We start from the raw sequence: 56312 nt of genomic DNA on the forward strand, positions 1-56312 counted from the left end.
GGGACGCTGCGGGGGGGCGCGGGGGGGGCGCGGGGGCCCGGGGGGGGGCGCCCCGGGGGGGGGGGGGGGGGGGGGGGGGGGGGGGGGGGGGGGGTCCGTCCGGTAGCGGTGCCGTCTCCCGGTGAACGGCACCGGCGGACCCCCGAACCCCGCCTCGCGGAAGCGACGTTAACCGCTCTGAACAGCGAGATCGCGGGCGTACGGGCGATCCCGTGGATCTTTATGGTGGGCTTAAGGGACGGGAAAGGAGCCGCTAAGCGGGGGCGCGGGAAGGCGGCCCCCGACGGGCATCCGGGGCCGGGGGAGGGGAGTTGGGGCGCCTGCCGGGAGGGCTCCCGGGGGCCTTGGTGGCGCCGGCGGCTCACCAGCCCGCGTCGGTGAGCGGGGTCGCCGGGTCGTCCAGGCCGTCGGTGAGCGCGCCGAGCGCCGCCGCGGTCAGCGCCTCGGGGGCGGCGTCCAGCGGGAGTTCGGCCCAGATGAACTTGCCGTGCGGGGTGTAGCGGGTGCCCCACCGGCTGGCGTAGCGGGCGATCAGGAACAGTCCCCGGCCGCCCTCGTCGGTGGTCCGGGCGTGCCGCAGGTGCGGCGCGGTGCTGCTGCCGTCGGACACCTCGCAGACCAGCGCCTCCGCCCGGATCATCCGCAGCCCGATCGGCCCGGAGGCGTGCCGGAGGGCGTTGGTGACCAGCTCGCTGACGATCAGCTCGGTGGAGAACTCCAGTTGTGGCAGCCCCCATTGGGCCAGCTGGTCGGCGGCGGACCGCCGGGCCTCGCCGACCGCCGACGGGTCCGCGGCGATGTCCCAGGTGGCCAACTGCTCCTGCGGCAGGGCCCGGGTGCGGGCCAGCAGCAGCGCCACGTCGTCCACCGGCCGGGCGCCGGGCAGGGTGCTGATGACCCGCTCGCAGATCTCCTCCAACGGGGCCTGCGGATCGGACAGCGCGGTCCGCAGCCGGGTGATCCCGCCATCCAGGTCGAGGGCCTTCCCCAGCAGCAGCCCGTTGGTGTAGAGGGCAAGCAAGCTCCCCTCGGCCAGCGGTAGTTGGGTGGACTCGAAGGGCATCCCGCCCAGCCCCAGCGGCGGCCCGGTGGGCAGCTCCAGCATCTGGCAGCCGCCCGCCGGGCTGACCAGCAGCGGCGCGGGGTGCCCGGCCCGGGCCAGGGTGCAGCAGCAGGCGACCGGGTCGTAGACCGCGTACAGACAGGTCGCGCCGACCACCCCGTCGTCGCTGTGCGCGTCGTGCGCGACCCGGTTGACCATGTCGTCCAGGTGCGCCAACACCTCCTCCGGGGACAGGTCGAGGTCGGCCAGCGCCTGCACGGCGGCCCGTAGCCGGCCCATGGTGGCCGCGGCGTGCACCCCGTGCCCGACCACGTCGCCGACCACCAGCGCCACCCGCGCGCCCGACAGCGGGATCACGTCGAACCAGTCGCCGCCCACCCCGGACCGGGAATCGGCCGGCAGATAGCGGTAGGCGGCCTCCACCGCGCTCTGCTCGGGCAGTTCGCGCGGCAGCAGGCTGCGCTGGAGGGTGAGCGCCGCGGCGTGCTCACGGGTGTACCGGCGGGCGTTGTCGATGGAGATCGCCGCGCGGGTGACGAACTCCTCGGCCAGGACCAGGTCGTCGGGCTGGAACGGGCCGGTGGGGCGCCAGCGGGCGAACGCGGCCGCGCCCAGGAAGCTGCCCCGGGCCCGCAGCGGCACCACCATCAGCGAGTGGAAGCCGAGCGTCCGCAACTGCCCGGCCCGGACCGGGTCGTCGGCCGCCCAGTCCGCGTGGTCCAGATCGAGGTCCGGGATCAGCACCGACTCGCCCTCGGTCAGGCTCAGCACCACCGGCGCCGACGGCGGATAGCCGGTCCGTTCCCCGATCGAGATCACCGCCTCCGGGCAGCCCTCCCGCACGGACTGCTGCGCGGCCCGGCGCACGCTGAACAGGTCGGCGGGCTCGACCGGTCCGGGCGCCGGCTCGGCGCCGCTGATCATCGCGTCGAGCAGATCGACGGTGACGAAGTCGGCGAGGTCCGGCACCGCCACGTCCGCCAACTCCTGGGCGGTCTGCCAGACATCGAGGGAGCCGCCGATCCGCTCGCCGGCGCGGTTGAGCAGCGCCATCCGCTGCCGGGCGCGATAGCTCTCAGTGACGTCCAGGACCATGTAGCAGACGCCGAGCACTCGGCCGGACTCGTCCTCCAGCCGGAAGAACGACGTGGAGTAGGCGTGCTCGTGCCGGGGGTCGGACTCCGGGTGGCCGAGGTACTCGTAGCCCAGGGAGGGCTGGCCGGTGCGCAGCACCCGCCGCATCTCCGTCTCGATGGACTCCACCGCCAGGCCCGGCAGCACCTCGCCCAGCCGCCTGCCCAACCGCTCGGCGCGCGGGGCGCCGCCCATCCGCTCCAGGGCGTCGTTGACCCAGACGTAGCGCAGCTCGGGGTCGAGCATCGCCACCCCGAACGGCGACGTCCCGAGGATGCCGTTCAGCAGCGAGCGGCCCGCGCCCGACCAGGGCGTGAGCGCCATCTCGGTGGCCAGCACCAGCCGGGTGTCCGGGCCCGGTCCGTCGAGGACCGGCAGCACCCGCACCTCCAGGTCGAGCCGGTGCCCGGTGGCGTCCCGCACCGCGGTCAGACCGCTCCAACCGTCCGCCGCCGCGAGCCGCTCTTGCCAGGCCGGCCCGCCGGGTGCCGCGTCGGGGTTCGCCGGGGCGAACAGCTCGGCCAGCGGCCGGCCCAGCGCCGCGGAGGTCGGGTGGCCCAGCAGCCGCTCGGCGCCGGCGGTCCAGCCGCGCACCACCCCGGTGCGATCGGCCAACACCACGGCGGTCCGGGTGAGGTCGAAGGCTCCGTCGCCGGGGAGGCGGCTGCTCGGGGAGGCGCTCATACAAGACCGTGCCCATGCCGGCTCAACACCCTGCGCGGGCCGGCCACCGGCCCGCCCCCGCGTACCACCGGCTTCTTCAACGGTACTCCCGCAGGGGAGACTCCGGGCGCCGGGCCGGCCCTCGGCAGGGACGCCTGGCCGCGCACCGCCGGTACGAGCCCGGAGTAGCGCGCGGGGCGCCCCTCTCCCGGGCACGGTGGCCGCTCCTGACGCACAATGGATGGGACAAAACCGCGCAGCGCGCGCCGGCGGAACCGCGCACCGCGCGCCCGCCGCGCCACCACCGCATCAGCACCAGGAGCGCCACCGTGTCCCCCCAGTCCCTGACCCTCACCATCGACCCGGCGGCGGCCGAGGCCCCGTTCGAGCAGGTCCGCACCCAGATCGCCGACCAGGCCCGGACGGGCACCCTGCCGGTCGGCCACAAGCTCCCCACCGTCCGTGGCCTCGCCGAGGAGTTGGGCCTGGCCGCCAACACCGTCGCCAAGGCGTACCGCGCCCTGGAGACCGACGGCGTGATCGAGACCCGCGGCCGCAACGGCAGCTTCGTCGCCGCGGCCGGCGACGCCGCCGACAAGGAGGCCGCCGCGGCCGCCGCGACCTACGCCCGGCGCGCCCACCGCCTCGGCCTGGACCGCGCCGCCGCCCTCGCCGCCGTCACCGACGCCCTGCGCGCCACGTACGACGGCGACTGCTGACCGCAACCGGCCCGCCCGCCCCGGGAGGAGCCCATGACCAGCCGCCACGCCCTCGTCCGACGCCCCGGCCCCCGCCTGGCCGAGGGCCTGGTCACCTATGTCGCCCGGCGGCCGGTGGACGCCGGGTTGGCGCTGCGCCAGTGGGAGGGGTACGTCCGGGCGCTGCGCGACCACGGCTGGGCGACCACCGAGGTGGCCCCCGCCGACGACTGCCCCGACGCGGTCTTCGTCGAGGACACCATGGCCGTCTTCCGCAACGTCGCGCTGCTCGCCCGCTCCGGCGCCGACGCCCGCCGGCCCGAGCTCCCCGGCGCCCGGGAGGCCGCGGAGGCGCTCGGCTGCTCCCTCAACGCGGTGCGCGCCCCCGGCACGCTCGACGGCGGCGACGTCCTCCGGGTCGACGACACGGTGTACGTGGGCCGCGGCTGCCGCACCAACGCCGAGGGGGTGCGGCAACTCCGGGCCGCCTTCGAGCCGTTGGGGGCCCGGGTCGTCCCGGTGCCGATCAGCCGGGCGCTGCATCTGACGTCGGCGGTGACCGCCCTCCCCGACGGCACCGTCATCGGCTACCCGCCGCTGGTCGACGACCCGTCGGTCTTCCCGCACTTCCGGCCCGTCCTGGAGAAGTCCGGGGCGCACGTCGTCCTCCTGGGAGACGACGCGCTGTTGGTGGCGGCCTCCGCGCCGCGCACCGCACAGCTCTTCGCCCGCCTCGGCTACCGCCCGGTCCCGGTCGACATCGGCGAGTTCGAGAAGCGGGAGGGCTGCGTCACCTGCCTGTCGGTGCGGCTGCGCGAACTCGCGGCGTGAACACCGTTACGACACCCGCCGCTTCGGCCGGGCGGCGCCGCGTCACAGGTACAACCCCGAGGCGGTGCCCTGGGGTTGGGTGGGGAGCGTGGTGGGGCGGGTGCCGCGGCGGAGGGCGTAGAGCTCGGCGAGGGTGGCACCGTCGCGGCCGATGCCGTCCTCGGTGCCGAGCCAGGCGGTGGCCTCCGGCTGCGTCAGCGGGCCGACCTCGATGCGGGCCAGGCAGCGGCCGGGGCGGACCACCGCGGGGTGCATCCGCTCCAGATCCTCGTTGGTGGTGACGCCGACCAGCACGTTGCGGCCCTGGCCCAACAGGCCGTCGGTGAGGTTGAGGAGACGGGAGAGCGCCTGTCCTGCGGTGTGCTTGGCCTCGCCGCGGATCAGCTCGTCGCAGTCCTCCAGCAGGAGCAGCCGCCAGCGGCCCCGGCCGGTGGGGTCGTCCTCCCCGATGGCGATGTCCATCAGATACCCGACGTCGGAGAAGAGCCGCTCCGGGTCCAGCACGCAGTCCACCTGGCACCACTCCCGCCAGGACCGGGCGAGGGTGCGCAGCGCGGAGGTCTTGCCGGTGCCGGGCGGGCCGTGCAGCAACAGCAGCCGGCCGGCGATCTCTTCGGGGGAGACCTTCATCAGGCGGTCCAGCGCGCTCGCCACCGGGGCGGTGTAGTTGGCCCGGACGTCCTCCCAGGAACCGGCGGAGATCTGCCGGGAGGTGCGGTGCGGGCCGCGGCGCGGGGAGAAGTACCAAAAGCCCATCGGGACGTTCTCCGGCTGCGGCTCGGGCTCGTCCTCGGCGCCGTCCGCGGCCTGCCCGAGCACCTGCTCGGCGAGCGCGTCGGTGACCGCGGTGACCGTCACGTCGGCGCCGCGGTTCCAACGGGAGACCAGCAGGGTGAAGCCGTCGCCCTCGGCGAGGGTGGCGCTGCGGTCGTCGTCCCGGGCCGACCGCAGGATCTGCACCCCGGGCGGCAGCAGCGTCAGCCCGGACTTCACCCGGTCCACCGTGCGGCTCCGGGCGTAGGGCTGCTCGCCGTTGGCGAACCGGCCCAGGAAGAGCGCGTCGATGACGTCGGACGGGGAGTCGCTGTCGTCCATGGTCAGCCGGAGCGGTAGCGCCTCGGCGGCGGGGGAGGGCGGGACCCGGTCGGCACACATGCCGTCATGATCCGTCAGAGCGGCCGCCCGCGTACACGGAATATCGAGGGTCGCGCCGTCCGCGTCGTTTGGGCCGGTTGTCCGCGGGCGGTGCGCGCGCCGGGACGCGCCCTGTGCGCGCCCGCCGGGCCCGCCCTAGGGTGGTCCGCCGTGCGACGACGCGGTGGGGAACGTCAGGGACGGCCGGGTGGGCCGGAGCGTGCGGACGGCGGGCACCTGCGGGGGCGTCGGGGGACGGCCTTCGGGGTGGCGGTGGTGGTCGGGGTGGCGGCGTTGGCGCTGCTGCTGGTGATGTGCGGGGCGGGCGGTGAACGGGTGGCGGGGGCCGGGGCCGGCCCGTCGTCCCGGTGGACGGCCGGGGCGCGGTCGAACCGCGTCGAACGGGAGTTGAGGGTGCGTCAGGCCACCGGGGCGCCCACAGACGGCGCAATGGTCCACCGCCGCGCCGGCCGTCCGGAGACTGGCAGCACGCCGACCCTGGGTGCCGATCGGAAGGAGCCGAATCCGTGGAGCCGCCGAGCGGAACCGCCCTGACGTTGGTGCTGGTCTGCCTGACCGTGGTCACCGGCGTGCTCGACGCCGTCAGCTTCCTGACCCTCGGTCATGTCTTTACCGCGACCCAGACCGGGAACCTGCTCTTCCTGGGCTTCGGCATCGCCGGGCAGGGCGGGCTGTCGGTGGTGATGCCGGTGGTCTCGCTTGGGGCGTTCCTGGTGGGGGCGGTGCTCGGGGCCCGGCTGGAGTCGATGCTGGCCGCCCGCCGGCGGCCGTGGTTCCCCCTCGCGCTGTTGGTCGAGGCGGCGCTGCTGGTCGGCGCCGCGGCGGCCGGCTGGGAGACCGGTCCGGCGCGGGAGTTGGCGGCCGGTCAGCGCGCTGCGGTGGTCGCGTTGATGGCGGTGGCGATGGGCATGCGCAACGTCACCGCGATGCGGGTGGCGGCCCCGGACCTGTCCACGACGGTGGAGACCCGGGCGCTGACGGCCCTGGTGAGCGGCTCGGTGCTGGGCGGCGACCGGCGGTTGGGCTACGGCAGCGGCGCGGTGCCCCGCCGGCTGGGCTCGGTGGGCGGGATGCTCGGCGGCGGGCTGCTGGGGGCCTGGCTGATCGGGCTGGGCACCCGGACGTCGCTGGTGGTGTTGCTGGCCGCGGCCACCGTCGCGGCCACCGCCTTCCTCGTCCCCGGGCTCACCCACGGGCGGAACGCCGACGGCTGACCGGCCAGCCGTCGACGTCCCCCACCCGACGGCCCTTACGGGAGGCGGCCGTTCACCGGGTGGCCCTGCGCGGCCCGGGAGGGTGGGCGGCGTCCGCTAAGGACGCGCCCCTCACGGGACGATCTTCAGCAGCTTGTTGGGCGAGCCGCTGCCGGGGTTGGTCACCGCGCCCGACGTGGCGCCGTTCACCAGGGCCGTGGCGACCTGGGCCGGGGTGGCGGTGGGGTGCCCGGCGAGGTAGACCGCGGCGGCGCCGGCGACGTGCGGGGTGGCCATTGAGGTGCCGGAGATGGTGTTGGTGGCACTGTCGCTGGTGTTCCAGGCGCTGGTGATGGAGCTGCCGGGGGCGAAGAGGTCCACCCGGGAGCCGTAGTTGGAGTACGAGGCGCGGGCGTCGGTGGAGGTGGTCGCGCCGACGGTGAGCGCCTCGGGGACCCGTGCGGGGGAGTAGTTCTGGGCGTTGTCCCCGGAGTTGCCGGCCGCGATCGCGTAGGTCACGCCGCTCTTGATGGAGTTCTGCACGGCGGCGTCCAGTGCCGCGTCCGGGCCGCCGCCCAGCGAGACGTTGGCCACCGACGGGCCCTTGTGGTTCTTGGTGACCCAGTCGATGCCCGCGACCACCTGGGCGGTGGTGCCGGAGCCGGAGTCGTCCAGCACCCGCACCGCGACGACCTTGGCCTTCTTGGCGACGCCGTAGGAGGAGCCGGCGATGTTCGCCGCGACGTGGGTGCCGTGGCCGTTGCCGTCCTGGGCGACGTTGTCGTTGTCGATCGCGTCGTAGCCGTTGCTCGCCCGGCCGCCGAACTCCCGGTGGGAGACCCGCACTCCGGTGTCGATGACGTACGCGGTGGCGCCGGAGCCGGCGGTGGCGGGGTAGGCGTACTTCTTGTCCAGCGGGAGCTTGGCCTGGTCGATCCGGTCCAGGCCCCAGGACGGCGGGTTGGTCTGGGTGTCCAGGGCGTGCACGGTGCGGTCCTGGTAGACGCGGTCGACGGCGGGGTCGGCCGCCAGCCGTCTCGCCTGGGCCTCGGAGAGGGTGGCGGCGTAGCCGTTGAGCGCGGCGGTGTAGGTGCGCTGAACGGTGCCCCCGTAGGTGGATATCAGGCCGCGGCCGTCCGCCGAGGCGGACTTCAGGCCGGCGGACGGCTTGAGCGTGACGAGGTAGCTGCCGTGCACCGCGTCCGCGGCGCCGGCGCCGACGACGGTGCCCTGGGCGGGCGCCGCCTGGGCGGGCAGGGCGAGGGCGCCGAGCGTGGTCGCCGCCGCGGCCGCGGCGGTTGCCGCGGCGATCCGCAGGGTGGTGGAACGCCGCCGGGCGGCGCGGGGGGTGGTGGAACGCATCACTGCCATCGCGGGAAGTCCTCCTCATCGAATGGCGCGCGGTGGTGCGCGCGGGGGTGTGCGGGGTGGACGCACGAGCGGTACGCAATCGGTCGTTTCGGAAATGACCGTGACCGACCGTCAAAAGACTCCGCGAGCGGCGGCTCGGTATCAAGAGTTCCAACGGGATGTCATATACGCGTCATGGAAAGGCAATGCCACGGCAGCGAAGAAACTGACAGATCGGCAGATTTGCCGTGAACTCTTGACGACCTTTGGCATGGACACTACCGACCACGCGGGACTGCTGGTACCAACAGATCACGCAGAGATCCTGCTATGGGAGGTTCCATGAGAGTGTCCCGTTTCGCGGCCTTGACGGCCGCCTTCTCCGTCGCGTCGTCCCTCGCGCTCACCGGCGCGACCGCGGCCGCGGCGGCCCAACCCACCGCCAACGGGGGCTATGTGGCCCTCGGTGACTCCTACTCCGCCGGCGTCGGCGCCGGCAGCTACGACAGTGGCAGCGGCTCCTGCAAGCGCAGCACCAAGGCGTACCCGGCCCTCTGGGCGGCCGCGCACTCCCCCTCGTCCTTCTCCTTCGCCGCCTGCTCCGGGGCCCGTACGGGTGATGTCGTCAGCGGTCAGCTCGGCACGCTGAGCTCGGCCACGAGCCTGGTCAGCATCACCATCGGCGGCAACGACGCCGGATTCGCCGACACCATGACCACCTGTGCGCTCCAGGGCGAGAGCGCCTGTCTGGCCCGGATCGCCCAGGCCCGCAGCTACATCGACAACACCCTCCCCGGGAAACTGGACACGGTGTACGCGGCCATCGCCAACAAGGCCCCGTCAGCCCACGTCATCGCCCTGGGATACCCGCACTTCTACAAGCTCGACGGCTCCTGCTCGGTCGGCCTCAGCGAGAAGTCCCGGGCCGCCGTGGACGCCGCCGCCGACGACATCAACGGCGTCATCTCGAAGCGCGCCGCCGCACACGGCTTCTCGTTCGCCGATGTCAACTCGACCTTCACCGGCCATGAGCTGTGCTCCGGCAGCCCGTGGTTGCACAGCGTGACCTATCCCGTCGACGAGTCCTACCACCCCACCGCCGCCGGCCAAGCCGACGGTTATCTCCCGGTGTTCGGCTCCGCTGCGTGATCTTCCGTGCACGGGGCGCGGAGGAGAGCCCCCTCACTCCCTCGCGCCCCGCGCTTTCGGACCTCTCCGCCGGTCGCCCAACTCGCCCTGATACACGCGCTGTACGTGACATTCCGTATGGTGTTCGTCAACGTCAAGGCATGGCAGGTGAATCCGTTGACCGGTATGCACGCGTGTCCTCCAAGAGAGATAGGGTTACCCTGCCCGTTGGCCGGGTGCCCTCGTACGGGTGGGGAGAGTCATGGAACAGATAACAGTGCGCAGCAGGGCGCGGGTCCCTGCCATCACATGCGGGAGCGGCGCGTCCAGTGCGCGGCTCGACCGTCATCTCGCGGTGCTCGGCGGTCCCGCCATCCCGCAGCGCGAAGTGGCGGGCGCCACATCGCTGATGCAGGAGCTCACCGCGCGTGACCACACGCGCATGAGGAAGAGCCGCAGTCACCGGGTGTCGCTGTTCGCGCCGCTGCGCCGGCTGCGCCGCTCGCTCTTCGGCGGCCACGGCCACGGCTGAGCCACCCCGCACGGCGGCACCACCGGCTCCAGGCGACCCATAGTCCCGGCTCCGCCACAGCGCCGCCCGGTGCCTCCCCCTCACCACCCGTCACTTCGTGGCGGGTGGTTCTTTGCGTGCGCCCGCCCGCCCCGGAGCGTGTGCTCCACCATGCGGTCACAGCAGCGCGAACTGGCCCTCCGGGCCCTCCTCCTGGTGATCCAGCACGGACGCCGGCCGGGTCGCCGAGGCCGGCGCCGGCAGCACCCCCGCGGCCCGCAGCTCCGCCGTCCCGAGCCGCGGCCCGTCCGCCACCGCCCGCGCCAACTGCTCGACCTCCGGCGCCAGTTCGGCCAGCAGCGCCAACACCGTGACCAGTTCCAGGAGTTCCGAGGTCCACTCCTGCGGCCAGGTCGCCGGCCGCAGCGCCGCCAGGGAACCGGGCTCGGCGGGCTCCGCGCCGGCGGCGCCGGCCGCCGCGCGGTGCGCGAACCACTCCGCCAGCACCCGGGTGCCCCCGGCGTGGAACTCCCAGGCGCCCGCCGGCACCGGTGAGATCCGGCCGCCGCCGAGCAGCAGCGCCTCGTCCTCGCGGTCGTAGTCCAGGGTCGCCGGCAGCCCGCGGGCCGGCAGCGCGGCCCGTACGTAGGGGCGTCGGCCGCCGGGCAACCGGGGCCGCCCGCCCGGCCCGTTGGGGCCGTCGCCGCCGTGGCCGCCCCAGGTGTGCAGCCACAGCAGCCGGCCGCCGAGCGCCACCCCGCGGTCCCAGAGCGCCGGATCGGCGGTGAGCGGCACCGCGGTGCCGTCGGGGGAGTGCTTGGCGGCGGCCGCGATCCAGGCGAGCAGGGCGGACGGGGTGATGGGGCGGTCCAGGCGGTCGGCGAGGAGCGCGGCCAGGCCGGGGGCGAGGTTGGGCTCGGCGCCGCCGGGCCGGCGGTAGAGCGGATGGATCCGACCGGGTCGCCCGGCCGGCGAGCGCCCGTCCGGCAGCAGCGCGGAGCACACCACCGCGGGCCCCGGGGTCTGCGGGACGTGCCCCAACTCGACCAGGAAGAGCTGGTGTTCGTCGGCGACCCGCCACAACTCCGGGCGGGCGGCGTCGATCAGCCGGTGGTCGGGCAGCAACCACTGCCGGTCGAACGGGCCGTGCAGCACCCGCACCGGCTCCGGGCACCGGCCGACCGCCCGGGACAGCCGCCCGGTCGGGGTGTTGCGGCCGGGGAGTTGGGCGACCGCGGAATGCACGGTGCGGGCCCGGGACGGGCGGAACAGCAGCGCGCGGGCGGCCGGGTCGGCGTCGGCCAGCGCCCGCCAACGGGCGCGCAGCGCGGCCGGATCCGGGTCCCGCACCCAGGAGCGGCCGAGCCGTAGCGGCGCCACGGACCACGGCATCAGATCGGACAGCCGCGGCGCGGCCGGAACCGGCGCGCCCTGCTTCGCCGTCACGCGGAGCCCCTCCCCGGACCGATGGTTGACCCCCGGCATGGTAGCGGCGGCGCTGTTCGGCCGGCGAAGGCGGCCTCCCGCCCCTTGCTTGGTTCCTGCCCCTGCCTTTGACCCGCGTAGGGACGGTGGCGGTGCGCAGCTTCGCTACCGCTTCCGCCGCTACCACAATGGTCCGCCATGGTCCGCAACGGGCCGCTTGGGCCAGGGCGTTGTGCGGGTCCAGAGCGGCGGGCCGCCGGGGCCCTCAGTGTGCGTCCAGCGTCACCGTGAACGAGAACCGGTCGCCCCGGTAGTGGATCAGCGCGACGTCGACCACCTGCCCGGATGCGTCGTAGGTGATGCCGGTGTAGTGCAGGATCGGGCTGAGCAGCGGCACGCGGAGCAGCCGGGCGGTCTCGGGGTCGGCCAGCCGCGCCTCGACGGTGTCGGTGATCCGCCCGATCCGCACGCCCACCGCGTCCCGCAGCACCTTCGTCATCGGCCACCGGGCGAGGTCGGCGGGGTCGATGTGGTCCGCGACGTCCGGCCGCACGTAGTTGCGCGCGTGGTTGGTCGGCTCGTCCGTCGCCTCGTCGCTGCGCAACCGCCGAAAACCGGCTACTTCCGCCATTTCGGGAAAGTATTCGGCCAGTTCGGCGGGGACCGGAACCGGACCGTGCTCCAGCAGCGCGGTGCGCATCCCGGACTGCTGGGCCACGATCGCGTCCACCGATCCCAACAGCCGCACCGGCGCCCCTCGCCGCGCGTGCGGCTCGATGAAGGTGCCCCGGCGCCGGTGCCGGCTGATCAACCCCTCCGTCTCCAGCTCCTTGAGTGCCTGACGCATCGTCAAGACGCTGACGCCGTAGTGCGCGGCGAGCGCGTCCTCGGTGGGCAGCCGTAGGGGTGCGTCGGGCGAGCGGCCCAATATGGAGGCGCGCAGGGACTGCGAGACCTGGTACCACAGCGGCAACTTGCGGTTCAGGGCGAGCGAGTCGGGAGCGAAGGTGGTCACGGTGGGTTCCCCGGTCTGCGGAGCTGGACGGCGGTGCCTACGGGCGGAAATGGCGTTGCAGACCCTGCCACACGTCGTCGTAGCCGCGCTGGAGATGGCCGGCGTCCCGGGCCTGCGGGGTGAGCGTCAGCGGCCAGCGAGTCTCGAACATGAAGGCCAGCCCGTCGTCGATCTTCTGCGGGGCCAACTCGGCGGCGCTGGCCCGCTCGAAGGTCTCCCGGTCCGGGCCGTGCGCCGACATCATGTTGTGCAACGAGCCGCCGCCCGGTACAAACCCCCCTTTGCCGCCAGTCTTGGCGTCGTAGGCGCCCTCGATCAGGCCCATGTACTCGGTCATCACGTTGCGGTGGAAGTACGGCGGGCGGAAGGTGTCCTCGCCGACCAGCCAGCGCGGCGCGAACACCACGAAGTCGACGCCGGCCAGCCCCGGGGTGTCCGAGGGTGAGGTCAGCACCGTGAAGATCGACGGGTCCGGGTGGTCGTAGCTGATCGAGCCGATGACGTTGAAGCGCCGCAGGTCGTAGACGTACGGGAGGTGGTTGCCGTGCCAGGCGACGACGTCCAGGGGGGAGTGGTCGTAGGTCGCGGTCCACAGGTGGCCGCCGAACTTGTTGACCACCTCGACCGGGCCCTCGACGTCCTCGTAGGCGGCGGTCGGGGCGAGGAAGTCCCGGGCGTTCGCCAGGCCGTTGGCGCCGATCGGGCCGAGGTCGGGCAGCTCGAAGGGTCGGCCGTAGTTCTCGCAGACGTAGCCGCGGGCTGTCGGGCGCGGCCCGTCGGACGCCGCGTCGAGCAGCTCCACACGGAAGCGGACCCCGCGCGGGATCAGCGCCACATGGCCCGGTTCGGCCCGCAGCAGGCCGAATTCGGTGCGCAGCAGCAGCCCGCCGCGCTCCGGCACGATCAGCAGCTCGCCGTCCGCATCGCCGAACACCCGCCGTTCCATGGGGGCGTTGATGTGGTAAAGGTGCACCGCCATGCCGGTGCGCTGGGTGACGTCGCCGTTGCCGCCCAGGGTCCACAGGCCGTCGACGAAGTCCGTCGGGTCGGCGGGCTCGGGGAGCGGGTTCCAGCGCAGCCGGTTGGGGTCGGGCAGGCACTCGGTGAACGGCGCCGAGCGGATCTCGCCGCGGTTGGCGCGGGCGAACGGCGGGTGCGCGGCCGACGGCCGGATGCGGTAGAGCCAGGACCGGCGGTTGTGTCGGCGCGGTTCGGTGAAGGCGGAGCCGCTGAGCTGCTCCGCGTAGAGCCCGAGGGGGGCTCGTTGGGGGGAATTGCGGCCCACCGGCAGCGCGCCGGGAACCGCCTCCGAGCTGTGCTCGTTGCCGAAACCGGACAAGTAGGCGAGCCCCTCCGCCGCCTTCCTCGCCCGCTCGTTGGTCGTACCTGTCATCACACGCTCCCGCCGCTCACGAACCAGACGTCCACGGAATCCAAGGCACCACAGGAATCTCAGCGAATCCTATGCAAGACATTAGGATTCGGCGGGGAGCGGCGTCAACGACGAGCGTGCCGCGCTGTGCGAGCGTGACCGGAAACCGGGCGGTTCCCGGTCGCGTTGGCCGGATCGCCCCGCCCCGCCATCCCCGGCCCGTACGCCGGGCAAGATGACCATGTGCAGCCTTCGACGCCCCCGCCCGCCCCTCGGCCCACCACCCCCACCACCCCCGCAGGACCGCCCGCCCCGCCCCTGCTCCGCCGCGCGCCCGTCCAGCGGCGCAGCGCCCAGCGCCTGGCCCGGATCCTCGACGCCTGTGCCGAACTGCTCGACGAGACCGGCTACGAGGACCTGAGCACCCGCGCGGTGGCCGGCCGTGCCGGGGTCCCGATCGGCTCCGTCTACCGCTTCTTCCCCAACAAGCGGGCGATGGCCGAGGCGCTGGCCCGCCGCAACCTCGACGCCTACGCGCAGCGCATCACCGCCCGGCTGACCGTCCCGGACCAACCGCCGGGCTGGCGCGGCGCGATGGACGTGGTGATCGACGAATACCTCGCCATGAAGCGGACGGTCTCCGGCTTCGCCCTGGTGGAGTTCACCGTCCCCGCCCCGCGCGAGTCCCGGCAGGCCAACTACGAGGTCGCCGACCGGCTGTTGCTGCTGCTCGCCGGCCGGCTCCGCCTGGACCCCGCCGACCCCCAGCTGCGCACCGCCTTCCTGGTCGGTGTGGAGACCGCCGACGCGCTGCTCCAACTCGCCTTCCGCACCGACCCGTCGGGCGATCCGGCGATCGTCACCGAGACCAAGGAGCTGCTGCGGGCGTATCTGGCGCGCTATCTGGACGGGGCGGAGCGCGGCGGCACGGAGGGCGCGGGGGAGCGGACCACGGCGCCCGGTCCGGCAGGCGGCGCGCGGGGGCCCGGCGACGGCGCGCCCTGAGGGGCGCCGCGGGGGATTCGGCCCGGGCGGGCGCGAAGTGCGCTGGCGGCCATGAAACTACCGGCGCTAGTTTGGGCGGTGTCTCCCTAGGAAGTGCCCCCGGGGCGCCCCTAGGGTGGCCGACCACCGTTCCCAGCCGGCCCGGGAGGACCCGCGAAGTGAAGCACCACGAAGCGTTGTTCATCGACGGAGACTGGCGGCCCGCCGCCGGCGGCGAGACCATCGAGGTCGTCAACCCGGCCGACGAGCGGGTCATCGCCACCGTCCCGGCCGGCTCCGCGGCCGACGTGGACGCCGCGGTGCGGGCCGCCCGCGCGGCGCTGCCCGGATGGGCCGCCACCCCGCCCGCCGCCCGCGCCGACCTGCTGGCCGCGCTGCACGACCAACTCGCCGACCGCGCCGAGGAGATCGCCCAGACGGTCACCGCCGAACTGGGCGCGCCGCCGGCCTTCAGCCGCACCGTGCACGCCGGGCTCCCCGTCACGGTCTGCGGCTCCTACGCCGAACTCGCCCGCACCCACGCCTTCGAGGAGACCCTCGGCACCTCCACCGTGCTGCACGAACCGGTCGGCGTGGTGGGCGCGATCACGCCCTGGAACTACCCGCTGCACCAGATCGTCGCCAAGGTCGCCCCGGCGCTGGCGGCGGGCTGCACCGTCGTCCTCAAGCCCGCCGAGGACACCCCGTTGGTGGCCCAGCTGTTCGTCGAGTGCGTCGCGGCGGCCGGCATACCGGCCGGTGTCGTCAACCTCGTCACCGGCCGCGGCCCGGTCGCCGGTCAGGCCCTCGCCGCGCACGACGGCGTCGACCTGGTCTCCTTCACCGGCTCCACCGCGGTGGGGCGGACCGTCGGCGCGCTCGCCGGCGGCGCGGTCAAGCGGGTGGCGCTGGAGCTCGGCGGCAAGTCCGCCAACGTGATCCTGCCCGGCGCCGACCTCGGCCGGGCGGTGGCGGTCGGCGTCGCCAACGTGATGGCCAACTCCGGCCAGACGTGCAGCGCCTGGACCCGGATGCTGGTCCACCGCGACCAGTACGACGAGGCAGTGGAGCTGGCCGCGACCGCGGCCGCCAAGTACGTCCCCGGCGAGCGGATCGGCCCGCTGGTCAGCGCCCGCCAGCGGGACCGGGTGGTTGGCTACCTCGAACGCGGCGTCGCCGAGGGCGCCCGGCCCGTCATCGGCGGCCCGCGGACGCCCGAGGGGCCCGGCTTCTACGTCCACCCCACCGTCTTCGCCGACGTCACCCCGGAGATGACGATCGCCCAGGAGGAGATCTTCGGCCCGGTCCTGACGGTCCTGCGCTACGAGGACGAGGACGACGCCGTGCGGATCGCCAACGGCACCGTCTACGGGCTGGCCGGCGCGGTCTGGGCGGCCGACGACGCCACGGCGGTCGCCTTCGCCCGCCGCCTGGACACCGGTCAGGTCGACATCAACGGCGGTCGCTTCAACCCGCTGGCCCCGTTCGGCGGTTACAAGAAGTCCGGGATCGGCCGCGAGCTGGGGCCGCACGGCCTGGCCGAGTACCTTCAGACCAAGTCCCTTCAGTTCTGAGCGGTTTCGCGTAGGCCCCGCCCGGCCCGGGGCCGCAGGACGTGCATGCTCCGCACGCCCTGCACGCCCCGCGCCGCCCCGCACGCCCCGTCCCGCCGTCGCCCGAGGAGTCCTTGTGGTCCGCGCCGCCGTTCTGTCCGCCGTCAACGCCCCGCTGGAGGTCACCGAGATCGAGCTGCCCGAGCCGGGCCCGGGACAGGTCCGGGTCCGGCTCGCCGCCGCCGGGGTCTGCCACTCCGACCTGTCGCTGTCCAACGGGACGCTGCGCCAGCCCGCGCCCGCGGTGCTCGGCCACGAGGGCGCCGGCACCGTCACCGCGGTGGGGCCGGAGGTCACCGGGGTCGCCCCCGGTGACCCGGTGGTCCTCAACTGGGCGCCGTCCTGCGGCGACTGCCACTTCTGCCAGCTGGCCGAGCCGTGGCTGTGCGCGCACGCCGGGCGGGCCGCCGGCGCCCCCTACGCCACCCTCGGCGCCGACGGCAGCGCGCTCTACCCGGGCCTGGGCACCGCCGCGTTCGCCGAGGAGACCCTGGTGCCGGCGCGCGCCGCGCTGCCGCTGCCGGCCGGCGTGCCGCTGGTCGACGCGGCGCTGCTGGGCTGTGCGGTGCTCACCGGCTGGGGCGCGATCCAGCACAGCGCCCGGGTGCGGGCGGGGGAGTCGGTGGTGGTCTACGGCGTCGGCGGGGTGGGCCTGGCGACCCTTCAGGCGGCGCGGATCGCCGGGGCCGGCCCGATCGTGGCGGTGGATGTCTCCCCGGCGAAGGAGGAGTTGGCGCGCGCGGCCGGCGCCACCGACTTCCTGGTCGCCGACGGCCCGGCGTTCTTCGAGAAGGAGGGCGCCCGACGGGTCCGGTCGCTCACCGGCGGCGTGGGCGCCGATGTCGCGGTGGAGTGCGTCGGGCGGGCCGAGACCATCCGCGCGGCCTGGTCCGCGACCCGCCGCGGCGGCCGGACGACGGTGGTGGGCATCGGCGGCAAGGACCAGCAGGTCGCCTTCTCCGCCCTGGAGTTGTTCCACTTCGGCCGGACGCTGGCCGGCTGCGTCTACGGCAACAGCGACCCGGCCCGCGACCTGCCGGTGATCGCCGAGCACGTCCGCTCCGGGGCGCTGGACCTCTCCGGGCTGATCACCGAGCGGATCGAACTGGACGGCATCCCGGCCGCGTTCGAGGCGATGCTCGCCGGGAAGGGCGGCCGGGCGCTGGTCGTCTTCTAGGGCGTGTCCGGCGGGTCAGCCCGCGGCCCGGCGCAGCCGCGGGAAGGCCGGTACGGCCGCCAGGAACACCAGCGCCACCAGCACGAACGGCCAGGTGAAGGCGTGCCCGCCGGACGGCGCGAAGAGCGCGCCGAGGGCCGGGCTGAGCACGGTGGAGGTGACCGCGCCGACCATCGCGTACCCCACGCTCCAGGCGTCGGTGACCAGGAAGACCCCGCCCAGCGCCATGGCGACCAGCACCGCGTCGTAGCCCATCAGCCCCTGCCGCACCTGGTCGGCGGGGGCGCCGAGCGCCCAGGACGTGGCGATGGCCACGGCGCTGCCGGCGCAGGCCAGCAGGCCCAGGCGGCGGTCGGCGACGAAGATGCCGACCAGGAAGATGAGGCCGACGTACCACTGGGGCATCAGGAAGACCTCACCGATGTTGGTGAAGAAGGCGTGCCAGAGGTCGGTGAGGCTGAGCGCGGTCGGCCCGGACGCCGTCCTGGGCAGCGCGGCGAGGTCGTCGGACAGGTGCCAGACGCGCTGGAAGCCGGGCGCGGCGACGGTCAGCGCGCTGGCCGTCAGGCAGAACGGCAGGGTGAAGGTGGGCAGGTCCCAGGTGCCCAACACCCGTGCGGCGGCGGCCGTGACGACGGTGACGGCCGCGCTGGCGGCCACCGCGATCAGCAGCGTGGAGAGGTGGTCGGCGTCGAGGAAGACCGCGCAGGCGACGCCGACCAGGCAGGCGTTGAAGCCCTCAAGGCCGGCCGCGACCCGGTCGCGGTCCACGCCCAGCAGGTGCGCGGTGCCGGTGCCGACGGCCGCGCCGAGCAGTCCGTAGAGGCCGTACTGCCAGCCCGCGGCGAACAGCGCCACCGAGAACACCAGCCCGGCCAGGGCGCTGGGCAGGAAGTCGACCTGTGCCTGGCCGCGCAGCACCGCCGTGAGCGCTCTGCTCCAGCGGAACGTCGACCTCTCGAAGCTCTTGGCAACCGGCCCGCCCTCGGCCGTGCTGGGTTGGCGCATTTCCGCCTCCGCAGGACGCATCTCGCCCCTGCCCGCCAGGGACTGGTGCACTGTACATGCGTATCGGGAAAGCGCCTCAGCCAGGTGCCAGTTCGGGGTGGTGCAGGCCCAGACCGTCCACCAGCGCCAGCAGCCCGGCCTCGAACGCGCCCTCGTCCACCCGGCGTTGGTGCTCGGCCAGCAGGTGCGCCTGGCCCAGGTGCGGATAGTCGGCCGGGTCATAGGCTCCGGGGTCGTCCACGAAGCCGCGGGCGAACGAGCCGAGCGCCGAGCCGGCGACGAAGTACCGCACCATCGCGCACACCTTGGTGGCCAGGGCCGGCGGCCAGCCGGCCTCGACCATGCCGCCGAACGCCGCGTCGGCCATCTTCAGCCCGGCCGGCCGGCGGCCCGGGCCCTGGGCGAGGAACGGCACGATGTGCGGATGGGCGGCCAGCGCGGCGCGGTAGGAGCGGGCCCAGTCCAGCAGGCCGGCCCGCCAGTCTGCGCCGGTGGCCAGGGTGGAGACGTCGACCTGGGCGATGACGGTGTCGGCCACCGCGTCCAGGATCTCGTCCTTGGTCGTGAAGTGGTTGTAGAGGGAGGGGCCGCTGACCCCCAACTCCGCCGCCAGCCGCCGGGTGGAGAGCGCCGCCAGCCCCTCCGCGTCGATCAGCGCCAGCGCGGTGGTGACGATGCGCTCGCGGCTCAGCAGGGGCTTGCGGGGTCGGGCCATGCCGCACATAGTAGGGGCTGCCCGCAAGAAACTAGCACTGCTAATTAATGCGCCGTGCGCGCTCCCGTTCCCGTCGACAAGGGGCCCTCGATGAACCTGGAGCTCACTGAAGAGCAGACCGCGGTGCGCCGGCTCGCCGCGGACTTCACCGACCGCGAGATCGCCCCGCACGCCAGGGACTGGGACCGCGCCGAACGGGTCGACCCGGGGATCGTCCGCAAGCTGGGCGACCTCGGCTTCCTGGGGCTGACCATCCCCGAGGAGTACGGCGGCTCCGGCGGCGACCACCTCGCCTACGCGCTGGTCACCGAGGAGTTGGGGCGCGGCGACTCCGCGGTCCGCGGCATCGTCTCGGTCTCGCTCGGGCTGGTCGCCAAGACCGTCGCCGCCTGGGGCGACGAGGAACAGAAGCGCGCCTGGCTGCCCCGGCTCGCCGCCGGCGAGGCGCTCGGCTGCTTCGGCCTGACCGAGCCCGGCACCGGCTCCGACGCCGCCGCCCTGACCACCCGCGCGGTCCGGGACGGCGACAACTGGGTCATCGACGGCGGCAAGATGTTCATCACCAACGGCACCGTGGCGGACGTCGTTCTGCTCTTCGCCCGGACCGGCGGCCCCGGCCACAAGGGGATCAGCGCCTTCCTGATACCCACCGACACCCCGGGCCTGACCCGCCGCCCGATCCACGGCAAGCTGGGGCTGCGCGGCCAGGCCACCGCCGAACTCGTCCTGGAGGGCGTCCGGGTGCCCGCCGCCGCCCTGCTCGGCCCCGAGGGCAAGGGCTTCTCGGTCGCGATGTCCGCGCTGGCCAAGGGGCGGATGTCGGTCGCCGCCGGCTGCGTCGGCATCGCCCAGGCCGCGCTGGACGCCGCCCTCGCATACGCCGGCCAGCGCGAGCAGTTCGGCGCCCCGATCGCCGGCCGGCAACTCGTCCAGGAGCTGATCAGCGACATCGCGGTGGACGTGGACGCGGCGCGGCTGCTGACCTGGCGGGTGGCCGATCTGATCGACCGCGGCGAGCCGTTCGCCACCGAGGCGTCCAAGGCGAAGCTGTTCGCCTCCGAGGCCGCGGTGCGCGCCGCGAGCAACGCCCTCCAGGTCTTCGGTGGTTACGGCTACATCGACGAGTACCCGGTCGGCAAACTGCTGCGGGACGCCCGGGTGATGACCCTCTACGAGGGCACCAGCCAGATCCAGAAGCTGCTCATCGGCCGCGCGCTGACCGGCGTCTCGGCCTTCTGATGGCGTGCTAGCGGCATGGCGGCCTTCTGACGGCGTGCTAGCGGCCTCTGGTGCCGACGCACCGTCCCTGCCCGGGCGTTCCGTCGCCCCTTCCCCCCGCCGTACCCCTAAGCGCTTGCTCAGCGGCACGGTAGGGTGGTCGGTCCGGGCAGCGGAAGGCCCCTGGCGGATCGAGGAGCGGGGAGCGGCGATGGGTGCGGCCGAGCGGGCGGCGGAGGCGGGCGACGAGTGGTCCGGGGTGACCCCGGACGCCGCGCGGCGACTGGTCGGCGCCGCCGTCCGGGCGTTCGCCGAGCGCGGCTACCACGCCACCACCACCCGCGACATCGCCGGCCGCGCAGGCATGAGCCCGGCCGCCCTCTACATCCACTACAAGACCAAGGAGGAGCTGCTCTACCGCATCAGCGGCATCGGCCACGAGAAGGCGCTGCACATCATGGCCGCGGCCGCCGAGGCCCCGGGCAGCGCCACCGACCGGCTCCGCGACGCGGTGCGCACCTTCGCCCGCTGGCACGCCGAACACCACACCACCGCCCGCGTCATCCAGTACGAGCTCCAGGCGCTCAGCGAGGAGCACTACGCCGAGGTCGCCGGGTTGCGCCGCCGCACCGACCGGCTGCTCCGTCAGATCATCCAGGACGGCGCGGACAGCGGGGAGTTCTCCGTGGACGACGTCCCCGGCACCACCCTGGCCGTGCTGTCGCTGTGCGTGGACGTCGCCCGCTGGTTCTCCGCGACGGGCCCGCGCACGCCCGACGAGGTCGGCGCGCTCTACGCCGACCTCGTGCTGCGCATGGTGGGCGGGCCCGCCTGACGGCCGGCCCGGCTCCCCGGGCTACAGGTGGAAGCGGCTGACCGACTCCGCCACGCAGACCGGCTTCTCGCCGCCCTCCCGCTCGACCGTCACCACCGTGGTGAGCTGCACCCCGCCGGTCACCTCGGCCACCTCCGCCACCGTGGCCCGGGCGCGCAGCCGCGAGCCGACCGGGACCGGGGCCGGGAAACGCACCTTGTTGGTGCCGTAGTTGATGCCCATCTTCACGTTGTCCACCCGCAGCAGCTGCGGGACGAAGACCGGCAGCAGCGACAGCGTGAGGTAGCCGTGCGCGATGGTGGTGCCGAACGGGCCGGCCGCGGCCTTCTCCTGATCGACGTGGATCCACTGGTGGTCGCCGGTGGCGTCCGCGAACAGGTCGATCCGCCGCTGGTCGATCTCCAGCCAGTCGCTGGGCCCCAGCTCCTCGCCGACCGCCGCGCGCAGCTCCTCCACCGACCCGAACACCCGGGGCTCAGCCATTCGTCGTCCGCCTCCTCAGCCTCAGCAGCATTTCTAAGCGCTTGCTCAGCATGCGAGGGCGGGTGCCCGCTGTCAACGCCCCGCCACGGACCGCCCCGGAGGCCGGCCGCACGAGGTCGTAGGGTTGACGGTGTGCCCCAGATCCCGTTCAAGGTCCATGAGCTCTCCGTCGGCCAGCTCTCCGCGCGCAGCGGCGCGGCCGTCTCGGCCCTGCACTTCTACGAGTCCAAGGGCCTGATCAGCAGCACCCGCACCGCCGGCAACCAGCGCCGCTACCACCGCGAGACGCTGCGCCGGGTCGCCTTCATCCGGGCCGCCCAACGGGTCGGCATCCCGCTCGCGGTGATCCGGGACGCGCTGGCGGAGCTGCCGGACGAGCGGACCCCCAACCGCGAGGACTGGGCCCGGCTCTCCGAGGTCTGGCGCACCGAGCTCGACGAACGGATCAAGCAACTCGTCGAGCTGCGCGACCACTTGACCGACTGCATCGGCTGCGGCTGCCTGTCGCTGTCGCACTGCGCGCTGTCCAACCCCGACGACAACCTCGGCCAACAGGGCCCGGGCGCCCGCCGGTTGCGGGTGGACCGCCGCGCCACGGACCCGGCGCCGGCGTCCAAGAAGGGCGCCGACATGGGGAAGCGCTGCCCCGACGAGCGGGACTAGGTCCTGTCGTCAGACTCCCGCCCGCCCTCCGGGCGAACGACGGGAGTTTGACGACGGGACCTAGGGGCACGGTCGATGGTTCACCACACGGGCGGCTTGCGGTGTGCCCACGGGCGGGCCGCCTCCAACTGCGCGGAGAGCGCGATCAGGGTGGCCTCGTCGCCGTAGCGGCCGCCCAGCATGACGCCGATCGGTAGCCCCTGGTCGTTCCAGTGCAGCGGGACGCTGACCGCGGGCTGGCCGGTGGCGTTGTAGAACGCGGTGAACGGCGTGAAACGGCCGATCGCGGCGAACTCGGCCTGCGGATCGGCGTCGTTGCGCAGCCCGCCGACCGTCGCCGGCGGCGCGGCCAGGGTGGGGGAGAGCAGCACGTCGTAGCCGGTGTCCGGCGACAGCAGGCCGTCGGTGAGGGTCTGCGCCAGCTTCCGGAAGGCGTAGAGGGAGCCGGCGAAGGCGGTGCCGAGGACCTCCCGGCCGCGGGCCCGCAGATGGCGGGAGAGCGGCATCAGCAGCTCCTCGCCGCCCGGCGGGACGGGCCGGTTGGCGGCCATCACCGACCAGACCCGGGTGAAGGCGTGCAGGATCTCGTCGTCGGCCGGGAGGGACAACTCCTCGGTCTCGTGGCCGAGTTCGCCGAGCAGGGCGACGGTCTTGGCGACCGCGGTGCGGCAGTCGGGGTGCACCGTGACGTCCGGGAGCGGGGCCTGGGTGAGCACCCCGATCCGCAGCCGCCCCGGGTCCCGACGCGCCTGGTCGGCGAAGGTCTCGCCGGGCGGCAGCGGCGGCGCGGTGTACGGGTCGCCGGGCCGGGTGCCGGCCATCGCGTCCAGCAGCGCGGCCGCGTCGGCGACCGTGCGGGCCAGCGGGCCCGAGGTGCTCAGGCCCGTCACGTCGTGCAGCAGCGGGCCGCTGCTGATCCGGCCGCGGCTGGGCTTGATGCCGTAGAGCCCGCATGAGGACGCGGGGATGCGGATCGAGCCGCCGCCGTCGCTGGCGTGCGCGACCGGCGCCAGGCCGCCGGCGACCGCCGCGGCCGCGCCACCGCTGGAGCCGCCCGCCGAGCGCTTCGGGTCCCAGGGGGTGCGGGCGGGCGGCGCGAGTCGGTTCTCGGTGTAGCAAGGCAGCCCGAATTCGGGGGTGTTGGTCTTGCCCAGCATGATGGTGCCGGCCCGGCGCAGCGCGGTGACGACGTGGTCGTCGGTGTCCGGGACGTGGTCGGCCAGGGCGGCCGAGCCCATCGTGCAGCGCACCCCGGCGACCCGGCTGAGGTCCTTCACGGGCACCGGGACGCCGTGCAGCGGTGGCAGCGCGCGGTCCTCGCGGCGGGCCGCGGTGGCCTCGGCCTCGGCCCGGGCGGCCTGCGCGCGGGCGAGCTCCGGGGTACGGGTGAGGAAGGCGCCCAGGGTGTCGTCCAGCCGCTCGATCCGCGCGAGGTAGTGGTCGGTGAGCTCGACCGGGGACAGCTCCCCCGACCGGATCGCCGCGGCCTGTTCGAGCGCGGTCAGGTCGTGCAGTTCGGGCATGGACGGCCACCCTCTCGTCGGTGCCGGCGCGGCCCGGGTGCCGCACCGGCGGAACGGGCCGACGCCGGGCGGAGGTTCACCCGCGATCAGCCCGTGAACAGTTGTTTCACCTTCCCGGCCAGCTCGTAAAGGCCGTACGCGAGCGGGAGGGTGACCCACAGCCAGGCGAGGATCGCGAGGGCGGTGCGGCGCGGGTTCACCGGTCGGCTCCGTTCGCTTCGGCCGCCGCCGGTGCCGGGGACCCGGCGGGCGCGGGGGGTTCGTGGTGACGGGGGTGGACGGGGCGGATCAGCTCGTTGGCGACGAACCCCACCGCCAACAGGCCGATCATGATGGCGAAGGAAGTGGTGTAGAGCGCCGGGCCGCCATACCCGGCGGACTTCCGGGCGTCCGCGACGGCGTTGACGATCAGCGGGCCGAGGACGCCGGCGGTGGACCAGGCGGTGAGCAGCCGGCCGTGGATCGCGCCAACCTGATAGGTGCCGAACAGATCGCGCAAATACGCCGGAACGGTGGCGAATCCACCACCGTAGAAGGAGAGGATGACCGCCGCGCAGCCGATGAACAGTGGCTTGGAAGCGTCGCCGACCACCACGATCAGCACGTACAGCAGGGCGCCGGCGCCGAGGTAGAGGCGGTAGACGTTCTTCCGGCCGATCACGTCGGAGAGCGCGGACCAGGTGAGCCGGCCGGCCATGTTGGCCAGCGAGAGCAGCCCGACGAAGCCGGCCGCGGCCGAGGCGCCGACCGGGGCGGTGGTGCGCGCGAAGAAGTCCGTGACCATCGGGGCAGCCTTCTCCAGGATGCCGATGCCCGCGGTGACGTTGGTGCACAGGACCACCCACAGGCACCAGAACTGCGGGGTGCGCAGGGCGCTTCGGGCCGAGACCTGGATGGTGGTGAGGGGCGGGCCGGGCGGTGCCGCGGCTTCGGCGGCCGGCGGTGGTGTCTCGGGCGGGACCCGTACCAGCAGTACCCCGAGCGTCATGAAGACGCCGTACGCCAGGCCCATCACCAGGAAGGTCGAGGCGATGCCGGCGGCGTCGGTGCCCAGGGCGGCCAGGAGTTGGGTGGAGGCGGGCGAGGCGATCAGCGCGCCGCCGCCGAAGCCCATGATGGCGATGCCGGTGGCCGTGCCGGGGCGGTCCGGGAACCACTTCAGCAGCGTGGAGACCGGGGAGATGTAGCCGATGCCCAGTCCGATCCCGCCGAGCGCGCCGTAGCCGACGACGATCAACCAGAACCGGCCGGTGGCCGCGCCCAGGGCGGAGACCAGGAAGCCCGCGGAGAAGCAGACCGTCGAGAGCGCCATCGCCCAGCGCGGGCCGCGGCGTTCGACGAGGGTGCCGCCGAACGCCGCCGACAGCCCCAGCGTCACGATCGCCAACTGGAACGGGAGCGCGGAGGCCGTCCCGGAAAGCCTCAACGCCCCCTCCAGCGGCGGCTTGAACACGCTCCAGGCGTACGCCTGGCCGATGGCGAGGTGGATGGCCAGGGCTGCGGGCGGGACGAGCCAGCGGCTCCAGCCCTCGGGCGCGCGGGCGGGGGTGCGGTCGAGGACGGGCATGCGGCGGAACGTACCGGCTCGGTCAGGCCGCTGGAAGGGGGCCCGTCAACTCGATGACGTGGCTTATCAGTTCGGCGTTGTCGGGCGCCGGTGTGCCGTCCGGTAGCGCGAGGGCGTCCTCGATTCCGATGCGGCTGGCCAGGCCCAGCTCGGCGGCCAGTCGCAGCACCGGCCAGGCGCCGCCGTTCTGGCCGTGCAGCAACACCGGGCGGCCGTGCGGTATTTCGGCCAGCTCGGCGAGCAACTGCCGGGCTGTGTGGGGCGCGGAGTGCGGGTCGGTGTCGTCGATGACCTCGGCGAGCACCCGCAGCACGCGCGGGGCCAGCGGGGAGGCGGCGAAGTGGGCGGCGGCCGTGGTGCCGGCCCAGATGCCCGCCTCGATGCCGACGCCGCGCGCCAGCAGCGCCGCGGCGACCGCATCGGCGCCCGGCTCGTGCCAGTTGACCGACGCGTGGTCGGGCAGGACCGTCCAGGAGGCGATCCGCTCCGCCCGGCGCCCGGGGTCCGGCTCGGCCCAGGCGCCGGTCGTCACGCCCACCGGTACGTCCACCGCCTCCCGTATCGCCTCAAGGACCGGGCCGACCACCCGCGGCGAGAGGGAGTCCTGGCCGCACGGGGTCTTGGGGTGGACGTGGACGTCCTGGGCGCCGGCCGCGACCGCCCGCCGCGCCGACTGGGCGAGCGCGGCCGGCGTCAGTGGCACGGCACCGGAATCGGCCGCCGTCCGGGGGCCGTTGAGACATACCTGCAGCATCTGGAGCATGGGTCCGATGATGTCAGGCGGGTCTGACACTCCGCGGTGGGAGGGGAGTGCGGTGTTCGCGCGCGGCGGGGTCAGGCCGCCGCGAAGGCCCGTCCGGCGGCCAGGTCGGCGGTGTGCAGCGCCTCGGGGGTCAGGACGGACGCCGGGGCGAGCGCCCCGCAGTCCCGGCAGGCCGGGCCGTTGGCCGGGCAGCCGTCCAGGCCGGGGGCCCAGGCGAAGCCGGTGCCGCCGCAGACCGGGCAGTCGTGGCGCGGGGCTCCCGCCTCCATCGCGGCGATCATGCGGCGCAGCACCTCGGAGAGGCGGGCCGCCGGGTGCCGGTGCGGGGAGGCGCAGGGCACGATGTCGCAGCCGCCCCAGGTGCGGCGGTGCCAGTCGTCGAGGGCGCTGGGTTGGCGGATGCCCTCGTGCTTCTCGCGGCGGCGGCGGGCCGCGAACTCCTGCTCGTAGGCGAGCCAGAGGGCGCGTGCCTCCTCCAGCTCGGCGAGCGCGGCCACCAGCCGCGCCGGATCCGGATCGCGGTCCTGTGTGGCGAACCCGGCCCGGGTGCACAGGTGGTGCCAGGTGGCGCGGTGCCCGTAAGGGGCGAAGCGCTCAAGGCACTTGCGCAGTGCGGTGCGTCGCCGAACGGTGGCGAGGCGTGGATTGCGGACCTGTTCTGCGAGGGCTCTGAAACTGGCCATGGTGCTTCCACCTCCGAGGAGGATCCCGACTGGACACGGAATGGACGTAGCCGGCCGCCCCCCGGATCCATCGAATTCCCTTGCGGATTTGGGTGGCGATGTGCCGGGGTGTCCGGCCCCAACCTCCTGCCCACGGTGGGGAGTACGAAAAGGTGACCGTTGTTCATCTTCCGGTAACGAGTAACCGACGGTAACGTCCGGCGCAGCCTCCCCGAGCTCGTGGCGAGCAGGGACCCCTTCGAGGAGCAGGAATGCGACGACGTACCGGAAGGCTCAGGACGGCCGCCACGGCAGCCCTGTTCGCCTTGGGTGCCACGTTCTTGGCACCGCCCCCCACCGCGGCCGCGGCCGCACCGCAGACTTCCGAGGACTACTGTCAGGGCCAGTGCGCGGACATCCTCCCGCCGGGCGCGACGGGCAACGCCACCCTGGTGCAGATCCTCGGCAACAAGCTGTTCGGCACCCACCCGCCGCACACCACCGACCAGATCGCCCCCTACAACGCCCTTGCCGGCGGCTACCGTTCGCTCACCGACGCCACCCTCACCGACTTCTACAACGACGCCTCCTTCGGCGTCCCGAAGGACCAGATCGGCTCGGTGAGCACCCCGCGCCCCGATGTCACCATCACCCGCGACAAGAAGACCGGCGTCCCGCACATCAAGGGCACCACCCGCTACGGCACCGAGTACGGCGCCGGTTATGCCGCGGGCCAGGACCGGCTGTGGCTGATGGACCTCTTCCGCCACATCGGCCGCGGCGAGCTGACCTCGTTCGCCGGCGGTGCTCCCGCCAACCAGGGCCTGGAGCAACAGTTCTGGCCCTCCGCCCCGTACACCGAGGCCGACCTCCAGGCGCAGGTCGACGCCATCCGCACCCACAACGGCGCCCGCGGCAAACAGGCCATGGCCGACGCCCAGGCGTACGTGGACGGCATCAACGCCTACCGCGAACAGTCCAAGAAGGGCCGCTACTTCCCCGGCGAGTACGTCGTCACCGGCCACATCGACGCGGTCACCAACGCCGGCGAGATCCAGCCGTTCAAGCTCACCGACCTGATAGCCCTGGCCTCCGTCGTCGGCGGCCTCTTCGGCAACGGCGGCGGGGGAGAGGTGCCGTCCGCCCTCGCCCTGCTCTCCGCCCAGCACAAGTACGGCCTGGAGAAGGGCACCAAGGTCTGGGAGTCCTTCCGCGAGCGGAACGACCCCGAGGCGGCTCTGACCCTGCACGACGGCCAGAGCTTCCCCTACGCCGTCAAGCCCGCCCACGCCAAGGGCACCGCCCTGCCCGACCCCGGCAGCGTCACCCCCGAGCCGCTGGTCTTCGACCGCACCGGCGCCGCCGCCTCCACGAGCGCCACCCCGCCCCGGGACCCGGTCAAGGCCCCGGAGAAGTACCGGAAGTTGGAGGGTCTCTTCAAGGACGGCGTGCTGCCCAAGGGGAGCTTCGATCCGACCCAGCACCGCGGGATGTCCAACGCCCTGCTGGTCTCCGGCAAGCACACCGCCAGCGGCCACCCGGTCGCCGTCTTCGGCCCGCAGACCGGCTACTTCGCGCCCCAACTCCTGATGCTCCAGGAGATCCAGGGGCCCGGCATCAGCGCCCGCGGCGCCTCGTTCGCCGGCGTCGGGATGTACGTCCAGCTCGGCCGCGGCCAGGACTACTCCTGGAGCGCCACCTCCGCCGGCCAGGACATCACCGACACCTACGCCCTGGACCTGTGCAACGCGGACGGCTCGGCGCCCACCAAGGAGTCCACCTCCTACCGCTACCACGGCCGGTGCCTGCCGATGGAGAAGCTGGAGCGCACCACCTCCTGGAAGCCCACCATCGCCGACCCCACCGCGGCCGGCTCCTACCGGATGCAGGTCTTCCGCACCAAGTACGGCATCGTCACCCACCGCGCCACCGTCGGCGGCAAGCCCGTCGCCTACGCCGCGCTGCGCTCCACCTACCGCCACGAGGCCGACTCCATCATCGGCTTCCAGATGCTCAACGACCCCGCGTACGTCCGCGACGCCAAGAGCTTCCAGGCGGCCGCCCAGCACATCGGCTACGCCTTCAACTGGTTCTACGCCGACTCCCGTGACATCGCGTACTACAACAGCGGCCTCAACCCCGTCCGCAACCCCGACGTCGACCCCGCGCTGCCCGTCAAGGCCGAACCGGCCTACGAGTGGAAGGACTTCGACCCGGCCACCAACACCACCGCCTACACCCCGCCGGCCCAGCACCCGCACTCGATCGACCAGGACTACTACGTCTCCTGGAACAACAAGCAGGCCAAGGAGTACGACTCGGCCGGCTTCGGCAACGGCTCGGTGCACCGCGCCAACCTCCTCGACGACCGGGTCCGCGCGCTGACCAGGGACGGCGGCGTCACCCGCGCCGCCCTGACCCGGGCGATGGCCGACGCCGCCCTCACCGACCTGCGCGGCGAGGACGTGCTGCCCGACCTGCTGCGGGTCCTGGGCAGCAAGCCGATCGCCGACCCCGCGCTGCGCACCGCGGTGCAACGGCTGGACGCCTGGCGCAAGGACGGCGCCCAGCGCCGCGAGACCACCCCCGGCTCGGGCACCTACGCGCACTCCGACGCCATCTTGCTGATGGACGCCTGGTGGCCTCTGATGGTCAAGGGCGTCTTCCAACCGGGCCTGGGCACCGACCTGTACGGCGCGCTGGGCGCCAACCTCGCCATTGACGAGTCCCCGTCTGCCGGCCACGGCCCCACCGGGGCGCACGCCGGGTCGGCCTTCCAGTACGGCTGGTGGTCCTACGTCGACAAGGACCTGCGCGCGGTGCTCGGCGACCGGGTCCAGGGACCGCTCGCGGCCCGCTACTGCGGCAACGGCGACCTTTCCGCCTGCCGGGACACCCTGCTGGTCACCCTCCAACAGGCCAACGCCAAGACCGCTGCCCAGGTTTACCCGGGCGACGACAACTGCAAGGCCGGCGACCAGTGGTGCGCCGACGCGATCGTGCACCGCGCGGTGGGCGGCCTGACCCACGCCAAGATGACCTGGCAGAACCGCCCCACCTATCAGCAGGTGGTGGAATTCCCCGCCCATAGGTAGTCGCGGGTAAGGGCCCGGCCCCGGGGTGCCCGCACCCCGGGGCCGCGCCAATTCCCCTCCGTTTTCCGCGGATTAAGCGGAAGCCGCCCCGGTCGGCTGCACCGCCGCCGCATTCCGCTTGTGTTCCTTGCGCTGTGCGGCATAACGCCCGCCCGGCGGCAACCAGGCGAGCACCACCGCGGCCAGCGCGGCCGCCGGCGCGAGTAGCGTCGGTATCAGGAGCGCGGTCGGCGCGTGGTCCAGCCAGACCAGGGCGTGCACCGGCGCCGCCAGCACCGCGCAGACGGTGACCAACACCCGTGCCCAGACCGCGCCGTTGCCGGCGTACAGGCCGAAGGCCAGCAGGCACAGCCCGAGGATCGCGGCCAGCACGCCGCGGGCCAGCAGCGTGCTGTAACGGTCGTCGACCAGCCCGTCCCACAGGGGACCGGACATCGCCTTGAACGCGGCCGGCGTGGTGCCGACGCGCAGCCCGACGTCTTCCGGGGCGTCCCGGATGAGTTGCTCGATGTTCTCGACCGCGAGGCCGCGGCCCCGGGTGAGGACGACGAGCGCGCCGGCGAAAGCGGCCAGCGCCGACGCCGCCGAGCAGGCCACGGCGGCGACGAGGGTACCGGGCCGCCGAAGGGCGGCCTGGGAATGGCTCACGAGCTTAACTCCCCTTGTGAAGAACGTAGTTGTGCGGTGCGCGATTGCCCCGACCATTCCACGGGTACCGCTAACGCATCCAGCATTTTCCGGAAGAAATCCGCAGATAATCCCCGATGATCTCCGGAGCAGTTTTCGGGTGCGGCTATGCTGCTCATTCCTGAATTCGGGGGAAGGGAAAGCGAGTAGGGCCATGGTCGTGTCCGGTCCGCAGCCACATCCGATTCCGCAGCAGTACCCGTCCGGGCTGCTCGACACCACGATGGACCAGCTCCGCACGCTGATCACGGTGCACGAGACGGGCACCGCGCTGGCGGCCGCCCGCCGACTGGGCCGCGAACAGTCCAGCGTGCAGAAGCAACTCGACACCATGAACCGCACGTTCGCGGCGCTGTGCGGCGAGGAGTTGGTCCGTAAGCAGGGCCGCGGCCGCGACGCCCTGTTCACCGCCACCGGCGAGGCGCTGGTCGATCTGGCCCGGCGCACCCTCGGCGCCTGGACCGAGGGCGTCCACGACGCCCGCCGCCGGCTCGGCCGCACGCTCTCCGTCGGCACCACCCGCTACACCCTCGGCTTCCTCCTGGACGCCGTGGAGTACGTCAGCGAGGACTTCGACCGCGAGGGCGTCGACCTGAAGATCACCCACGTCCGCACCGGCGACCTCTTCACCAAGCTCCGCTCCAAGGAACTGGACCTGGTCTGCGGCAGCGTGGTGGTCACCGAGGGCGAGGAGGCCGCCCAACTCGCCCCGTTCGAGGTGCTGGAGTGGCGGCGCACCGGGCTGGCCCTGCTGACCAACCTCCCGCCGGAACGGCTGCCCGGCGGCACCGTGCATGCCCGCGACCTGCCGCGGCTGCCGCTGGTGGTCTCCACCGGCGGGCTGATCGGCCGCTTCCTGACCGCCTGGTACGGCAGCGACTACCGCCAACGGCTGACCGTCGCGGCCGAGATAGAGGCCGCGCACTACGGCTTCGAGCTGCTGCGCTCGGGCGTGGTCAGCGGCGCGATGCTGGTCACCCGGGGCCTGGGCGAGGCCGCCTCCGACGGGCACCTCCCGGAGGCCGACGGGCTGCGCACCCTGGAGGTCACCGGCGACGTCGGCCCCCGCACGGAGGTCCTGGTCGGCGCCTTCACCCGGCGCGGCGAACGCGCCTCCTACGGCCCCGAGCACCCCCTCAACCGCCTGTGGGAGGCGCTCTCCTGGGAGAGTGAACGGTGGTGGCTGCGGCCCTGAGCCGCCCCAACGGCCCGGCTCAGCCGAGCAGTTCCCGCTCCCGGGTCTCCGGCAGCGCCAGCACGCACCCCAGCGACACCAACGCCATCGCGCTGACGTACCAGCCCACCGACGCCGAACCGAACGCCGCCTGGAGCCGGGTGGCGACCAGCGGCGCGATGGCCCCGCCCAGCACCCCGCCGAGGTTGTAGGCGAGCGAGGCGCCCGAGTAGCGCACGGTGGCCCCGAACAGCTCCGGCAGATAGGCGCCCATCGGCCCGTAGACCACGCCCATGCAGAGCAGCGCGCCGCCGACGCCCAGCGCGATCAGCACCGGTTGCCGGGTGTCCAGCAGCGGGAAGAGTGCCAGCCCCCACACCATCGCGAGCCCGGAGCCGCCCAGGACCAGCTTCCGGCGCCCCAACTGGTCGGAGCGGGTGGCCGCCAGCCAGGTGCCCGCGGCCAGGAACAGACAGGCGACCAGCGACAGGCCGAGCATGGTGGTGCGGGAGATGCCCAGGGTGCCGGTGGCGTAGGAGAGGCAGTAGGTGGTCGCGGTGTAGAACAGGCCGTAGGCGACCACCATCCCGCCGGTGCCCAGCAGGAGTTGGCGCGGATGGCGGCGCAGCACGTCCAACACCGGGACCCGGCTGGCCTCCTGCGCGTCCAACACCCGCGCGAAGACCGGCGTCTCGCTGATCTTCAGCCGGACGAACAGCCCCACCCCCACCAGCAGGAACGACAGCAGGAACGGCACCCGCCAACCCCACGACGCGAACGCCGCGTCGCTCATCGCCTCCGACAGCAGCCAGAACACCCCGGTCGCCGCGAAGAACCCCACGGACGGCCCGAGTTGCGGAAACGCGGCGTACAGCCCGCGGCGGCCGCGCGGCGCGTGCTCGACCGCCAGCAGCGCCGCCCCGCCCCACTCGCCACCGAGCCCGATCCCCTGCAGGAAGCGCAACAGGATCAACAGCAACGGGGCCCAGACGCCCAGCGTGCCGTATCCAGGCAACAGCCCCACGCACGCCGTCGACAGCCCCATCAGCAGCAACGAGGCCACCAGGACCGACTTCCGGCCGACCCGGTCGCCGAAGTGCCCGAAGACCACCGAGCCCAGCGGCCGGGCGGCGAACGCCACCGCGTAGGTGGAGAACGACGCCAGGGTGGCGTTGACCGGGTCGAGGGTCGGGAAGAACGCCTTGTTGAGGACCAGGGCGGCGGCGGTCCCGTAGATGTAGAAGTCGTAGAACTCGATGGCCGTCCCGATGAACGAGGCCACCGCCACCCGCCGCAGGCGCTCGCCGCCGGCCGGCTCCCCGGTCGGCTCGCCGGCCGCCGGTGCTGCTGCTGTCGCGTCTCTGTGCACCTGCGCACTCTCACGGTCGGTGTACAGGGCAGTCAAGAGCGTGAACGACCCGTCCCGGATGACGAGATGGGGCGCGTGGGCCCCGCCTACCGGTACCGCAGATACCGCTCCCGCGCCGCCCCGAAGCGCGCCAGCTCCGCCCGCCACGCCCCCACCACCTCGTCCGTGTCGGCGCCCGCGTCGATCATCGTGCGGACGGTGGCGGTGCCCGCCAGATGGTCGAAGTGGTCGGCGAGCCAGGCGAAGTGCGGCCAGAGCCGCTTGGCGGTGACCAGCAGGCCGATGCCGGTCCGCACCGGGTCGAACGCGGCCCGGTCGTGGACGTGCAGTTGCACGCCGCCGACCGTCTTGCCCTGGAACTTGGAGAAGGTCGGCACGAAGTACGCCTCCCGGAAGTGCACACCGGGCAGGCCGAGTTCGCCCGCGGCCTCGGCCCACCGGCGGTCCAGGCCCTCGGCGCCGAGGAGTTCGAAGGGCCGGGTGGTGCCCCGGCCCTCGGAGAGGTTGGTGCCCTCGAACAGGCCGGTGCCGGCGTAGGCCAGCGCGGTGTCGGGGGTGGGCATGTTGGGGCTGGGCGGCACCCAGGGCAGCCCGGTCGCGTCGAAGAAGTCCGCGCGCCGCCAGCCGGTCATCGCGACGGTGGCCAGCTCCACCGGCCGCCCGGCGGCCCGCGGCACGAACTCGCCGTTGAACAGCCGCGCCAGCTCGGTCACCGTCATCCCATGCGCCTGCGCGATCGGCTCCCGGCCGACGAACGAGGCGAAGCGCCGATGAAGGACGGGCCCGGTCGCGGCCCGCCCGGTCACCGGGTTGGGGCGGTCCAGCACCACGAACCGCAGGCCCGCCAGGGCGGCCGCCACCATGCAGTCGTAGAGCGTCCAGACGTAGGTGTAGAAGCGGGCGCCGACGTCCTGGATGTCGAACAGGACGGTGTCCACACCGGATTCGGCGAAGAGGCCCCGCAGCTCCTGGACGGTCTTGTCGTAGGCGTCGTAGACCATCAGGCCGGTGGCCGGGTCCCGGTAGCGCCCCTCGGAGCCGCCGGCCTGCGCGGTGCCCCGAAAGCCGTGCTCCGGGCCGAAGACGGCGGTGAGGCGGACCCGGGGGTCGGCGTGCATCACGTCCACGATGTGCCGCACGTCGTGGGTCACGCCGGTGGGGTTGGTGACGATGCCGACCCGCTCGCCGTCCAACAGGCGGTAGCCGTCCGCGGCCAGGTGGTCGAAGCCGGTGCGCACCCGCCGCCCGGCCACCCGCGGCGCGGCCTGCGCGGGGCCCGCACCGACCGTCGCCGCGGCCGCCCCGCCCGCCGCCAACCGCCCCAGCAGAACGCGTCTCGACAGAGCCATCGCCGTACCTCCGTGATCGGTCGCCGACCGGATACGTGTCGTGCGCACGCTAACGCCCACCGGCCCGCTGCGGAACGCGCCCGGCCGCGCCGGACCCGTGCGTCCCCTGCTCGCTGGCCGAACTCCCGTGGTTCCGCGTCGAAAAGGAGTCTTCCGCTCGGACATACCGACTGGTTAGTCTGCCCCTGCCGGTAACCCGGCCAAGTCAGGCGACCGAGGGAGACGCAGCGTGGCAGCCGTACGGGACAAGGGCGTTGTCGTGACCGGAGCGGGCGGGGGGATCGGTGCCGCACTGGCCCGCCGGTTCGCCGCCGAGGGCGCCCGGGTCGTGGTCAACGACCTGGACGAGGCCAAGGCCCGCAAGACCGCCGAGGAGATCGGGGCGCTCGCCGTCCCCGGGGACGCCTCCGCGGTCGTCGGCCCGGCCCGCGAGGCGCTCGGCGGCGCCATCGACGTCTTCTGCGCCAACGCCGGCGTCGGCACCGGCGGCGGCCCCCAAGCCCCCGAGGACGACTGGGCGTTGGCCTGGGACGTCAACGTCATGGCGCACGTCCGGGCGGCCCGCGAGCTGCTTCCCGACTGGCTGGCGCGCGGCAGCGGCCGGTTCGTCTCCACGGTCTCCGCCGCCGGCCTGCTCACCATGGTCGCCGCGGCCCCCTACAGCGTCACCAAGCACGGCGCCTACGCCTTCGCCGAGTGGCTGTCGCTGACCTACCGCCACCGCGGCATCGAGGTGCACGCCATCTGCCCGCAGGGCGTGCGCACCGACATGCTCGCCGCCACCGGGGCCGCCGGCGACCTCGTGCTGACCCCGACCGCCATCGAACCGGACGCCGTCGCCGACGCCCTCTTCGCGGCCATGGACGCCGGCCGCTTCCTGGTCCTGCCGCACCCCGAGGTCGCCGACTACTACACCGCCCGGTCCGCCGACCCGGACCGCTGGCTCACCGGCATGAACCAGCTGCAACAGAAGCTGGAGGCGCGCACGGGGGAGGCCCGGTGACCACCTACGAGGACAAACCGTGGCTGGCCCAACTCACCGACGCCCAACGGGCCCCCGTCCAGGCCCCGCCCTCCGCCCTGCACGCCTTCAGGGCCGCGGTCACCCGCGCCCCCGACCGCACCGCGCTCGCCTACTTCGACGGCCGCCTCAGCTACGCCGAGACCGACGCGCTCTCCGACGGCCTCGCCGGCCACCTCGCCGCCCGCGGCCTGCGCCCCGGCGACCGCGCCGTGGTGATGCTCCAGAACACCCCGCACTATGTGCTCGCCGTGCTCGCGGTGTGGAAGGCCGGCGGCGTGGTCGTCCCGGTCAACCCCATGTACAAGGCGGCCGAGACCCGGCACGTGCTGGACGACGCCGAGGTCACCGCGGTGATCTGCGCGGACCGCACCTGGGCGGCGTTCCTGCGCGACACTGCCGCGCAGGCGCCCTCCATCAGGCTCGCGCTGACCGCCGACGAGCGCGGCCTGCAAACCCGCGGCGACCCCCGGGTGTTGCCCGCCGAACCGGCCGGCCCCCAGGAGGGCGCCGACGACCTGCTCACCGCGGCCCGCGCCGGCGCCCCGGCCCCCGCCGTCCCCGCACCGACCGCCACCGACATCGCGCTCATCAGCTACACCTCCGGCACCAGCGGCACCCCCAAGGGCGCCACCAACACCCACGGCAACATCAGCCACAACGCCGAACGGCAGCGCACCGGCCTCCAACTTCCCGACGGTTCCGCCTACTTCGCGCTCGCCCCGCTCTTCCACATCACCGGCATGGTCTGCGAACTGGCCGCCTGCCTGGCCAGCGCCGGCACCCTCGCGCTGGCCTACCGCTTCGAGGCCGGCACCGTCCTGGACGCCTTCCGGGAGCACCGCCCGGCCTTCACCGTGGGCCCCTCCACCGCCTTCATGGCGCTCATGGCCCACCCGGACGCCACCCCCGACCACTTCGCCTCCTTCCGGATGCTGAGCTCCGGCGGCGCCCCGCTGCCGCCCGCCCTCGTCGAGACCTTCCGCGCCACCTTCGGGCCCTACCTCCACAACGGCTACGGCCTGACCGAGTGCACCGCCCCCTGCGCCAGCGTCCCGCCGGGGAAACAGGCACCGGTCGACAAGGTCTCCGGCACCCTCGCGGTCGGCGTCCCCGCCCCCGACACCGTCGTGCGGATCGTCGACGAGGCCGGCCGCGACCTGCCGTTCGGCGAACAGGGGGAGATCACCGTCCGCGGACCCCAGGTGGTGCCCGGCTACTGGCGCCGCCCGGACGCCACCGCCGAGGCCATCCCGGGCGGCGAACTGCGCACCGGCGACATCGGGTTCATGGACCGCGACGGCTGGCTCTACGTCGTCGACCGCAAGAAGGACATGATCAACGCGTCCGGCTTCAAGGTGTGGCCGCGCGAAGTAGAGGACGTCCTCTACCGCCATCCCGCGGTGCGCGAGGCGGCCGTCGTCGGGGTGCCGGACGCCTACCGCGGGGAGACCGTCAAGGCGTACGTCAGCCTGCGCCCGGGCGCCTCCTGTACCCCCGACGAGCTGGCCGGCTACTGCAAGGAACGGCTCGCCGCGTACAAATACCCCCGCGCGGTGGAGGTCCTGCCGGAGCTTCCCAAGACCACGAGTGGCAAGATCCTCCGACGGGAACTGCGCGGGCGCGGCTGACCGGCCGGCGGACGACGGACGGGCGGCCGGCGCGCAGGACCGACGCACGTGAGGAACGTAAGGAACGGGTGAGGGCGATGGCCGGCAACAAGGGCGGCACCAGCGGCGGCAACGGCACGGCGAAGCCGGTGGCGCGGCGGCTGCTGGCCACCGCCACCCGGCTCTTCGCGGAGCAGGGCTACGACCGCACCTCCGTCCAGGAGATCGTCGACGCGGCGGGCGTCACCAAGGGCGCCCTGTACCACTACTTCGGCTCCAAGGAGGACCTGCTCCACGAGGTCTACGGGCGGGTGCTGCGGCTCCAGCAGGAGCGCCTTGACCACTTCGCGGACGCCGAGGCCCCGGTGGAGCGACGCCTCCGGGACGCCGCCGCGGACGTGGTGGTCACCACCATCGAGAACCTCGACGACACCAAGATCTTCTTCCGCTCGATGCACCACCTGAGCCCGGAGAAGGACAAGCAGGTGCGGGCCGAACGGCGCCGCTACCACGAGCGGTTCCGCGCCCTGGTCGAAGAGGGCCAGCGCACCGGCGTCTTCACCGCGGACGTCCCTGCCGACCTGGTCGTCGACTACCACTTCGGCTCGGTCCACCACCTGGGCACCTGGTACCGCGAGAACGGCCCGCTGACGCCGCAACAGGTCGCCGACCACCTGGCCGACCTCTTGCTGCGGGCCTTGCGGCCGTAGCGGGAATATCGCCATCCCGGGCTTCGGCCCCCAGGGATATCCCCACCCCGTACCCCGGGAACAGTCGCCATCCCGTACCCCCGGGAACAGCCGCCCCCGCCCCTGCCCCTCCCGGGAACAGACGTCACCCCCGTCGCCCGGGAATAGCCGCCATCCCCGTCCCTCGGGAATAGCCGCCCCCCGCAGCTCGTTGAGGCCCCGCAGGGGGCGCGCCCGACCCCTACGGGAACCGTTCGACCGCGCCCTACGGGTCCCGACGGAGCGGGCCGCGTGTGTCCTTGCCTGGCCTGGTGTACCTCGTCCCCCACGAGGCGCACCCAGCCCCGTCCTTCTTCTCCGGAGGGATCCCCGCCTTCAGGCGAGGCGGGACTCCGATCCTCGATCCTGCGGCGCGGAGCGTCACCAACGCCACCGCATCCAGGCGCCGATGCTCACGTGCGCACTGCCTTTCCGTGGGGGTGGCGACGCATCTCGACGTTGCAGTCGCTCACCCTTGACCTGTCCCCGATGGCGTCCGCCTGTGCACGCTGCTGGGCCAGCGCGCCGCACACGTCGCACCCGGCAGCCGGCTGGGGCTCCGGCAGGGGAAACGGGTCCGGCAGGTGAATGGGGCCGTTCATGTCAGGCATCAACTCACCACCTCCGCACCGTGAATCCACCGCGGCCCGGCATCGACGCCATGCACCGCGAGCCACAACGCCCGACGCCGCCCCCGCCGCAACCGCCGCTCCCGGCGCTCCTCGGGCGTCAGGACGTACGGACGGATCAAGGGCCCGTCCTCACCCTGTAGCGGCTGGTCGGCGGGAGCCTGGGGGAGTACGAACTTGAGGGTGTCTGGGCGCCCAACGGCAGTCGACACACCGGCGGATCGATGACTGCCATGGGCGGGCAGTAACCGGCCGAGCAGTGATGCGGTGATCGCTCGGATAGTGTGGAGCACTGTCTTCAACCTCCGTGGGGTTGAGGGCCACGCCCCCGGACGTTCGCCCCGTCGCGGGGGTCTTTACATGGCCCGTGGTCTTCAGCGGTCGGCGTATGGCTGCGGGTGCCGACCGCTCTTCTCCCGTCCCGCGTACACCAGTTGAGCGGGTCGGGAGGTGCCAGAATGCTCCGGCCGCACGCTCTCGTGCAATCTTTCATGCGGTGGTTTTTCAGCTAGTTGACGTGCATTGCAGACGGCATCGGGTGATGCTTTCATTCATGGCGCGGGAGTCTTTCACTTCGATCGGAGGGGGTAGGTGTGGCCGAACCGGACGGTCCGACCGGATCAACGGTGCCAAGACGACAACTGGGGCGGATCTTGGGGGAGTTGCGCGAACGCGCGGGACTCAAGGTGAACGCGGCAGCCAAGCTGCTGGAGCGTTCGCCGACAACCATGTGGCGCGTGGAGCAGGGGAAGGTCTCGTCTCGCGCCGTAGAGGTAAAGGCAATGTGCGAACTCTATGGCGCATCGCCCGCACTCACTGAGGCGCTTGTAGGGCTTGCGCACGAAACGAAGGCGAAAGGATGGTGGCACGCATACGGGGACGCGATCCCCGAAGGGTTCGATCTCTATATCGGGCTGGAGGAGGCGGCAACGCACCTTGACTGGTACGAACCGGAGTTGATCCCCGGCCTACTCCAAACCGACGAGTACGCCCGCACCGTCATTCAGGCAGACAACCCCGACGAAGAGCCGGGCGAGATTGCTCGACGGGTTCAGGTGCGCATCAAGCGTCAGACACTCCTGACCCGAGTGACACAGCCACCCACGCTCAACGTGGCACTCAACGAAGCAGTGTTGAAGCGTCCGGTCGGTGGGAACAACGTGATGGCGGGGCAACTTCGCCACTTGGGGAAGGCGAGCCTTCTGCCCACGGTGACGATCAAGGTAGTCCCGTTCAGCGCCGGCTTGCACCGAGGCGTAATGTCGGGTCAGTTCCAGATTCTCCGATTTCCGCTTACTGGCAATGGGAGAGAAACGGAACCCCCGACCGTCTACGCAGACGGCTACACGGGGGACCTCTACTTGGATAGGCCCCGAGAGGTTGAACGCTATGACAGCGCGTTCCGCGACATCTGGGCCAAGGCAATGCCCGAAGAGGCGTCAAGGCGCCTGATACTCGAAATGGCAGGAAACTATGAGCAGGGCTGACCTGGACCGCGTGACGTGGCGAAAGTCCAGCTACAGCAATGGGCAATCCAGCTGTGTCGAAGTCTCCGACGACTTCCCCGGAACCGTCCCCGTCCGTGACAGCAAAGACCCGCACGGCCCGGCGCTGATGTTCTCGGCCGACGACTGGTCGTCGTTCGTCACCGCCGTCAAGGGCGGAGCGTTCCACCACTGAGGTCGCGAGCCCAACGGCCACCCTCCAGCACCAACACGGAGGGTGGCCGTTCGCGCGCCCCGGAGCGCAGGGCCGTGGGGGCGGTCTCGGGACCCGTAGGGCGCGGTCGAACGGTCCCCGTAGGGGTCGAGCGCGCCCCCTGCGGGGCCTTAACGAGATTGCGAGGGGCGGCTATTCCCGCCCCCCCGGGGCCCGGGGGCGCCCCCGCGCCCCTACTGGTACCGCCTGATCTCCCGCCGTGCCAGCGACCGCTGGTGGACCTCGTCGGGGCCGTCGGCCAGGCGCAACGTGCGGGCGCCGGCCCACAGTTCGGCCAGGGGGAAGTCCTGGCTGACCCCGCCGGCGCCGTGCAACTGCACCGCCTTGTCGAGGATGTCCACGACCGTGCGCGGGGTGGCGATCTTGATGGCCTGGATCTCGGTGTGCGCGCCCTTGTTGCCGACGGTGTCCATCAGCCAGGCGGTCTTCAGCACCAGCAGTCGCAGCTGCTCCACCGCCACCCGGGCGTCGGCGATCCACTCCTGGACCACGCCCTGCCCGGCCAGCGGCTTCCCGAACGCGGTACGGGCCACCGCCCGCCGACACATCAGCTCGATCGCCCGCTCGGCCATCCCGATCAGCCGCATGCAGTGATGGATCCGACCGGGCCCCAACCGCGCCTGGGCGATGGCGAATCCGCCGCCCTCCTCGCCGATCAGATGGCCCACCGGCACCCGGACGTCCTCGAAGACCACCTCCGCGTGCCCGCCGTGGTAGTGGTCCTCGTAGCCGTAGACCTGCATCGCGCGCTTGACGGTCAGGCCCGGGGTGTCCCGCGGCACCAGCACCATCGACTGTTGGCGGCGGATGTCCGGGCCGTTCGGATCGGTCTTGCCCATCACGATGAAGATCCGGCACAGCGGGTTCATCGCCCCGGAGATGTACCACTTGCGGCCGTTGATGACGTAGTCATCGCCGTCCCGCTCGATCCGGGTCTCGATGTTGGTGGCGTCCGACGAGGCCACCTCCGGCTCGGTCATCGCGAACGCCGAGCGGATCTCCCCGGCCAGCAGCGGTTCCAGCCACCGCTTGCGTTGCTGCTCGTTGCCGAACTGCGCCAGCACCTCCATGTTGCCGGTGTCCGGCGCCGCGCAGTTCAGCGCGGTCGGCGCCAACTGGGGGCTGCGACCGGTGAGTTCGGCCAGCGGCGCGTACTGGAGATTGGTCAGCCCCGCGCCGTGCTCCTCATCGGGCAAGAAGAGGTTCCACAGCCCCTGCCGCCGCGCCTCGGCCTTGAGCTCCTCCACCACCGGCGGGGTGTCCCACGGCGAGGCCAGCGCGGCCCGCTGCTCCTCGACGACGGCTTCGGCCGGATACACGTGCTCGGCCATGAACGCCTTCAGCCGCGCCCGCAGTTCCTCGGTACGGGCGTCGAATGCGAAGTCCATCGCTGCCTCAGCCTTCCTTGAGAGTGGTCAGTCCGCGGTCGATGAAGACGGGCACCAGCTCGCCGATCCGGTCGAAGCCGGCGCCGACCGTCTGGCCGAGCGTGTAGCGGTAGTGGATGCCTTCGAGGATCACCGCGAGTTTGAACCACGCGAACGCGGCGTACCAGGCGATCCCCGAGACGTCCCGGCCGGAGCGTTCGGCATAACGGGCGATCAGTTCGTCCGGGTCGGGGTGCCCGGGCGCGCCGCTGGTGGTGCTGACCGGCGACTGCGGCAGCCCCAGGTCGGTGCAGTACATCGCCAGCAGCCCGAGGTCGGTCAGCGGGTCGCCGAGCGTGGACATCTCCCAGTCCAGCACGGCGTTGATGGCGTCGTTCTCGCCCACCAGGACGTTGTCCAGTCGGTAGTCGCCGTGCACCACGGTCGGCGCGGGGGAGGTGGGCAGCGCCCGGCCCAGCGCCTCGTGGAGCGCGTCGATGCCCGGCAGGTCGCGGTTCTTGGAGGCCGCCAACTGCTTGCCCCAGCGCCGCAGTTGACGCTCCAGGAAGCCGTCCGGGCGCCCGAAGTCGGCCAGCTGGGCCGCCTGCGGATCCACCGCGTGTAGCGCCACCAGCGTGTCGACGAGGGAGAGCACCACCGCCCTGGTCCGCTCCGGTCCCAGCGGCGCCAACTGCGCGGCGCTCCGGTACGGGACGCCCGCCACCAGCTCCATCACGTAGAACGGCGCGCCGATGACCGCCTCGTCCTCGCACAGGAGCAGCGCCTCGGGCACCGGCACCGCGGTGCCGTGCAGCGCGCTGATCACCCGGTGCTCGCGCCGCATGTCGTGCGCGGTGGCCAGGACGTGCCCGAGTGGCGGGCGGCGCACCACCCACCAGGCGGCGCCGTCGGTGACCCGGTAGGTGAGGTTGGACCGCCCGCCCTCGATCAACTCCGCGCGCAGCGGCCCGGACACCAGGCCCGGACGCTCCCGGTCCAGGTGCTCCCGCAGGCGCGCCAGGTCGAGACCGGGTGGTGCCGCACCGGTGGCCGGCGGGGGCGGGGTGCCGTTGCTCATCGTGCTTCCTCCGTAGGGAGCGTGGACGGTGGGACGGTCGAACGGTCCGGGGCCGGCGGGGCCCGTCCGCCTGATCATGCCGACTAGTCGGTATGGAGTCCAGTGCCCGGCGGTGGGGCGTCGGTCACCCGACGGGTTTGCGCCACCGACGCCCCCGGCCCCGGCCGCCGGTCAGGCGTGGCAGGCCGGCGGCACCCCGCCGTTCAGCTCCGCCATCGCCCCGAAGCCGGCCACCGCGTCCAGCGGCGCACCAGGCGCCGCCCCGTCCAACTCGGCGTACGCGCGCAGCAGGTTGGCCACCAGCCGCTCGTGCTCGGCCAGCTCGGCGAACTCGCCGAGCTCCGCCTCCCGGGCCACCTCCAACGGCGTGCGCCCAGCCGCCCGCCCCGCGCGGGCCAGCTCCTGGACGAACCGCAGATAGCGCTCGACGCCGTCGTAGACCTCGGGGCCGGCCACCGGGCCGTGCCCGGGCACCACGGTCGTGGCGTCCAGCGACCGCAGCAGCTCGATGGCCCGCAACGAGCCGCTCAGCGAGCCCATGAAGAGGAACGGGGTGCCCCCGTTGAAGATCAGGTCCCCGGTGAAGACCACCCGCTGCTCCGGCAGCCAGACGATGGCGTCGCCGGGCGTGTGCGCCACCCCGGGGTGGATCAACTGCACCTCGATCGCGCCCGCGTGGACGGTCAGCCGGTCCTCGAAGGTGATCTCCGGCGGGGTGAGCGCGATCTCGCCGTACGGCACGTCGGGCCACACGGCGTGCAGTTGGTAGCCGGCGGCCAGCAGCTCCCGGCGGCAGGCCGCGTGCCCGATGACGGTGGCCTCGGGCGCGAACACGCCGTTGCCGTAGGTGTGGTCGCCGTGGTGGTGGGTGTTGACCACGGTGCGGGGCGTGGGCGCGCCGCTCTCCTCGATCCGGCGGCGCAGCAGCCGCGCCCGCCGCTCGGTGGCGGCGGTGTCCACCACCAGGGTCGCCGTCCCGTCGGTGACGAAGCCCGCGTTGTTCAGGCACCAGCCGCCGTCCGGCTGGATGAACGCGTGCACGCCCGGGGCGAGTTCGGTGAGGTAGGGCTCGGGGAGGGCGGGGGTGCCGGTCCCCGTGGGGTGCTGGTGGTCCGTCATGGTCCGCTTTCGGGTGGGGGTCGGGTCGATCCGGCGGCCGGCCGCCGCGGGCGCCGGCCCTGGGCCCTGGCCGCGCGGACCCGATCAACGGTACCTCCGGCCCGGACGCGTCGGCCGGGCGGCCACGGGCGGCGCCCGCGAGCCCGCCCGTCGCCTCAGAGCTCCCCGGCCGCCCGCCGGGTCGTCAACTCCCGGTAGGCGGCCAGCCCGTCGGGCGTCCACGGCCACTGGTCGAGCCGCCGGTCCAGCTCCTCCTGGGTCAGGAAGGCGTGCCAGTCGATCTCCGACTCCTGGGGCGCCACCGGAAGGGTGCAGCGCACCTGGTACACCGCAGACCACCAGGTGTGCTCCGGCGTCTCGTACAGGAAGCGGAACAGCGGCTCCGGGCGGGCCAGTCCGGACACCCCCAGCTCCTCCTCGGCCTCCCGCAGCGCCGCCTCGTCGTAGCTCTCGCCGGCGCCCACCACGCCGCCGACGAACATGTCGTAGTGCGAGGGGAACACCAGCTTTTGGGGCGTCCGCCGGTGTACGAAGATCCGGTCCTCGGCGTCCCGGGCCAGGACGAACGCGCACCGGGTGCGCAGCCGGCGGGCATAGCTCTCGGCCCGCGGGGCCTGCCCCACCACCCGGTCGTGCTCGTCGACGACGTCGAGGATCTCGTCCGCGTTGAGCGGCTCTTGCGCATGGTCCGGTCGCTGCTCGGTCATGAGGCTATGGAACCACCGGGCGCCGCCCGCGCACCCGTGGGGGACGTCGGCCAACGGCCGCCGGCTCACTGCCCCATGACGTACTGCACCGTCGGCCCGGTGGTCCAGCCGCCGTCCACCGCCAGCTCGGCGCCGGTGATGTAGGAGGCGGCGTCGGAGAGCAGGAAGACCACCGCGCCGGCGATCTCGTGCGCCTCGCCGACCCGGGCCATCGGGGTGTTGGGGTACTTGCCCTCACCCACCTCGATGCCGACCTGTGCGGTCATCGGGGTGTGGGTCATGCCGGGATGGACGGAGTTCACCCGCACCCGGGCGGCGCCCCACTCCACCGCGCCGATCTTGGTCAGCCCGCGGACGCCCCACTTCGACGCGCCGTAGCCGCCGGTCATCGCCAGCCCCATCAGCCCGGCCGCCGAGGAGACGTTCACGATGGAGCCGGCGCCGCGCTCCTTCATGGCCGGCAGCACGGTCTTCATGCCGAGGAAGACGCCGGTGAGGTTGACGTCGAGGACCGTGCGGAAGGCGTCGACGGAGAGCGTCTCCAGCGGGGCGCCGCTCGATATCCCGGCGTTGTTCACCAGCCCGTCGAGCCCGCCGAACTCCGCCACCGCGAAGTCCACGACCCGCTGCCAGCCCTCCTCGGAGGTGACGTCGTGGGCCAGGAACCGGGCCCGCTCGCCGAGTCGGGCCGCGGTCGTCGCGCCCTCCTCCTCAAGGACGTCGGTGACGACGACGTGGGCGCCGGCCGCGACGGCCCGCTCGGCGGCCGCGGCGCCCAGCCCGCGGGCCGCGCCGGTGAGGACGACGGTCTTGCCGGTCAGCTCCGCGGCCGCGGTCGCCGGGGTGGACCTGGTCATGGTGAACTCCTTCGTTCGGGGGCGGCGGCCAGCAGGAACGCCGCCGTCGTCCCGGTGAGGTCGGCGAGGAACAACTCCTCGTCCGTCAGGGGAGCGGCGCCGTCGAGGTAGTGCCGGGCCCGGTCGGCGAAGGCCGCGCCGATCAGCGTCAGCGCGAGGTCCAGCCGCTCCAGCCGCACCGCCTCCGGCAACCCGGCCGCCGCCAGCGCGCCCTCGATCCGGCAGATCAGTCGCCAGTACGCGGTCCCGTCGAGGGTCGGGTGCGGGACCCGGGCGCGGACCCCGCTCTCGTGGCTGAGCTGCGCGGAGATCCGCAGGCAGCGCCGCCCCCGGTCGGTCCGCAGCTCGGTCGCCTCCGCGGTGACCAGCAGCCCGAGCAGTTCCCGCAGCGTCGGCTCGCCGGCCTGGGCCGCGGTCAGCAACGGCGCCAGCGCCGCCTCCGTACGGGCCAGCCGGCCGGCCATTACGGCGTCCAACAGCCCGGCCCGCGAGCCGAAGTGGTACTGCACCGCCGACGGGTTGCTCTGGCCGGCCAGCGCGACGACGTCGCGGAGCTGGGCGCCGTCCACGCCCTGGCCGGCGAAGACCTCCTCGGCGGCGCGGATCAACTTCTCCCGGGTCTCGGGGCCTGATGTCCTGGGCATGGCGCCATAGTAATGTCGAGCATTAATAGCGGGGAGGGGGCGGGCCTTCCGTGCGGCCGAGCCCGCGCGCGGCGCCCCCGACCTCAGCGCGGCTGGAGTTCCCGCGCGCCCTCGGCCCCCCTGGCCCCCGGCGGCATCAACGGATGGCTGCCGATCAACACGATCCCCGTCACCACCGCGGCGATCCCGGCCGCCTCGAAGGCCAGCGCCACGGGCGTCACCCGCAACCGGTCGCCCAGGAAACCCACCCCGCAGACGATCCCGGCCAGCGGCTGAGCGGCCGTCAGTGCCGGCAACGACAGCCGCAGCGGCGCCGACTCGAAGGCGCTCTGCACCATCACCAGCGCCACCACCCCGAGCACCACGATCGCGTACGGCTGCCAACTGGTGAGGAGTTCGCCCCAGCCGCCCGCGGTGAAGCGGAGTCCGCTGATCCGGGTCAGCGCGTCCTGCAACCCGTACAGCAGCCCGGCCGCCACCCCCAGCAGCGCGGCCTCCAGGCTGATGTGCGTCCGTTCCCGTTTGGCGACCGTCGCCAGTACCAGGGCGACCGACAGCACGCTGCCCATGATCAGCCACTGGGCGAGCTGCCCCACCTCGCTGTTCCGCCCGCCGTGCGGCTGCCCGGCCACGATGAACAGGGTCACCCCGCCGGCCAGCAGCGCCAGCCCGGCCCAGCCGGTGCGGCCCAACCGCTGCCGCGAGATCCGCCGCGCCAGCGCCATCGCGAACAGCAGATTGGTCGCCATCAGCGGCTCGACCAGGGTGATGTCACCCATCCCGAGGGCCACCGCACCCAGTGCCATCCCCGCCACCATCAACGCGATCCCGGCCACCCAGCGGGGCATCCGGACCAGGTCGAGCAGCAGCCGCAGCGAGAGGTAGTCCTGGGGCGGGGCGTGCTGCGCCGCGAGCTGCTGGAGGACGAACCCGGTGCCCAGACAGCATGCCGCGGCAAGGGCGAGCAGGATCACCGTCACGTCGCACACCTCGTATCGCGCGGGGCCGGGATGCGCCCGAGGATAGTCAGCCATGGTGGCCGAAACCGGTGTGCCACCGCCGCGGAATCCGACTTCTGCCATTACAGAGAAACCTCTGCAAAGGACTCTCTGCACCTCTACCCTGACGGCCATGACCCACGACGACGTGTCGCGCGAGGACCGGTCGGCCGCGCCCGACGCCCCCGCGACCCCCGCGCCGCGCCCCGTCCGACGGATGGACGCCCGCAGCCTGCGCGGCCTCGCCCACCCACTGCGGATGCGCATCCTGGAGCTGCTGACCCTGGACGGCCCGGACACCGCCACCGGCCTCTCCCGCCGGCTCGGCGAGAACACCGGCACGGTCAGCTGGCACCTGCGCCACCTCGCCGACCACGACTTCATCGAGGAGGAGACCGGTCGCGGCACCCGCCGCGAGCGCTGGTGGCGGGCCGCGGCGGCCACCCGCCAGCTCAACACCACCGACTTCCGCGACGATCCGGAAGCCCGCGGCCCGCTCACCGTCTACGTCCACGAGATCGTCCAGCAGCAGTTCCACCGCGTCGTCGACTACCTCGCCGAGGACTGGGGCCCGCAGTGGCGGGACGCCGGCACCCTCACCCAGTGGCACGACCTGACCCTGACGCCCGCTCAACTTGCTGCACTCAACGCGGAGTTGGGACGCGTCGTGGACCGGCACCGGGCGGCCGCCGCGGGCGCCTCGGCCCCCGCCGACCGCGCCGCCGCACAGCCCGTCATCGTCCAGCTCCAGTCCTTCCCCCGCAGGTCGCGCACGGACCGCACCGACGGGCGGGGCGCCGACCGGCCGGACGCCGACCGGCAGTTGGACACCGGCCGGCAGTCGGACGGCGCCGGTCGGGCCGGGCGATGAGCGGGCTGCTCCGGCGCCACCGCGACTTCCGGCTGCTGTGGTGCGGCGAGACCGCGGGCAAGTTCGGTGCCGCGGTCACCGGGGTGGCGATGCCGCTGACCGCCGTCGCCGCGCTGCGCGCCGACACCTTCGCCGTCGGGCTGTTGAGCGCCTGCGGCTGGCTGCCCTGGCTGCTGATCGGGCTACCGGTCGGCGTCTGGGTGGACCGGATGCGCCGCCGGCCCCTGATGCTGGGCGCCGCCGCGCTCTCGGCCGTGGTGTTCACCGCCGTCCCCGTCGTCGCCTGGTGCGGCGGGCTGAGCATCGGCCTGCTGACCGGCGCGGCCCTGCTGAGCGGTGCCGCCGCGGTGGTCTTCCAGACCGCGTACAGCGCCTACCTCCCCGGACTGCTCGCCCCCGCCGACCAGCCCGAGGGCAACGCCAAGCTGCACGGCAGCGCCTCGGCGGCGCAGCTCGTCGGCCAGGGCGCGGGCGGCTTCCTGGTCCAACTCGCCGGCGCCGCCAACGGGTTGTTCGCCAACGCCGCCACCTTCCTGGTCTCCGTCCTCTGCCTGCTCGGCATCCGGCACCGCGAACCCCGCCCGGACGCCGCCGTCGAGCGCCCCGCGCGCCCGCTGCGCGCCGAGGTCACCGCGGGGCTGCGCCTGGTGGCCGGGGACGTCTGGCTGCGCACCCTGACCCTCTTCGGCGCCGCCTCCAACCTCGCCCTGATGGGATACCAGTCGATCCTGCCGGTCTTCCTGGTCCGCGAGGCCGGGCTGCCGCCGGGCACCGTCGGCACCCTGCTGGCGGTGGCCGGCACCGGCGGCATCGCGGGCGCCTTCGCCGCCCGCCGCGCCGCGGCCCGGCTCGGCACCGCCCGCGCCAGCCTGCTCTTCGAACTCGGCCTGCCCACCACGGCATTGCTCATCCCGCTCACTACGGGCGGGCCCGGCGCCGCGCTGTTCGTCGTCGGCAGCTTCGGCGTCAGCGCCGGCGTGGTCGGCGGCAACGTCCTCAAGGCCGGCTTCCAACAGGCGTACTGCCCGCCCGCGCTGCTCGGCCGGGTGACCGCCAGCGCCGCCTTCCTCAACTACGGCACGCTGCCGCTGGGCGCCCTGCTCGGTGGCGCCCTCGGCGCCGCACTGGGCGTCCGGACGGCCATGTGGCTCACCTGCGCCGGCGTCCCGCTGGCCGCCCTGATCCTCCTCGCCTCACCGCTGCGCACCGCCCGCGACCTGCCGACCCGCCACCACCCGCGGCGGCCGGACGCGGCCAAGGCCGCGGCTGACGACGACCTGCTCGCGCCGTCCTGAGCGCCTGGTCGACAACGGCGGTGTGACGCGGGGGAGTTGGCGACTGGCCCCGTCCGGCCCGCGTGCCCGCGCGCCCAGGTCGCCGTTCCGCCCCACGTTCCGCACCGCGGCGTGCCCTACGGCGCCCCACCCGCCGCTACCGCCTCCCCAGCCACCCCCACCAATTCGCCCGCCCCAAGCACCTCGCCACCCCCAGGATCGAGCCGGTAACCAGACCCCCACACCTCCGTCAGCAGCCGCGGCGCGGCCGGGCCCGGATCGAGCTCGGCCTGGAGGCGCGCCACCCGCGCGCCCACCGCCGACAGATCACCGAAGTCCCGCCCCCAGACCTGCTTGAGCAACTGCTCCCGCGAGAACACCCGCCCTGGGTGTCGCATCAGAAACACCAGCAGCGCCAACTCGTGCTCGCTCAGGGCGAGTTCGCGGCCACCACGGGACGCCCGACCGGCCCCGGGCGCGACGGTCAGCTCCCCGACCCGCAGCACGGCCCCGGCCCCGGCTGCTGCCGCCGCATCCTCGGCGCCGCCCAACGCCTCGGCCACCCGCGCCACCAACTCCCGTACCCCCACTGTCCCCTCTGACCGTTCCGCCCGCTCTGCCCCCGCCGACAACGGCACCACCGGGACCGGCGGTCCGCCGTCCCCCCGCCCGAGCCGGCGGCGCAGCCCCAGGCCGTCGATGCCGGGCAGCGCGGGATCGAGGACAACGGCGTGCGGAGCGAAGTCCGCGGCCAGGTCGAGGGCGGTGAAGCCGTCGGTGGCACAGGCGGTGAGGTGGCCGGCGCGGGCCAGCCCGTCGGCGACGGCCGCGGCGAGCGCGCGGTCGGCCGCGACGACCAGGACGCGGTGCGGCGGTCCCGGCAGGAGCGATCCCATACCTCCAGCCAACACCCGCCCGCGCGCCCCCGCGCGCCGAGGCCACCACCGGCCCGATGGGGCCGCCCCGCTACTTCTCCAACTGCTCCCGCACCCGCCGCGACACCGTGAACGCATAGAGGTCCAGCACCCCGGGCGGCTCCGCGATCCCCGGCCCGCCGGCCCGTATCCAGGCCGCGATGTCCGCCAGCGCGTCGTCGTCGTTGACCAGCCCCAGCCACACCGGCCGCCCGCCCGCGGCCCGCCCGGCCGGGGACGGCTGCACCACGACCACGTTCGCCTGGTCGCAGACGTCCAGGCACTCCGAGGCGCGGACCGGCGCCGCCTCCTGAAGCGCCGCCCGCAGCCGGGGGATCTGCCCGGAGTGGTCGACCCCCGGCAGCTTCGCCGCGTCCCCACAGCAGCAGCCGCGGCAGACGGTGACCCGGCACTGCTGCCCGGCGGCCCGCGCCGCCCCTCCGGAACGCTTTTCGATCATGCGTTCATGCTACGTGGCCGCCCCGCGCCGCCCGCCCACTCCCGGCCATCCACCCCGCCACCCCTCCGCGACATTTCCCGGCCGGTTCCTGGATAGGAATCGGGGCATGTCCCTGACCAATTCCAGCACCGTCCGGGCCGCCATCCCCGGCCCCGCCGGCCTCCCCGTGATCGGCTCCCTGCTCGACCTGCGGCGCGACCCCCTGAGCACCTTCTTAAGCGCCCAGCGCGCACACGGCGACGTGGTCCGGCTGGAGGCCGGCCCACCCGGGCTCCGCAGCGTCTTCTACGCCGTCTTCGCGCCCGAGGGCGCCCAGCAGATCCTCGCCACCCAGGCCGCCAACTTCCGCAAGGACCACCCGTTCTACGAGGAGGTCCGCCAGTCGTTCGGCAACGGCCTGCTCACCAGCCAGGACGACGACTACCTCCGGCAACGCCGGCTGGTGCAGCCGCTGTTCACCAAGCGCCGGGTCGACGGCTACGCCTCGGCCGTGACCACCGAGGCCGACGCGGTCACCGCGCGCTGGCGCTCGGTCGGGGACGGCGCGGTCGACCTCGTCCCCGAGATGAACCGGCTCGCCCTGCGCACCGTCGCCCGCATCCTCTTCGGCGTCGACGTGGAGGCCGCGGTCGACGCCATCCACCGCTGCGCCCCGGTCATCAACGACTACGTCGTCAGCCGCGCCTACACCCCCCTGAAGTTCCCGCGCGACTGGCCCACCCCCAGGAACCTCCACAACCGCCGGGTCACCGCCGAACTCAACGCGCTGTGCGACCGCATCATCGCCGAGCGCCGCACCGGCACCACCGAGGCCGGCGACCACGACGACCTGCTCTCCCTGCTCGCCGCCGCCGGCAACGACGAGGACGGCACCCTGGACGCCACCGAGGTCCGCGAACAGGTCCTGATCTTCCTGCTGGCCGGCCACGAAACCACCGCCACCTCCATGGCCTTCGCCCTCCACCTGCTCGCCCGTCACCCCGACCAACAGGCCCGGGTCCGCGCCGAGTTGACCGCCGTCCTCGGCGACCGCACGCCCACCGCCGCCGACCTGGACCAACTCCCGCTGCTCACCCAGGCGTTGAAGGAGTCCATGCGGCTCTACCCGGCGGCCCCGATCGTCAGCCGACGGGCCGTGGCGGCCACCGAGGTCGCCGGCTTCCCCCTCCCGGCCGGCGCCGACGTCATCGTCGCCCCCTGGGTCACCCACCGCCATCCGGGCCTCTGGGAGGACCCCGAGCGGTTCGACCCGGACCGCTTCGCCCCTGAACGCGAGGCGGCGCGGCACCGGTACGCCTGGTTCCCCTTCGGCGGCGGCCCGCGCGCCTGCATCGGCCAGCACTTCTCGATGCTGGAGTCCGTCCTGGCCCTGGCGACGCTGCTCCGCTCCTACGAACTGACGGCCGTCGACCACCACGTCCCGGTCGCCGCCGGCATCACCCTCCAGGCCACCGGCCCCGCCCGCATCCGCCTCCGGCCCCTCTAACTGCCCTCCTCTGGCTCGACGCCCGCCCCACCCCCGACGGGCAGGGCGTCGAGTCGCCCCCAGCCACCCCCCTCGACTCAAACGCAACGAAAATAGCGTTTGCATTCTCGGTCGCGACCCTCTACGGTCGTAGACGTCCACCCCGCCAGGGCAGCGTCCCGGCGGGTTCCCTCCCGACAGGAGAAGGCCGTTGCTCGTCTGAGGTCCGGAAGACACCGCGCCCGCGATCGGCGATTCGCTCAAGCGAACCAGCCCCGCGCGGCCCGTCCGTGACCTCGGCGTACGCACGGCGTACCCGTACCCCGGCCCCTTGCCGCGGTGTCTCCCGCTGCGCAGTTCGCACCCCACTTCGCGCACACCTCCCAGGAGACCCGCATGTCAAAGCCCGCCACCAGCCCCGCCGCCGTCGTCTGCACCGACACCGGCTTCGCCTGGCCCGACGGCACCCCCGTCCTGGACGGCTTCCAGTTCTCCGTCGGCCCCGGCCGCACCGGCCTGGTCGGCCTCAACGGATCGGGAAAATCAACCCTGTTGAAGCTGATCGCCGGCGAGCTGACCCCGACCGCCGGCAGCGTCAAGGTCGTCGGCGAGGTCGGCTACCTCCCGCAGCACGCCTCCCTCGACACCCACCTCACCGTCGACGAGGCGCTCGGCATCGCCACCACCCGCGCCGCCCTGCACGCCATCGAGAACGGCGACCCCAGCGAGGAGCACTTCACCGCCGTCGGCGACGACTGGGACGTCGAGGAGCGCGCCCGCGCCACCCTCGACCAACTCGGCCTGTCCGCCCTCGATCTCGACCGCACCATCGGCGAGGTCTCCGGCGGCGAGTCCGTCCTGCTCCGGCTGGCCGCCCTGCTGCTTGGCCGCCCCGACGTACTGCTCCTCGACGAGCCCACCAACAACCTCGACCGGCCCGCCCGCCGCCGCCTCTACGACGCGGTCGCCGCCTGGTCCGGCGTCCTCCTCGTCGTCAGCCACGACCGCGAACTCCTCGAACGCGTCGACCGGATCGCCGACCTCCGTGGAGGAGAGGCCCACTGGTACGGCGGCAACTTCACCGCCTACGAACAGGCCCTCGCCGTCGAGCAGGAGGCCGCCGAGCGGACGGTGCGCGCCGCCGAGGCGGATGTCGCCCGTCAGCAGCGCGAACTGACCGACGCCCAGACCAAGTTGGCCCGCCGGGTCCGCTACGGCAACAAGATGTACGCGCAGAAGCGCGAACCCAAGATCGTCATGAACGCCCGCAAGCGGGAGGCCCAGGTCTCGGCCGGCAAACACCGCGCCCTGCACACCGAACGCCTCCAGGAGGCCAAGGACCGCCTGGGCGAGGCCGTCGAGGCGGTCCGCGACGACGACGAGATCCGCATCGACCTCCCGCACACCGCCGTCCCCCCGGGCCGCACCGTCCTCACCCTCACCGGCCTGCGCACCCGCCACGGCACCCGCGCCGACCTGGACGTGCGCGGCCCGGAACGGATCGCCGTCACCGGCCGCAACGGCTCCGGCAAGACCACCCTGCTGCGCACCCTCGCCGGCCAACTCCCGCCGGCCACCGGCACCGCCGAGGTCCACGTCCCCCACCGCTTCCTCCCACAACGCCTCGACGAGGTCCTCGACGACGACCTCACCATCGCCCAGAACGTCGCCCGCTACGCCCCCGCCGCCACCAACAACCACATCCGCGCCCGCCTCGCCCGCTTCCTCTTCAAGGGCGCCCGCGCCGACCAACGGGCCGGCACCCTCTCCGGCGGCGAACGCTTCCGCGCCGCCCTGGCCGCCCTGATGCTCGCCGAGCCGGCCCCCCAACTCCTGCTCCTCGACGAGCCGACCAACAACCTCGACATGTCCTCCGTCCGCCGCCTGGTGACCGCCCTGCACTCCTACGAGGGCGCCCTCCTGGTGGTCAGCCACGACCCGCACTTCCTCCGCGAACTCTCCCTCACCCGCTGGCTGACCCTCGACCCCGGCGAACTCACCACCACCGCCCCGCTCTAACCACCGGTCGGTCGGCCCGCGAGGGCCGACCGACCGCCCCTCCCCTCCTCGCAGGTGCTTCCTCCCTAGAAGTGCCGCACCAACTCCCCAAACGCCCCCAACCGCAACACCTTCTCGTCGCGCGGATCCAACTCCTCGTGCTCCAGCACCCAGGTGTGGTCATGCGGGATGAACACCGCGTTCAACCCCGCCGAACGGGCCGGCAAAATATCCGACTTCGGCGAGTTCCCGACCATCCACGTCCGCTCCGGCGTCAGCCCATACGCGCGCGTCAGCTCCTCATACGTGGCCACGTTCTTCTCCGGCACGATGTGCACCCCCCGAAAGTGCCCCCGCAACCCCGACGCGGCCACCTTCCGCTCCTGCTCCTCCCGATCCCCCTTGGTCAATATCACCAACTCGTGCCGCCCCGCCAACTCCGCCAACGTCTCCGCCACCCCGGCGATCAACTCCACCCGATCCCCCGCGAACGCCGCCCCCCACCCGGCGATCCGCTCCCGCTCCGCCGCAGTCACCGCCCGCCCCCGCACCCGCTCCACGCACTCCCCGAGGCTCCGCAGAAACACCTTGCTCCCGTACCCCAACGTCACCGCATTCGCCGCCTCGATCCCGTCCAACACCTCCCGCACCGCCCCGCGCCCCCACCCCGGCCCCGCCAACCACCCCGTGAACTCCCCAATAACCCGCTCGAAGATCACGTTGTTCTCCCACAACGTGTCATCCGCATCAAAGATCAACACCACAATCCCCTCTCACCGTCCACGAACGGTGGGCACCCTACGCAGGAGGGCCATGCGCCTGCATCACAAATTGCTCGGCAGGGAGGGAAGTTGCTGACCGCGTGGGCCCCGGTGCGTCAGCCGCGGGCCACCTCACAGAGGGTGGCGGGAGCGACGGCTGACGCCGGGCGTCGTGCTGCGCGAACAGCTATGCGGGGTTACTGCGTGAGCTGGCCGTCGTGGCGTCCGAACCCCCGTACATGACCGAGGGGATGCAGGCGAGAGTCGCGAGGAGCACAGCCGCTAGAAGCGATTTCGTAGACATGCCGGTAGTGGATCACCGGCCTTGTGGATCAGTAAAATTGATGCCTCATCAGTAACTCTTGTTCGGTGTCGTGAGTCGTTGTTTCTCCCGGAGTTGCTCCAACGCATCCAGACTCTTCCTCTTCTCCTCCGGGTCGTGGATCTGCGTCGCGAGGGCGGCTGCCGCCTCTAGGTGGGCGGTACCGGAACGGAGATTGCCCAGACCGACCTCGGCGATGCCCAGGCAACGCATGGCCAGGGCCTGCTCGTGGGCCGCTCCAATGGTGTTGGCGAGGTCGAGCGCGCCGCGGTAGTGAACGACGGCCTCGTTGTTGCGCGCTGCCGCCGCGAAGGCCGTCGCGATCCCGATGAGTGCCAGGCATTCGTTCCTGCGGTCGCCCAACTGCCGGAAGGAGAACAGTGCTTGCCGGTAGAGATCCAGTGCCTGGTCCAGATCGCCCGGCACCTCAAGCGCGGAGGCAAAGGTCAGTTGGATGACGGCCTGGTCCCACCGGCTTCCGTTGGCCATGCTGATGTCGAGGGAGCGTTGCAGGGTACGGAGGGCGGAGTCGCGATCCCCTAAGGCCAAAAACAGGTCGGACATATTGTTCAGCACGCGTGACTCCTCCTGGGAGTCGCCCACTTCACGAAACCCCTTGAGGGCATCCTCGAAGCACTTCCTGGAGGACGTGTGGTGACCGAGGTATAGGTGAGTGATCCCGAGGTTGTTCTGTGATCGCGCGATCTGGAAACGGTCTCCGAGAGCCCTGCGGAGCTCCAACACGGTGTGTTGCCTCTCCAGTGCCGCTTCGAGCTGTCCCTGGTGCCAGTGGATCACGCCGAGTAGATGGATCGCCTCGGCCTCGGCCGCGATGTCTCCGGTGTCGCTCGCCAACGTCAGGGCCTGCTGCGCGGACTCAACGGCCTGAGGGTACCGCGCGGAGTGCGCCAGCGTGCCGCTCAGGTCGATCAACGCCCGTGCTTCCGGGCGGGATTCCCCTGATGCCCGCCAGTGCTCCACCGCATGCCGGTGCATCCGCTCCGCTTCGGTCCAATAGCCCTCGCCGTCCAGGAATCCCGCCAAGGCATGGGCGAGCCTGGCGGCCGTTCGCGGGCGCCCGTTGGCGCGCGCATGCCGTTCGGCGGTGACCAGGGCCGTGCGCTCGGCTGCCAACCAACCCTTGGCCTCCTGGGCACTAGACCAGCGGGGCAGCGGGGACGGATCCGCGGCATGCCGGATGTCGAGGCGATGGCGCAGCGGATAGATCAGTCGATCGGCACGGTCCGCCGCGTGCACGTAGAAGTCGACGAGTCGGGCGATGCTGCGGTCGCGCTGATCCGCGGTGTCCTCGGTGCGGGCGAGCGTGAGCGCGTACTCGCCCAGCAG

49 protein-coding genes (1 of these 49 running past the window's edge) are annotated in these 56312 nt (G+C 73.1%); 22 read left to right on the plus strand and 27 right to left on the minus strand.

Annotated elements, in window-relative coordinates:
• Positions 1-361 precede the first annotated feature (361 nt).
• Positions 362-2881 carry a SpoIIE family protein phosphatase gene (locus ACFVFQ_RS19825; protein ID WP_383417575.1) on the minus strand — a complete coding sequence of 840 codons (2520 nt, stop codon included), beginning with the start codon at positions 2879-2881 and terminating at the stop codon, positions 362-364.
• Positions 2882-3189: 308 nt separating this feature from the next.
• Between ACFVFQ_RS19825 and ACFVFQ_RS19830 the strand changes: the two genes are divergently transcribed.
• Both ACFVFQ_RS19830 and ddaH read left to right on the plus strand, forming a co-directional pair.
• Positions 3190-3579, plus strand: coding sequence for a GntR family transcriptional regulator (locus tag ACFVFQ_RS19830; protein WP_383417578.1), 390 nt, complete (start codon positions 3190-3192; stop codon positions 3577-3579).
• 33 nt (positions 3580-3612) lie between these two features.
• Positions 3613-4389 (plus strand): dimethylargininase, encoded by a 777-nt coding sequence (gene ddaH, locus ACFVFQ_RS19835; protein ID WP_383417581.1) that lies wholly within the window; start codon positions 3613-3615, stop codon positions 4387-4389.
• 42 nt (positions 4390-4431) lie between these two features.
• On the opposite strand, the gene ACFVFQ_RS19840 is transcribed toward ddaH, so the two are convergent.
• Positions 4432-5544 carry a DUF5925 domain-containing protein gene (locus ACFVFQ_RS19840; protein WP_383417584.1) on the minus strand — a complete coding sequence of 371 codons (1113 nt, stop codon included), beginning with the start codon at positions 5542-5544 and terminating at the stop codon, positions 4432-4434.
• Positions 5545-6050: 506 nt separating this feature from the next.
• Between ACFVFQ_RS19840 and ACFVFQ_RS19845 the strand changes: the two genes are divergently transcribed.
• Positions 6051-6758: a YoaK family protein gene (locus ACFVFQ_RS19845; RefSeq protein WP_383417587.1), complete on the plus strand. Its 708-nt coding sequence runs from the start codon at positions 6051-6053 to the stop codon at positions 6756-6758.
• Between the two features lie 111 nt (positions 6759-6869).
• Here the strand turns inward: ACFVFQ_RS19845 and ACFVFQ_RS19850 are convergent, their stop codons facing one another.
• Positions 6870-8108, minus strand: coding sequence for a S8 family peptidase (locus ACFVFQ_RS19850; RefSeq protein ID WP_383417590.1), 1239 nt, complete (start codon positions 8106-8108; stop codon positions 6870-6872).
• A gap of 321 nt (positions 8109-8429) precedes the next feature.
• Between ACFVFQ_RS19850 and ACFVFQ_RS19855 the strand changes: the two genes are divergently transcribed.
• Complete coding sequence (locus tag ACFVFQ_RS19855; RefSeq protein ID WP_383417593.1) at positions 8430-9236, plus strand: SGNH/GDSL hydrolase family protein; 807 nt, start codon at positions 8430-8432, stop codon at positions 9234-9236.
• A gap of 241 nt (positions 9237-9477) precedes the next feature.
• Entirely contained in the window at positions 9478-9747 is a 270-nt protein-coding gene (locus ACFVFQ_RS19860; protein ID WP_383417596.1) for a hypothetical protein, read from the plus strand.
• A gap of 156 nt (positions 9748-9903) precedes the next feature.
• Here ACFVFQ_RS19860 and ACFVFQ_RS19865 read toward each other — a convergent pair whose 3' ends face one another.
• The 3 genes from ACFVFQ_RS19865 to hmgA all read right to left on the minus strand — a co-directional run bounded on the left by ACFVFQ_RS19865 (position 9904) and on the right by hmgA (position 13559).
• Positions 9904-11172, minus strand: coding sequence for a type ISP restriction/modification enzyme (locus ACFVFQ_RS19865; RefSeq protein WP_383417599.1), 1269 nt, complete (start codon positions 11170-11172; stop codon positions 9904-9906).
• Positions 11173-11416: 244 nt separating this feature from the next.
• A complete protein-coding gene (locus tag ACFVFQ_RS19870) occupies positions 11417-12166 on the minus strand; it encodes a GntR family transcriptional regulator (protein WP_383417602.1) in 750 nt (249 codons plus the stop codon).
• Between the two features lie 37 nt (positions 12167-12203).
• Positions 12204-13559 carry a homogentisate 1,2-dioxygenase gene (hmgA, locus tag ACFVFQ_RS19875; protein WP_383417605.1) on the minus strand — a complete coding sequence of 452 codons (1356 nt, stop codon included), beginning with the start codon at positions 13557-13559 and terminating at the stop codon, positions 12204-12206.
• A gap of 222 nt (positions 13560-13781) precedes the next feature.
• Between hmgA and ACFVFQ_RS19880 the strand changes: the two genes are divergently transcribed.
• The 3 genes from ACFVFQ_RS19880 to ACFVFQ_RS19890 all read left to right on the plus strand — a co-directional run bounded on the left by ACFVFQ_RS19880 (position 13782) and on the right by ACFVFQ_RS19890 (position 17312).
• Positions 13782-14543 (plus strand): TetR/AcrR family transcriptional regulator, encoded by a 762-nt coding sequence (locus tag ACFVFQ_RS19880; protein ID WP_383417608.1) that lies wholly within the window; start codon positions 13782-13784, stop codon positions 14541-14543.
• 158 nt (positions 14544-14701) lie between these two features.
• On the plus strand, positions 14702-16096 hold the full coding sequence (locus ACFVFQ_RS19885) for an aldehyde dehydrogenase family protein (protein WP_383417610.1): 1395 nt from the start codon (positions 14702-14704) through the stop codon (positions 16094-16096).
• Between the two features lie 115 nt (positions 16097-16211).
• Positions 16212-17312, plus strand: a complete 1101-nt coding sequence (locus tag ACFVFQ_RS19890) for a Zn-dependent alcohol dehydrogenase (RefSeq protein ID WP_383417613.1) — start codon at positions 16212-16214, stop codon at positions 17310-17312.
• A 15-nt stretch (positions 17313-17327) separates the two neighbouring features.
• Here ACFVFQ_RS19890 and ACFVFQ_RS19895 read toward each other — a convergent pair whose 3' ends face one another.
• Positions 17328-18320, minus strand: a complete 993-nt coding sequence (locus ACFVFQ_RS19895) for an urea transporter (RefSeq protein WP_383417616.1) — start codon at positions 18318-18320, stop codon at positions 17328-17330.
• Between the two features lie 76 nt (positions 18321-18396).
• On the minus strand, positions 18397-19035 hold the full coding sequence (locus ACFVFQ_RS19900) for a TetR/AcrR family transcriptional regulator (protein ID WP_383417619.1): 639 nt from the start codon (positions 19033-19035) through the stop codon (positions 18397-18399).
• 90 nt (positions 19036-19125) lie between these two features.
• Here ACFVFQ_RS19900 and ACFVFQ_RS19905 point away from each other — a divergent pair, with 90 nt between their 5' ends.
• On the plus strand, positions 19126-20274 hold the full coding sequence (locus ACFVFQ_RS19905; protein ID WP_383417622.1) for an acyl-CoA dehydrogenase family protein: 1149 nt from the start codon (positions 19126-19128) through the stop codon (positions 20272-20274).
• A 190-nt stretch (positions 20275-20464) separates the two neighbouring features.
• Entirely contained in the window at positions 20465-21088 is a 624-nt protein-coding gene (locus tag ACFVFQ_RS19910; RefSeq protein ID WP_383417625.1) for a TetR/AcrR family transcriptional regulator, read from the plus strand.
• 21 nt (positions 21089-21109) lie between these two features.
• Here ACFVFQ_RS19910 and ACFVFQ_RS19915 read toward each other — a convergent pair whose 3' ends face one another.
• Entirely contained in the window at positions 21110-21571 is a 462-nt protein-coding gene (locus tag ACFVFQ_RS19915) for a MaoC family dehydratase (protein WP_383417628.1), read from the minus strand.
• A gap of 132 nt (positions 21572-21703) precedes the next feature.
• Between ACFVFQ_RS19915 and soxR the strand changes: the two genes are divergently transcribed.
• The gene (soxR, locus tag ACFVFQ_RS19920) at positions 21704-22234 is read left to right on the plus strand and encodes a redox-sensitive transcriptional activator SoxR (RefSeq protein WP_383417631.1); all 531 of its coding nucleotides are present in this window, start codon (positions 21704-21706) and stop codon (positions 22232-22234) included.
• 80 nt (positions 22235-22314) lie between these two features.
• On the opposite strand, the gene ACFVFQ_RS19925 is transcribed toward soxR, so the two are convergent.
• The 4 genes from ACFVFQ_RS19925 to ACFVFQ_RS19940 form a co-directional block, all read right to left on the minus strand.
• Entirely contained in the window at positions 22315-23757 is a 1443-nt protein-coding gene (locus ACFVFQ_RS19925; protein ID WP_383417634.1) for an amidase, read from the minus strand.
• A 196-nt stretch (positions 23758-23953) separates the two neighbouring features.
• A complete protein-coding gene (locus tag ACFVFQ_RS19930) occupies positions 23954-25324 on the minus strand; it encodes an OFA family MFS transporter (RefSeq protein WP_383417637.1) in 1371 nt (456 codons plus the stop codon).
• 22 nt (positions 25325-25346) lie between these two features.
• Positions 25347-26078, minus strand: a complete 732-nt coding sequence (locus ACFVFQ_RS19935; protein ID WP_383417971.1) for a 3-keto-5-aminohexanoate cleavage protein — start codon at positions 26076-26078, stop codon at positions 25347-25349.
• Positions 26079-26158: 80 nt separating this feature from the next.
• A complete protein-coding gene (locus ACFVFQ_RS19940; RefSeq protein WP_383417641.1) occupies positions 26159-26770 on the minus strand; it encodes a hypothetical protein in 612 nt (203 codons plus the stop codon).
• A gap of 251 nt (positions 26771-27021) precedes the next feature.
• Between ACFVFQ_RS19940 and ACFVFQ_RS19945 the strand changes: the two genes are divergently transcribed.
• Positions 27022-29844: a penicillin acylase family protein gene (locus ACFVFQ_RS19945; protein WP_383417646.1), complete on the plus strand. Its 2823-nt coding sequence runs from the start codon at positions 27022-27024 to the stop codon at positions 29842-29844.
• Positions 29845-29916: 72 nt separating this feature from the next.
• Here ACFVFQ_RS19945 and ACFVFQ_RS19950 read toward each other — a convergent pair whose 3' ends face one another.
• A complete protein-coding gene (locus tag ACFVFQ_RS19950) occupies positions 29917-30492 on the minus strand; it encodes a hypothetical protein (RefSeq protein ID WP_383417649.1) in 576 nt (191 codons plus the stop codon).
• Positions 30493-30685: 193 nt separating this feature from the next.
• On the opposite strand from ACFVFQ_RS19950, the gene ACFVFQ_RS19955 reads away from it, so the two are divergent.
• Positions 30686-31726, plus strand: a complete 1041-nt coding sequence (locus tag ACFVFQ_RS19955; RefSeq protein WP_383417652.1) for a LysR family transcriptional regulator — start codon at positions 30686-30688, stop codon at positions 31724-31726.
• A 19-nt stretch (positions 31727-31745) separates the two neighbouring features.
• Here the strand turns inward: ACFVFQ_RS19955 and ACFVFQ_RS19960 are convergent, their stop codons facing one another.
• Both ACFVFQ_RS19960 and ACFVFQ_RS19965 read right to left on the minus strand, forming a co-directional pair.
• Positions 31746-33074, minus strand: a complete 1329-nt coding sequence (locus ACFVFQ_RS19960) for an MFS transporter (RefSeq protein WP_383417655.1) — start codon at positions 33072-33074, stop codon at positions 31746-31748.
• Between the two features lie 86 nt (positions 33075-33160).
• Positions 33161-34423: an exo-beta-N-acetylmuramidase NamZ domain-containing protein gene (locus ACFVFQ_RS19965; RefSeq protein ID WP_383417658.1), complete on the minus strand. Its 1263-nt coding sequence runs from the start codon at positions 34421-34423 to the stop codon at positions 33161-33163.
• A gap of 229 nt (positions 34424-34652) precedes the next feature.
• On the opposite strand from ACFVFQ_RS19965, the gene ACFVFQ_RS19970 reads away from it, so the two are divergent.
• From ACFVFQ_RS19970 to ACFVFQ_RS19990, 5 genes are all read left to right on the plus strand, one after another.
• Positions 34653-35426 carry an SDR family oxidoreductase gene (locus ACFVFQ_RS19970; protein ID WP_383417661.1) on the plus strand — a complete coding sequence of 258 codons (774 nt, stop codon included), beginning with the start codon at positions 34653-34655 and terminating at the stop codon, positions 35424-35426.
• Positions 35423-37075 (plus strand): class I adenylate-forming enzyme family protein, encoded by a 1653-nt coding sequence (locus ACFVFQ_RS19975; protein ID WP_383417664.1) that lies wholly within the window; start codon positions 35423-35425, stop codon positions 37073-37075. The genes ACFVFQ_RS19970 and ACFVFQ_RS19975 overlap by 4 nt, the downstream gene beginning before the upstream one ends.
• A gap of 77 nt (positions 37076-37152) precedes the next feature.
• Positions 37153-37764, plus strand: a complete 612-nt coding sequence (locus ACFVFQ_RS19980; RefSeq protein WP_383417667.1) for a TetR/AcrR family transcriptional regulator — start codon at positions 37153-37155, stop codon at positions 37762-37764.
• A gap of 1240 nt (positions 37765-39004) precedes the next feature.
• A complete protein-coding gene (locus ACFVFQ_RS19985) occupies positions 39005-39898 on the plus strand; it encodes a helix-turn-helix domain-containing protein (protein ID WP_383417670.1) in 894 nt (297 codons plus the stop codon).
• On the plus strand, positions 39885-40091 hold the full coding sequence (locus ACFVFQ_RS19990) for a DUF397 domain-containing protein (RefSeq protein WP_383417673.1): 207 nt from the start codon (positions 39885-39887) through the stop codon (positions 40089-40091). The genes ACFVFQ_RS19985 and ACFVFQ_RS19990 overlap by 14 nt, the downstream gene beginning before the upstream one ends.
• A 212-nt stretch (positions 40092-40303) precedes the next feature.
• Here the strand turns inward: ACFVFQ_RS19990 and ACFVFQ_RS19995 are convergent, their stop codons facing one another.
• From ACFVFQ_RS19995 to ACFVFQ_RS20025, 7 genes are all read right to left on the minus strand, one after another.
• Positions 40304-41518: an acyl-CoA dehydrogenase family protein gene (locus ACFVFQ_RS19995; RefSeq protein ID WP_383417676.1), complete on the minus strand. Its 1215-nt coding sequence runs from the start codon at positions 41516-41518 to the stop codon at positions 40304-40306.
• A gap of 7 nt (positions 41519-41525) precedes the next feature.
• The gene (locus ACFVFQ_RS20000; RefSeq protein ID WP_383417683.1) at positions 41526-42575 is read right to left on the minus strand and encodes a phosphotransferase family protein; all 1050 of its coding nucleotides are present in this window, start codon (positions 42573-42575) and stop codon (positions 41526-41528) included.
• Positions 42576-42746: 171 nt separating this feature from the next.
• A complete protein-coding gene (locus ACFVFQ_RS20005) occupies positions 42747-43694 on the minus strand; it encodes an MBL fold metallo-hydrolase (protein WP_383417686.1) in 948 nt (315 codons plus the stop codon).
• Positions 43695-43849: 155 nt separating this feature from the next.
• A complete protein-coding gene (locus tag ACFVFQ_RS20010; protein WP_383417689.1) occupies positions 43850-44401 on the minus strand; it encodes an NUDIX domain-containing protein in 552 nt (183 codons plus the stop codon).
• Between the two features lie 65 nt (positions 44402-44466).
• Positions 44467-45258, minus strand: a complete 792-nt coding sequence (locus ACFVFQ_RS20015) for a glucose 1-dehydrogenase (RefSeq protein ID WP_383417692.1) — start codon at positions 45256-45258, stop codon at positions 44467-44469.
• Positions 45255-45902, minus strand: a complete 648-nt coding sequence (locus ACFVFQ_RS20020; RefSeq protein WP_383417695.1) for a TetR/AcrR family transcriptional regulator — start codon at positions 45900-45902, stop codon at positions 45255-45257. Before ACFVFQ_RS20020 ends, ACFVFQ_RS20015 begins: the two co-directional genes overlap by 4 nt.
• A gap of 83 nt (positions 45903-45985) precedes the next feature.
• Complete coding sequence (locus ACFVFQ_RS20025) at positions 45986-46882, minus strand: DMT family transporter (protein ID WP_383417698.1); 897 nt, start codon at positions 46880-46882, stop codon at positions 45986-45988.
• Between the two features lie 151 nt (positions 46883-47033).
• Here ACFVFQ_RS20025 and ACFVFQ_RS20030 point away from each other — a divergent pair, with 151 nt between their 5' ends.
• Together ACFVFQ_RS20030 and ACFVFQ_RS20035 are read left to right on the plus strand one after the other, a co-directional pair.
• Positions 47034-47771, plus strand: a complete 738-nt coding sequence (locus tag ACFVFQ_RS20030) for a helix-turn-helix domain-containing protein (protein WP_383417704.1) — start codon at positions 47034-47036, stop codon at positions 47769-47771.
• Positions 47768-49066 (plus strand): MFS transporter, encoded by a 1299-nt coding sequence (locus tag ACFVFQ_RS20035; RefSeq protein ID WP_383417707.1) that lies wholly within the window; start codon positions 47768-47770, stop codon positions 49064-49066. The genes ACFVFQ_RS20030 and ACFVFQ_RS20035 overlap by 4 nt, the downstream gene beginning before the upstream one ends.
• A gap of 116 nt (positions 49067-49182) precedes the next feature.
• On the opposite strand, the gene ACFVFQ_RS20040 is transcribed toward ACFVFQ_RS20035, so the two are convergent.
• The gene (locus ACFVFQ_RS20040) at positions 49183-49941 is read right to left on the minus strand and encodes a response regulator transcription factor (protein ID WP_383417710.1); all 759 of its coding nucleotides are present in this window, start codon (positions 49939-49941) and stop codon (positions 49183-49185) included.
• A 70-nt stretch (positions 49942-50011) separates the two neighbouring features.
• Entirely contained in the window at positions 50012-50419 is a 408-nt protein-coding gene (locus tag ACFVFQ_RS20045) for a (2Fe-2S) ferredoxin domain-containing protein (protein ID WP_383417713.1), read from the minus strand.
• Positions 50420-50525: 106 nt separating this feature from the next.
• On the opposite strand from ACFVFQ_RS20045, the gene ACFVFQ_RS20050 reads away from it, so the two are divergent.
• Together ACFVFQ_RS20050 and ACFVFQ_RS20055 are read left to right on the plus strand one after the other, a co-directional pair.
• Positions 50526-51905, plus strand: a complete 1380-nt coding sequence (locus ACFVFQ_RS20050) for a cytochrome P450 (protein ID WP_383417716.1) — start codon at positions 50526-50528, stop codon at positions 51903-51905.
• Positions 51906-52280: 375 nt separating this feature from the next.
• Positions 52281-53903, plus strand: a complete 1623-nt coding sequence (locus ACFVFQ_RS20055) for an ABC-F family ATP-binding cassette domain-containing protein (RefSeq protein ID WP_383417719.1) — start codon at positions 52281-52283, stop codon at positions 53901-53903.
• A gap of 65 nt (positions 53904-53968) precedes the next feature.
• On the opposite strand, the gene ACFVFQ_RS20060 is transcribed toward ACFVFQ_RS20055, so the two are convergent.
• Both ACFVFQ_RS20060 and ACFVFQ_RS20065 read right to left on the minus strand, forming a co-directional pair.
• Positions 53969-54643, minus strand: coding sequence for an HAD family hydrolase (locus ACFVFQ_RS20060; RefSeq protein ID WP_383417722.1), 675 nt, complete (start codon positions 54641-54643; stop codon positions 53969-53971).
• 352 nt (positions 54644-54995) lie between these two features.
• Positions 54996-56312, minus strand: partial view of a BTAD domain-containing putative transcriptional regulator gene (locus tag ACFVFQ_RS20065; protein ID WP_383417725.1) — the end only. 1728 nt of this gene lie beyond the right edge of the window; 1317 of the gene's 3045 nt are visible here — the last part of the coding sequence; its start codon lies off the right edge, out of view; its stop codon occupies positions 54996-54998.

It is taken from the genome of Streptomyces sp. NPDC057743, assembly GCF_042798755.1.
Classification (GTDB): Bacteria; Actinomycetota; Actinomycetes; order Streptomycetales; family Streptomycetaceae; genus Streptomyces.

What these genes read in the sequence shown, in the direction of transcription:
- ACFVFQ_RS19825 (WP_383417575.1), bottom strand. Translation starts at nt 2,881, where the DNA reads ATGAGCGCCTCCCCGAGCAGCCGCCTCCCCGGCGACGGAGCCTTCGAC.
- ddaH (WP_383417581.1), top strand. Translation starts at nt 3,613, where the DNA reads ATGACCAGCCGCCACGCCCTCGTCCGACGCCCCGGCCCCCGCCTGGCC.
- ACFVFQ_RS19840 (WP_383417584.1), bottom strand. Translation starts at nt 5,544, where the DNA reads ATGTGTGCCGACCGGGTCCCGCCCTCCCCCGCCGCCGAGGCGCTACCG.
- ACFVFQ_RS19850 (WP_383417590.1), bottom strand. Translation starts at nt 8,108, where the DNA reads ATGGCAGTGATGCGTTCCACCACCCCCCGCGCCGCCCGGCGGCGTTCC.
- ACFVFQ_RS19855 (WP_383417593.1), top strand. Translation starts at nt 8,430, where the DNA reads ATGAGAGTGTCCCGTTTCGCGGCCTTGACGGCCGCCTTCTCCGTCGCG.
- ACFVFQ_RS19860 (WP_383417596.1), top strand. Translation starts at nt 9,478, where the DNA reads ATGGAACAGATAACAGTGCGCAGCAGGGCGCGGGTCCCTGCCATCACA.
- hmgA (WP_383417605.1), bottom strand. Translation starts at nt 13,559, where the DNA reads ATGACAGGTACGACCAACGAGCGGGCGAGGAAGGCGGCGGAGGGGCTC.
- ACFVFQ_RS19895 (WP_383417616.1), bottom strand. Translation starts at nt 18,320, where the DNA reads ATGCGCCAACCCAGCACGGCCGAGGGCGGGCCGGTTGCCAAGAGCTTC.
- ACFVFQ_RS19900 (WP_383417619.1), bottom strand. Translation starts at nt 19,035, where the DNA reads ATGGCCCGACCCCGCAAGCCCCTGCTGAGCCGCGAGCGCATCGTCACC.
- ACFVFQ_RS19905 (WP_383417622.1), top strand. Translation starts at nt 19,126, where the DNA reads ATGAACCTGGAGCTCACTGAAGAGCAGACCGCGGTGCGCCGGCTCGCC.
- ACFVFQ_RS19910 (WP_383417625.1), top strand. Translation starts at nt 20,465, where the DNA reads ATGGGTGCGGCCGAGCGGGCGGCGGAGGCGGGCGACGAGTGGTCCGGG.
- ACFVFQ_RS19915 (WP_383417628.1), bottom strand. Translation starts at nt 21,571, where the DNA reads ATGGCTGAGCCCCGGGTGTTCGGGTCGGTGGAGGAGCTGCGCGCGGCG.
- ACFVFQ_RS19925 (WP_383417634.1), bottom strand. Translation starts at nt 23,757, where the DNA reads ATGCCCGAACTGCACGACCTGACCGCGCTCGAACAGGCCGCGGCGATC.
- ACFVFQ_RS19930 (WP_383417637.1), bottom strand. Translation starts at nt 25,324, where the DNA reads ATGCCCGTCCTCGACCGCACCCCCGCCCGCGCGCCCGAGGGCTGGAGC.
- ACFVFQ_RS19935 (WP_383417971.1), bottom strand. Translation starts at nt 26,078, where the DNA reads ATGCTGCAGGTATGTCTCAACGGCCCCCGGACGGCGGCCGATTCCGGT.
- ACFVFQ_RS19940 (WP_383417641.1), bottom strand. Translation starts at nt 26,770, where the DNA reads ATGGCCAGTTTCAGAGCCCTCGCAGAACAGGTCCGCAATCCACGCCTC.
- ACFVFQ_RS19945 (WP_383417646.1), top strand. Translation starts at nt 27,022, where the DNA reads ATGCGACGACGTACCGGAAGGCTCAGGACGGCCGCCACGGCAGCCCTG.
- ACFVFQ_RS19955 (WP_383417652.1), top strand. Translation starts at nt 30,686, where the DNA reads ATGGTCGTGTCCGGTCCGCAGCCACATCCGATTCCGCAGCAGTACCCG.
- ACFVFQ_RS19965 (WP_383417658.1), bottom strand. Translation starts at nt 34,423, where the DNA reads ATGGCTCTGTCGAGACGCGTTCTGCTGGGGCGGTTGGCGGCGGGCGGG.
- ACFVFQ_RS19980 (WP_383417667.1), top strand. Translation starts at nt 37,153, where the DNA reads ATGGCCGGCAACAAGGGCGGCACCAGCGGCGGCAACGGCACGGCGAAG.
- ACFVFQ_RS19990 (WP_383417673.1), top strand. Translation starts at nt 39,885, where the DNA reads ATGAGCAGGGCTGACCTGGACCGCGTGACGTGGCGAAAGTCCAGCTAC.
- ACFVFQ_RS19995 (WP_383417676.1), bottom strand. Translation starts at nt 41,518, where the DNA reads ATGGACTTCGCATTCGACGCCCGTACCGAGGAACTGCGGGCGCGGCTG.
- ACFVFQ_RS20000 (WP_383417683.1), bottom strand. Translation starts at nt 42,575, where the DNA reads ATGAGCAACGGCACCCCGCCCCCGCCGGCCACCGGTGCGGCACCACCC.
- ACFVFQ_RS20005 (WP_383417686.1), bottom strand. Translation starts at nt 43,694, where the DNA reads ATGACGGACCACCAGCACCCCACGGGGACCGGCACCCCCGCCCTCCCC.
- ACFVFQ_RS20010 (WP_383417689.1), bottom strand. Translation starts at nt 44,401, where the DNA reads ATGACCGAGCAGCGACCGGACCATGCGCAAGAGCCGCTCAACGCGGAC.
- ACFVFQ_RS20015 (WP_383417692.1), bottom strand. Translation starts at nt 45,258, where the DNA reads ATGACCAGGTCCACCCCGGCGACCGCGGCCGCGGAGCTGACCGGCAAG.
- ACFVFQ_RS20020 (WP_383417695.1), bottom strand. Translation starts at nt 45,902, where the DNA reads ATGCCCAGGACATCAGGCCCCGAGACCCGGGAGAAGTTGATCCGCGCC.
- ACFVFQ_RS20030 (WP_383417704.1), top strand. Translation starts at nt 47,034, where the DNA reads ATGACCCACGACGACGTGTCGCGCGAGGACCGGTCGGCCGCGCCCGAC.
- ACFVFQ_RS20035 (WP_383417707.1), top strand. Translation starts at nt 47,768, where the DNA reads ATGAGCGGGCTGCTCCGGCGCCACCGCGACTTCCGGCTGCTGTGGTGC.
- ACFVFQ_RS20040 (WP_383417710.1), bottom strand. Translation starts at nt 49,941, where the DNA reads ATGGGATCGCTCCTGCCGGGACCGCCGCACCGCGTCCTGGTCGTCGCG.
- ACFVFQ_RS20045 (WP_383417713.1), bottom strand. Translation starts at nt 50,419, where the DNA reads ATGATCGAAAAGCGTTCCGGAGGGGCGGCGCGGGCCGCCGGGCAGCAG.
- ACFVFQ_RS20050 (WP_383417716.1), top strand. Translation starts at nt 50,526, where the DNA reads ATGTCCCTGACCAATTCCAGCACCGTCCGGGCCGCCATCCCCGGCCCC.
- ACFVFQ_RS20055 (WP_383417719.1), top strand. Translation starts at nt 52,281, where the DNA reads ATGTCAAAGCCCGCCACCAGCCCCGCCGCCGTCGTCTGCACCGACACC.